This is a genomic window from Arthrobacter sp. Dra40 (assembly GCF_059091905.1).
In genome coordinates, this window is the sequence record NZ_JBNHHB010000002.1 from 110879 (window position 1) to 168549 (window position 57671).

General features: G+C 60.8%; 51 protein-coding genes and 7 pseudogenes (1 of these 58 cut by a window edge). 18 read left to right on the forward strand and 40 right to left on the reverse strand.

The genetic code is table 11. The features are described 5' to 3' along the window. The 4 genes from AC5RWT_RS02015 to AC5RWT_RS02030 all read right to left on the reverse strand — a co-directional run. Positions 1-1104, reverse strand: the 5' portion of a protein-coding gene (locus AC5RWT_RS02015) for an AMP-binding protein (protein ID WP_494078914.1). The gene continues 693 nt to the left of window position 1, outside the view; only the first 1104 of its 1797 coding nucleotides appear in the window; its start codon is at positions 1102-1104; its stop codon lies beyond the left edge, outside the window. Between the two features lie 148 nt (positions 1105-1252). Continuing rightward, positions 1253-2326 (reverse strand): Zn-dependent alcohol dehydrogenase, encoded by a 1074-nt coding sequence (locus tag AC5RWT_RS02020; RefSeq protein ID WP_494078915.1) that lies wholly within the window; start codon positions 2324-2326, stop codon positions 1253-1255. A 483-nt stretch (positions 2327-2809) separates the two neighbouring features. Next, positions 2810-3955 carry an LLM class flavin-dependent oxidoreductase gene (locus AC5RWT_RS02025; protein WP_494078916.1) on the reverse strand — a complete coding sequence of 382 codons (1146 nt, stop codon included), beginning with the start codon at positions 3953-3955 and terminating at the stop codon, positions 2810-2812. A 244-nt stretch (positions 3956-4199) separates the two neighbouring features. After that, on the reverse strand, positions 4200-5111 hold the full coding sequence (locus tag AC5RWT_RS02030; RefSeq protein WP_494078917.1) for an alpha/beta hydrolase: 912 nt from the start codon (positions 5109-5111) through the stop codon (positions 4200-4202). Between the two features lie 667 nt (positions 5112-5778). Between AC5RWT_RS02030 and AC5RWT_RS02035 the strand changes: the two genes are divergently transcribed. The 3 genes from AC5RWT_RS02035 (at position 5779) to AC5RWT_RS02045 (ending at position 9423) form a co-directional block, all read left to right on the forward strand. After that, positions 5779-6432: a nuclear transport factor 2 family protein gene (locus tag AC5RWT_RS02035; RefSeq protein WP_494078918.1), complete on the forward strand. Its 654-nt coding sequence runs from the start codon at positions 5779-5781 to the stop codon at positions 6430-6432. A gap of 318 nt (positions 6433-6750) precedes the next feature. Next, positions 6751-7947, forward strand: coding sequence for an IS110 family RNA-guided transposase (locus AC5RWT_RS02040; RefSeq protein WP_494078987.1), 1197 nt, complete (start codon positions 6751-6753; stop codon positions 7945-7947). Positions 7948-8343: 396 nt separating this feature from the next. After that, positions 8344-9423, forward strand: a complete 1080-nt coding sequence (locus tag AC5RWT_RS02045) for an IS110 family RNA-guided transposase (RefSeq protein WP_494078919.1) — start codon at positions 8344-8346, stop codon at positions 9421-9423. A 380-nt stretch (positions 9424-9803) separates the two neighbouring features. Here the strand turns inward: AC5RWT_RS02045 and AC5RWT_RS02050 are convergent. The 5 genes and pseudogenes from AC5RWT_RS02050 to AC5RWT_RS02070 form a co-directional block, all read right to left on the reverse strand. Beyond that, a pseudogene (locus AC5RWT_RS02050) lies at positions 9804-10013 on the reverse strand (IS481 family transposase); the annotation flags it as partial. 1026 nt (positions 10014-11039) lie between these two features. After that, entirely contained in the window at positions 11040-12227 is a 1188-nt protein-coding gene (locus AC5RWT_RS02055; RefSeq protein WP_494078920.1) for an Rv3169 family protein, read from the reverse strand. 36 nt (positions 12228-12263) lie between these two features. Continuing rightward, the gene (locus tag AC5RWT_RS02060) at positions 12264-13766 is read right to left on the reverse strand and encodes an aldehyde dehydrogenase (protein WP_494078921.1); all 1503 of its coding nucleotides are present in this window, start codon (positions 13764-13766) and stop codon (positions 12264-12266) included. Continuing rightward, on the reverse strand, positions 13763-14923 hold the full coding sequence (locus AC5RWT_RS02065; protein ID WP_494078922.1) for an LLM class flavin-dependent oxidoreductase: 1161 nt from the start codon (positions 14921-14923) through the stop codon (positions 13763-13765). The genes AC5RWT_RS02060 and AC5RWT_RS02065 overlap by 4 nt, the downstream gene beginning before the upstream one ends. A 165-nt stretch (positions 14924-15088) precedes the next feature. Further along, a pseudogene (locus tag AC5RWT_RS02070) lies at positions 15089-15625 on the reverse strand (transposase); the annotation flags it as partial. A gap of 7 nt (positions 15626-15632) precedes the next feature. On the opposite strand from AC5RWT_RS02070, the gene AC5RWT_RS02075 reads away from it, so the two are divergent. Continuing rightward, on the forward strand, positions 15633-15770 hold the full coding sequence (locus tag AC5RWT_RS02075; RefSeq protein ID WP_494078923.1) for a hypothetical protein: 138 nt from the start codon (positions 15633-15635) through the stop codon (positions 15768-15770). A gap of 77 nt (positions 15771-15847) precedes the next feature. Here AC5RWT_RS02075 and AC5RWT_RS02080 read toward each other — a convergent pair whose 3' ends face one another. From AC5RWT_RS02080 to AC5RWT_RS02110, 7 genes are all read right to left on the reverse strand, one after another. Next, positions 15848-15973 (reverse strand): hypothetical protein, encoded by a 126-nt coding sequence (locus AC5RWT_RS02080; RefSeq protein WP_494078924.1) that lies wholly within the window; start codon positions 15971-15973, stop codon positions 15848-15850. Positions 15974-16249: 276 nt separating this feature from the next. After that, positions 16250-17470: a phosphotransferase family protein gene (locus AC5RWT_RS02085; protein WP_494078925.1), complete on the reverse strand. Its 1221-nt coding sequence runs from the start codon at positions 17468-17470 to the stop codon at positions 16250-16252. Between the two features lie 46 nt (positions 17471-17516). Beyond that, positions 17517-18218 carry a TetR/AcrR family transcriptional regulator gene (locus AC5RWT_RS02090; protein WP_494078926.1) on the reverse strand — a complete coding sequence of 234 codons (702 nt, stop codon included), beginning with the start codon at positions 18216-18218 and terminating at the stop codon, positions 17517-17519. A 159-nt stretch (positions 18219-18377) separates the two neighbouring features. Then, positions 18378-18611: a hypothetical protein gene (locus AC5RWT_RS02095; protein WP_494078927.1), complete on the reverse strand. Its 234-nt coding sequence runs from the start codon at positions 18609-18611 to the stop codon at positions 18378-18380. 233 nt (positions 18612-18844) lie between these two features. Further along, positions 18845-19771: an alpha/beta hydrolase gene (locus AC5RWT_RS02100; protein WP_494078928.1), complete on the reverse strand. Its 927-nt coding sequence runs from the start codon at positions 19769-19771 to the stop codon at positions 18845-18847. Positions 19772-19821: 50 nt separating this feature from the next. Continuing rightward, positions 19822-20595 carry an SDR family NAD(P)-dependent oxidoreductase gene (locus tag AC5RWT_RS02105; protein ID WP_494078929.1) on the reverse strand — a complete coding sequence of 258 codons (774 nt, stop codon included), beginning with the start codon at positions 20593-20595 and terminating at the stop codon, positions 19822-19824. After that, positions 20592-21332, reverse strand: coding sequence for an SDR family NAD(P)-dependent oxidoreductase (locus AC5RWT_RS02110; protein ID WP_494078930.1), 741 nt, complete (start codon positions 21330-21332; stop codon positions 20592-20594). The genes AC5RWT_RS02105 and AC5RWT_RS02110 overlap by 4 nt, the downstream gene beginning before the upstream one ends. Positions 21333-21459: 127 nt before the next feature. On the opposite strand from AC5RWT_RS02110, the gene AC5RWT_RS02115 reads away from it, so the two are divergent. The 3 genes from AC5RWT_RS02115 (at position 21460) to AC5RWT_RS02125 (ending at position 25890) form a co-directional block, all read left to right on the forward strand. Then, complete coding sequence (locus AC5RWT_RS02115; RefSeq protein WP_494078931.1) at positions 21460-22317, forward strand: SDR family oxidoreductase; 858 nt, start codon at positions 21460-21462, stop codon at positions 22315-22317. A 615-nt stretch (positions 22318-22932) separates the two neighbouring features. Continuing rightward, entirely contained in the window at positions 22933-24336 is a 1404-nt protein-coding gene (locus tag AC5RWT_RS02120) for a flavin-containing monooxygenase (RefSeq protein WP_494078932.1), read from the forward strand. Between the two features lie 429 nt (positions 24337-24765). Further along, positions 24766-25890: an NADH:flavin oxidoreductase gene (locus AC5RWT_RS02125; protein WP_494078933.1), complete on the forward strand. Its 1125-nt coding sequence runs from the start codon at positions 24766-24768 to the stop codon at positions 25888-25890. Between the two features lie 153 nt (positions 25891-26043). Here AC5RWT_RS02125 and AC5RWT_RS02130 read toward each other — a convergent pair. After that, positions 26044-26307, reverse strand: a pseudogene (locus AC5RWT_RS02130) (transposase); the annotation flags it as partial. A 122-nt stretch (positions 26308-26429) separates the two neighbouring features. On the opposite strand from AC5RWT_RS02130, the gene AC5RWT_RS02135 reads away from it, so the two are divergent. Next, positions 26430-27719, forward strand: a complete 1290-nt coding sequence (locus AC5RWT_RS02135) for an ISL3 family transposase (protein ID WP_494078934.1) — start codon at positions 26430-26432, stop codon at positions 27717-27719. Between the two features lie 1106 nt (positions 27720-28825). Here AC5RWT_RS02135 and AC5RWT_RS02140 read toward each other — a convergent pair. The 7 genes and pseudogenes from AC5RWT_RS02140 to AC5RWT_RS02170 all read right to left on the reverse strand — a co-directional run bounded on the left by AC5RWT_RS02140 (position 28826) and on the right by AC5RWT_RS02170 (position 33102). Continuing rightward, positions 28826-28966 carry a hypothetical protein gene (locus tag AC5RWT_RS02140; protein ID WP_494078935.1) on the reverse strand — a complete coding sequence of 47 codons (141 nt, stop codon included), beginning with the start codon at positions 28964-28966 and terminating at the stop codon, positions 28826-28828. Further along, positions 28967-29575: a VOC family protein gene (locus AC5RWT_RS02145; protein WP_494078936.1), complete on the reverse strand. Its 609-nt coding sequence runs from the start codon at positions 29573-29575 to the stop codon at positions 28967-28969. Positions 29576-29645: 70 nt separating this feature from the next. Then, entirely contained in the window at positions 29646-30599 is a 954-nt protein-coding gene (locus AC5RWT_RS02150) for an SDR family NAD(P)-dependent oxidoreductase (RefSeq protein WP_494078937.1), read from the reverse strand. Between the two features lie 815 nt (positions 30600-31414). Next, a complete protein-coding gene (locus AC5RWT_RS02155; RefSeq protein ID WP_494078988.1) occupies positions 31415-31636 on the reverse strand; it encodes a hypothetical protein in 222 nt (73 codons plus the stop codon). 38 nt (positions 31637-31674) lie between these two features. Continuing rightward, a pseudogene (locus AC5RWT_RS02160) lies at positions 31675-31821 on the reverse strand (hypothetical protein); the annotation flags it as partial. Positions 31822-31870: 49 nt separating this feature from the next. Next, positions 31871-32020, reverse strand: a pseudogene (locus AC5RWT_RS02165) (NAD(P)-binding protein); the annotation flags it as partial. After that, positions 31993-33102 carry an extracellular solute-binding protein gene (locus AC5RWT_RS02170; RefSeq protein WP_494078938.1) on the reverse strand — a complete coding sequence of 370 codons (1110 nt, stop codon included), beginning with the start codon at positions 33100-33102 and terminating at the stop codon, positions 31993-31995. The gene AC5RWT_RS02170 and the pseudogene AC5RWT_RS02165, both read right to left, overlap by 28 nt. A gap of 412 nt (positions 33103-33514) precedes the next feature. Here AC5RWT_RS02170 and AC5RWT_RS02175 point away from each other — a divergent pair, with 412 nt between their 5' ends. Beyond that, positions 33515-35584 (forward strand): 3-hydroxyacyl-CoA dehydrogenase NAD-binding domain-containing protein, encoded by a 2070-nt coding sequence (locus AC5RWT_RS02175; RefSeq protein WP_494078939.1) that lies wholly within the window; start codon positions 33515-33517, stop codon positions 35582-35584. A 29-nt stretch (positions 35585-35613) separates the two neighbouring features. On the opposite strand, the gene AC5RWT_RS02180 is transcribed toward AC5RWT_RS02175, so the two are convergent. Together AC5RWT_RS02180 and AC5RWT_RS02185 are read right to left on the reverse strand one after the other, a co-directional pair. Further along, positions 35614-36246: a 3-oxoacid CoA-transferase subunit B gene (locus AC5RWT_RS02180; RefSeq protein ID WP_494078940.1), complete on the reverse strand. Its 633-nt coding sequence runs from the start codon at positions 36244-36246 to the stop codon at positions 35614-35616. After that, a pseudogene (locus AC5RWT_RS02185) lies at positions 36243-36894 on the reverse strand (3-oxoacid CoA-transferase subunit A). The gene AC5RWT_RS02180 and the pseudogene AC5RWT_RS02185 overlap by 4 nt, the downstream one beginning before the upstream one ends. A 425-nt stretch (positions 36895-37319) precedes the next feature. On the opposite strand from AC5RWT_RS02185, the gene AC5RWT_RS02190 reads away from it, so the two are divergent. The 4 genes from AC5RWT_RS02190 to AC5RWT_RS02205 are packed head-to-tail and all read left to right on the forward strand — an operon-like array spanning position 37320 to position 40952. Then, on the forward strand, positions 37320-37835 hold the full coding sequence (locus tag AC5RWT_RS02190; protein WP_494078941.1) for an acetyl-CoA carboxylase biotin carboxyl carrier protein: 516 nt from the start codon (positions 37320-37322) through the stop codon (positions 37833-37835). Then, entirely contained in the window at positions 37832-39187 is a 1356-nt protein-coding gene (locus AC5RWT_RS02195) for an acetyl-CoA carboxylase biotin carboxylase subunit (RefSeq protein ID WP_494078942.1), read from the forward strand. Before AC5RWT_RS02190 ends, AC5RWT_RS02195 begins: the two co-directional genes overlap by 4 nt. 11 nt (positions 39188-39198) lie before the next feature. Then, positions 39199-40020, forward strand: coding sequence for an enoyl-CoA hydratase-related protein (locus AC5RWT_RS02200; RefSeq protein ID WP_494078943.1), 822 nt, complete (start codon positions 39199-39201; stop codon positions 40018-40020). Further along, on the forward strand, positions 40017-40952 hold the full coding sequence (locus AC5RWT_RS02205) for a cyclase family protein (protein ID WP_494078944.1): 936 nt from the start codon (positions 40017-40019) through the stop codon (positions 40950-40952). Before AC5RWT_RS02200 ends, AC5RWT_RS02205 begins: the two co-directional genes overlap by 4 nt. Before the next feature lie 279 nt (positions 40953-41231). Here AC5RWT_RS02205 and AC5RWT_RS02210 read toward each other — a convergent pair. The 10 genes and pseudogenes from AC5RWT_RS02210 to AC5RWT_RS02255 form a co-directional block, all read right to left on the reverse strand. After that, positions 41232-41904 (reverse strand): annotated as a pseudogene (locus tag AC5RWT_RS02210) (class I adenylate-forming enzyme family protein); the annotation flags it as partial. Then, positions 41901-42029, reverse strand: a complete 129-nt coding sequence (locus AC5RWT_RS02215; RefSeq protein WP_494078989.1) for a hypothetical protein — start codon at positions 42027-42029, stop codon at positions 41901-41903. The pseudogene AC5RWT_RS02210 and the gene AC5RWT_RS02215, both read right to left, overlap by 4 nt. 169 nt (positions 42030-42198) lie before the next feature. Next, entirely contained in the window at positions 42199-42327 is a 129-nt protein-coding gene (locus AC5RWT_RS02220; RefSeq protein WP_494078945.1) for a hypothetical protein, read from the reverse strand. 189 nt (positions 42328-42516) lie between these two features. Then, on the reverse strand, positions 42517-43722 hold the full coding sequence (locus AC5RWT_RS02225) for an ABC transporter ATP-binding protein (RefSeq protein WP_494078946.1): 1206 nt from the start codon (positions 43720-43722) through the stop codon (positions 42517-42519). Beyond that, on the reverse strand, positions 43719-44522 hold the full coding sequence (locus tag AC5RWT_RS02230) for an ABC transporter permease (protein ID WP_494078947.1): 804 nt from the start codon (positions 44520-44522) through the stop codon (positions 43719-43721). The genes AC5RWT_RS02225 and AC5RWT_RS02230 overlap by 4 nt, the downstream gene beginning before the upstream one ends. Beyond that, positions 44519-45385 (reverse strand): ABC transporter permease, encoded by an 867-nt coding sequence (locus AC5RWT_RS02235; protein WP_494078948.1) that lies wholly within the window; start codon positions 45383-45385, stop codon positions 44519-44521. The genes AC5RWT_RS02230 and AC5RWT_RS02235 overlap by 4 nt, the downstream gene beginning before the upstream one ends. A 169-nt stretch (positions 45386-45554) precedes the next feature. Then, entirely contained in the window at positions 45555-45641 is an 87-nt protein-coding gene (locus AC5RWT_RS02240; protein ID WP_494078990.1) for a hypothetical protein, read from the reverse strand. Beyond that, a complete protein-coding gene (locus tag AC5RWT_RS02245; protein ID WP_494078991.1) occupies positions 45602-46555 on the reverse strand; it encodes a phosphotriesterase family protein in 954 nt (317 codons plus the stop codon). Before AC5RWT_RS02245 ends, AC5RWT_RS02240 begins: the two co-directional genes overlap by 40 nt. Then, positions 46555-48045, reverse strand: coding sequence for a hydroxymethylglutaryl-CoA lyase-like TIM-barrel protein (locus AC5RWT_RS02250; protein ID WP_494078949.1), 1491 nt, complete (start codon positions 48043-48045; stop codon positions 46555-46557). The genes AC5RWT_RS02245 and AC5RWT_RS02250 overlap by 1 nt, the downstream gene beginning before the upstream one ends. A 31-nt stretch (positions 48046-48076) precedes the next feature. Further along, on the reverse strand, positions 48077-48934 hold the full coding sequence (locus AC5RWT_RS02255) for a cyclase family protein (RefSeq protein ID WP_494078950.1): 858 nt from the start codon (positions 48932-48934) through the stop codon (positions 48077-48079). Between the two features lie 155 nt (positions 48935-49089). Between AC5RWT_RS02255 and AC5RWT_RS02260 the strand changes: the two genes are divergently transcribed. After that, a complete protein-coding gene (locus AC5RWT_RS02260; RefSeq protein ID WP_494078951.1) occupies positions 49090-49737 on the forward strand; it encodes a TetR/AcrR family transcriptional regulator in 648 nt (215 codons plus the stop codon). A gap of 10 nt (positions 49738-49747) precedes the next feature. Here the strand turns inward: AC5RWT_RS02260 and AC5RWT_RS02265 are convergent, their stop codons facing one another. From AC5RWT_RS02265 to AC5RWT_RS02280, 4 genes are read right to left on the reverse strand one after another with little or no spacing between them, the layout of a single operon-like run. Continuing rightward, entirely contained in the window at positions 49748-50704 is a 957-nt protein-coding gene (locus AC5RWT_RS02265) for an acetyl-CoA C-acyltransferase (protein ID WP_494078952.1), read from the reverse strand. Further along, positions 50664-50996: a thiolase family protein gene (locus AC5RWT_RS02270; protein WP_494078953.1), complete on the reverse strand. Its 333-nt coding sequence runs from the start codon at positions 50994-50996 to the stop codon at positions 50664-50666. Before AC5RWT_RS02270 ends, AC5RWT_RS02265 begins: the two co-directional genes overlap by 41 nt. Further along, a complete protein-coding gene (locus AC5RWT_RS02275) occupies positions 50918-51817 on the reverse strand; it encodes an acyl-CoA dehydrogenase family protein (RefSeq protein WP_494078954.1) in 900 nt (299 codons plus the stop codon). The genes AC5RWT_RS02270 and AC5RWT_RS02275 overlap by 79 nt, the downstream gene beginning before the upstream one ends. Further along, entirely contained in the window at positions 51814-52929 is a 1116-nt protein-coding gene (locus tag AC5RWT_RS02280; RefSeq protein WP_494078955.1) for an acyl-CoA dehydrogenase family protein, read from the reverse strand. Before AC5RWT_RS02280 ends, AC5RWT_RS02275 begins: the two co-directional genes overlap by 4 nt. 724 nt (positions 52930-53653) lie before the next feature. Between AC5RWT_RS02280 and AC5RWT_RS02285 the strand changes: the two genes are divergently transcribed. The 4 genes from AC5RWT_RS02285 (at position 53654) to AC5RWT_RS02300 (ending at position 57554) form a co-directional block, all read left to right on the forward strand. Next, the gene (locus AC5RWT_RS02285) at positions 53654-53896 is read left to right on the forward strand and encodes a hypothetical protein (protein ID WP_494078956.1); all 243 of its coding nucleotides are present in this window, start codon (positions 53654-53656) and stop codon (positions 53894-53896) included. Between the two features lie 51 nt (positions 53897-53947). Next, the gene (locus AC5RWT_RS02290; protein WP_494078957.1) at positions 53948-54730 is read left to right on the forward strand and encodes an electron transfer flavoprotein subunit beta/FixA family protein; all 783 of its coding nucleotides are present in this window, start codon (positions 53948-53950) and stop codon (positions 54728-54730) included. Positions 54731-54841: 111 nt separating this feature from the next. Then, complete coding sequence (locus tag AC5RWT_RS02295; protein WP_494078958.1) at positions 54842-55831, forward strand: electron transfer flavoprotein subunit alpha/FixB family protein; 990 nt, start codon at positions 54842-54844, stop codon at positions 55829-55831. Between the two features lie 58 nt (positions 55832-55889). Continuing rightward, on the forward strand, positions 55890-57554 hold the full coding sequence (locus AC5RWT_RS02300; protein WP_494078959.1) for a cytochrome b/b6 domain-containing protein: 1665 nt from the start codon (positions 55890-55892) through the stop codon (positions 57552-57554). The last annotated feature ends 117 nt before the right edge of the window (positions 57555-57671 follow it).

The following is a 57671-nucleotide window of genomic DNA, read 5'->3' on the forward strand; positions in this document are numbered from 1 at the left end:
GCCGGGCTTGAGGAGGTGGCCGGGACTGTTGGCAATCTGCACCGAGGACTCGGTCTGGCCGAACCCGTCCCGGATGGTCAGACCCCAGTGGGTGCGGACCTGTTCGATGATCTCGGGGTTGAGCGGCTCTCCCGCGGAAACAACTTCCCGCAGGGAACCCGGCCCGCCGCTGAGGTCAGCCTGAATCAGCATTCTCCACACGGTGGGTGGTGCGCAGAAGGTAGTGACCTTAGCCCGGCGGAGCTGTTTCTGTAGAGCGGATGCGTCGAACCGGGTGTAGTTGTAGACGAAGATCGTCGCCTGCGCGATCCAGGGGGCGAAGATGCTGCTCCATGCGTGCTTGGCCCACCCGGGCGAGCTGATGTTCAGATGGACGTCACCGGGTTGGAGCCCGATCCAGTACATTGTCGAAAGGTGTCCGACGGGATAGCTGACCTGGCTGTGTTCGACAAGCTTGGGCCGGCTGGTGGTGCCCGAGGTGAAATAGATCAATAGCGTGTCATCGGGCCGGGTGATGGCCATGCGGGGGCGCCCTGGAAACTGGTCGGCATCGTCGAACCGACGCCAGCCCTGAGGTGCTGACTCTGCCCCCGAAGTTCCAGTCACCACGATCTTGGTCATGCGCTCTGCGAACGTTTCGAACTTCGGCGTGTCTGCAGCGTTAGCGATGACGTAGCGGGCGCGGCCGCGCTCAATCCGGTCGGCCAGGTCCTCGGCCTGCAGGGCAGTGGTGGTGGGCATGATGACCGCACCGAGTTTGGCGATAGCCAGCACCGAGACCCACATCTCGACCTGATTTCCCAACATCAACATGACACGATCGCCTTCGCCCACTCCTTCGTCGGCCAACAAATCGGCGACCTGGTCCGAACGGTGCGCGATGTCGTCGAAGGTGTACTTCTGCTCCGAACCGTCCTCCTCGACGATCCACAAAGCCGTGCCGGTATTGCCACGGGCGTAACCGTCGAACCAATCGGTCGCCCAGTTGAAGCAGCCGGGGAAGACCGGCCAGGCGAACTCCCCAACAGCGCTCTCGTAGTCGGTGCGGTGGCGCAGCAGCAGGTCTCGCGCGCGGGCGTAAATCTGAGTAGCAGTAGACGTCATGGCAGACCGGTCCTCTTTCTATGCCGGGACATTTCGGTGGGGCAGGGCGTGCTGGATTCCGCACGAGTCCAGGGGCCGAATCGGATAAACCGAGTCGGCCCGGTTGGTGCCGACTGATACCACTGAGGACTGTAGGGCCTCTGTGGTATCAGTCGAACCGTATGATGGTCCGGGCGGAAACACCGGCCGCGAGATCGTCAAGAGCGGAGTTGACGGCATCGAGGGGAATCTGGCGATCGACGAGGATGCCGAGGTCTAGCTGCCCAGCCCCGTCCAGTTCGAGGATTCGAGGGAAGTCGCGCCGGACATCCGCGCCTCCGTAGCGTGAGTATTTGATTGACTTCCCGGTCAGCGTGTCACCGATAGTGATGGGCAGGGGCGCGTCGAGTGGCCCGATACCGACGATGGTCAGTGCCCCCCCCGGGCGTAGCGCGTCGAAGCAGAGACGTAGCGTAACGGGTGCGCCGACGCAGTCCAGCGCGTGGTCGGCGCCGACACCTCCGAGGAGGTCCTGGATAGAGCTGGCCGAGGCCTCGTCACCGGTGAGAACATCGGTCGCCCCGCAGATCCGGGCAAGCTCCGCCTTAGCTGGGGCACGGTCGACCGCGATGATACGAGCGGCACCGGCGAGGCGCGCCCCTTGGATCGCCGACAACCCGACTCCCCCGCAACCGATGACGACGGCAGTGTCCCCTGGGCGGATCCGCGCGGTATTCACTGCGGCACCGACTCCGGTCGTCACCGCACACCCCACTAGAGCTGCCACGTCGAACGAGTGCCGGTCGGTGAACGGAACCAAGCAACGCTCGTCGATGACGAGCGCGTCGGCGAACGTACCAAGTCCATTCATAGAAGGGATGGCCTTCCCATCGACGTGGATCCGCGCAGGGAGTCCGCTCCAGATAGTGCCTGTGCATAGGTGCGGCTGGCTGACCAGACACTGGCGGCACTCGCGGCAAGCCGCCTGCCAGGCGAGGATCACCCGCTGACCCGGCGCGACAGAGGTAACGTCGGAGCCGACCTTCTCCACGACACCAGCGCCTTCGTGCCCGGGGACAATCGGAAGCGTCCTACCGAACTTGCCCTGGGACAACGAAAGATCGGAGTGGCAGACCCCGCTGGCGATCATTCGAACCAGAGCCTCACGTGGACCCGGATCCGGAAGTGTCATCTCCTGGAGTACCAGTGGTTGCCCAAATTCCTCCAAAACTGCTGCCTGCATACAGTACTCCTTTGTACGGTCGTGTCGCCCAGGGCCGATATGGGTCTAGGCGGGGGATGTTCGACGCACTATCTGTCGGCGGAAATTCTCGCCGTCGTCTCGGATATCGCCCGCAGCCTCGAGCGCCGCCCAGCGTCGGGGGCACACCCTGCGGCTCGACGACGGCGACGAACTGTTCGATGCAAGTTGGATCCCTGAATCGTGACACCATCATGTGCAGCACCGCGATCGATTCTCGGTATTTGGGGTCAACCGGCCCACGAACATGGTCACCGCGTAACTTGGCAGCGATCTGGTCGAGGAACCAAGCCTCGTGTGCATCGAGGACATCGATGACCCCGATGCACCGAGAGCACGCGATGCGCATAGCGTTCACCGAGCGGGAACCGCGCCCGCTGCGTGCGGCCTGTGACACTAACTAAAGCGACCTGTGCCCCCCGGATATCCCACAAGTCGTGGTCACTTGGATTGTTCTACCCACGGTCAAACCGGAAGAACCCTGTATCCTGCGGCGTCTCGATAACGAGTCGTGCTGTGAATGGGGTCCGTGTCGAGTTTTGGAATGACGTGCTCTCCCAGCAGGCTAATCATTCGACAATTTTGTTCGTACGATTTGCTGGCTGTCCCGACCATTATCTGGTCAACACCAGTATCAGCCCAACGCTGAAACTGCTTCAGTGCATCATCGGGATCACCCACGATGGCTGCTCCCAGCTCAATCATCGTATCGAGTGCCGTCTCATCCGGCGCCGGAGGAAGTTCGGGCCATACCGGGAAATCATCCGGCCTAGGGATCTGATCATGGTAATGAAGGGCGTACCCGATGTACTCGGCTTGCCACCCGGACAAGAATTCCTGACGGGCGACCTCACGATCTTCATGGACGTAGCAGGCGTTAATCGAGATAGCGACGTTATTGTTGGCGAACGCGCCTACTGGCTCAGCGTTCTTGGATGTTTCATGATACTTCGCCACATCGTTCTCGGCGGCATTCAAGCCGGCTCCAAGCGAGAATCCGAGCACGCCGAGTCCTTTTCGAGCTGCCATTTCCCAACTAGCGGGATTGCCCGCTGCATACCACATGGCGGGGTGGGAGTTTTTGTAGGGCTTTGGAAGGATCTCCCGCTGGGCGAGCGACCAATGGGCTCCTTCGAATCCTTCATACACGTCCTGGGTCCACATTTTAACAAACTCACCGATCGTCTCTTCCCAAAGTTCTCGCGTGCCGGACGCATCCTCAAATTCGGGATAAAAGCCTAAGACCTCTTGACTACCTGACCCTCGACCTGTTCCAAACTCCACGCGTCCCTCGGATAGATGGTCGAGCATCGCGACTCTCTCAGCTAAGACGGCGGGGTGATTAACGCGAGGTAACGGGTTCCAGATGCCAGAGCCCAGATGCATCTGAGACGTAACTTTTGCTAATGCGCCGAGAAAAATGTCGTTCGCTGAGATATGTGAATAGCCGGGCGTGAAATGGTGCTCCGGAATCCATGCATACTTAAATTTCGCCTTATCCGCTTGGACACAGAGGTCAAATTCTTCTTGTAACATGATGTGTTCCGAGTCAGGCGACTGGCGCCTTAGTCGCTCCGGAAGGTACCCCTGGGCTACGTAACCAAATTCCATTCTTGCCTTGTCCTTCGTTTCGCCTGTTTGAATAAGAGAAAGTTTCGAGCAACGTTCTTCGCTCGGAAAAGAGATATATACCAGTGATCACTACACCAGGATTTGCAGCTATTGCGAGTTCTGGCGTTTACGGTGACGCGCCTTCAATTCATTGCGGTCAATTCAGTTAAACTGGTTCACTACAGACGGTTGGTCTGCCTTCCATGCCGATGCCCCGTGAGTCTGTGTGGCCACAGAGAGTCATCTACCGGAATCGAGAGCCAATGAATGTACCAATCCTCGACAAGGACTGGGTGGCCTGGTCGAGGTAAGGAAATATTGTCCAGATATGCGGCACATGGGCGATAATTTTGATTTCAGACTGTCCCCCGGCCCGTTGAATCTTCTCATGCATGCGCGTCGAGTCGTCACGTAGGCACTCGTGTCCGCTGGCTTCGAGGTGTGCCGGGGGCAGTCCATGCACATCGCCGTGGAGCGGGGAGAGAAGCGGCGTATTCTTGGGGTCGAGGTTCCCAACGTACGCAGGTCCACAAACGGTCATCATTTCCTCGTCGACAACGGGGTCGTGCCCCATGAACTCAGTAAACGACGCACCCTCACCAGCGAGGTCGAGGCCAGCGGAGATTGTGGCGATCGCTACCGGGAGCTCGTCACCATTATCCCGAAGCCCCATCGCCGTAGCGAATGCGAGTCCGCCTCCAGCCGAATCTCCGGTCAGTGCTACGCGGGACATTCCCACTTCTTCTCCTACCCAACGGGTAGCCGCCAACGAGTCTGATACCTGCGCTGGGTAAGGGTGCTCGGGCGCTAGCCTATAGTCAACAACTAGAACCCGGGATCGCGTCGCTGACGACAGCCGATATGCGAATTCACGGTAGTCATCGGCACTGCACATCACACCGCCGCCGCTGTGGAGGTGCACGGTAGCGTAGCCGTCCCTGGCACCAGGGGCAGCGACCCAAAGTGACCGCACGCCGCCCGCGTCGACCTCCGAAATATCTGCATCTTCCGGAATCGGGAATTCCGCATAGAGTTTAGAAATTTGCTCCCGGTATAGCTGGATGCTTGGAGTAGCCCCTTTTGGCACGAGTTGGCGCCAGCGCTCAATCGCGCGCTCAAGTTGAACCGTGTTTGCAGACTCAGTTTTGGTCGCCATGGTAATCTCCTTTGATCTTGGACTAAGGGCGCGGCAGGAACGTTTTGAATAAAAGGTTCCTGAGCTTTCGTTCGCCGGCGCGTTTGTCGAGGGGTCAGCTGGTTTTGCGAGTGTGTTGTAGGACACAGGTTCCTTTATACATGTGAGTGGACGCTGTGTCTAGCATTTGTTCGGAGACTCTCGTGCCTAGACCGACCAACCGATCGCGAGTTACGATGTCAACCACAGGGCGGCCTAAGGGTCGCTCCAATGACCACGGAAGAGTTCCCCGCTCAAAGGTGGGACAACGCAGCTCATACTTCCAGGGATGCAAGCAGGGCAACTGCTGAAGACTTGAAAGCCTCCCAAGTCAAAACGCCAACATTTGCTGTAAGCCGTCACCTACTTCAACCTGCTGATTACGTCGGCAAAGGCCGTTCCCGTTGTCATCATCCCGACGTGGATCCTCAGGCAATACTCGTCCGGACTTGGAGTCGTTTAACGCGGTGCTCAGCAGGCAGCAATTGAGCCTTGCCGGGTTTCACCGCAGCACTCCAGGCGACTCAGCTAAAGTGCTTTGGTTATGAGCAAATTGGAGAAACATGGTCAGAACAGATGTCGTTGCGACACCAAAGCACACACTGCGTGCCGACAGGGGTCCTTTGACGTTCTGCGCAAGGCGGTGCTCTTGGCAACTGACTCCCCGAGGAGAAGCACATGGCACATTGCCGGTGCACAGCGTACCAATGAGAGGTTCGGCACCGTGGGCGAGCGAGTAAACAGTGACGATTCGCGGTCAGGAATCAACAGCATGTGCGGGTGGGGTCCTCTGGGCGATGTCGATGAGGAGAGTCGTTTGTCCTGTCCTGAGGCAGCAGCGGACGGGTCGCACGAGGGGACTCTGCGTGACCGCCTGAAGGGGCACATCCCGGATCTTGAGGCCTCGACGATCATGACCATCCGCACGCTTTATCACAGGGCGGCTCGATTGCTAGATGAAGGCGAGGTGGAAGCGTGGCTCACCTGCTTCACGCGTGACGCGTCGATGCGGTTGCCCGATGGCCGCCGCTTTCAGGGCCTTGCGGATTTGCGCGGCTTCGCAGCAGCTCACCGTTCGCGACAGCGTCGCCAAGGCAGCAAAGCAGTGCATGCGGTGCTCGATGTCCGGTTACTTATGGATGCCGGACGTGCGGTCGGCACGTGCATCTCTCAGCTGCGCACGCCCAATAGCGACGGCACGTACACGGTGCTCGCGGCCGGTCGCTACCACGACCTCATCGTCTGCGAAGGCAGCTCGTGGTTCTTTACCTCGCGGGTGGTCATGCCGCTACCGGGAAACTGAACCTATGACGGGTGCTCGGCGAAAGTCCCCAGGAGTTGCTCGCCGCAGGTTTCCCCGTTAACTTTCTTATAGCCCCAAATCGAGCAAGAATCGGGGTTGCTGGCCTGTCGGCCCCGGCAAGATTTAGTCCCCCAGTCGACCATGATCCGGGGGGTGTTGTCACCGGGGTCCGATAGGCGCCAGGAGATCGCTAATGGGGACCAGACCAAGCCACAGATACCACCGTGGCAGGCCGGCCGTAACGTGGATGCCGAACTCTGGGGCCGCAGGACATGCCAGTGCTGTCATCTCTGCCCGGACTTCTGGAGGTTATGCGTCATCAAGGACCACGATTCCGTTGATGTGTTCATCGGCGTCGATGTCGGCAAGACCAACCACCATGCGGTGGCCTTGGACAAGAATGGCAAGAAGCTCCTCGATAAGGCGTTGCCCCAGGACGAGGCGAAACTGAGGGCGATCATCGACAAGCTGGCCGGCCGCGGCAGGCTGCTGCTGGTCGTGGACCAGCCGGCTACGATTGGTGCGCTGCCGGTGGCCGTGGCCCAGGCCGCTGGCATCCTGGTTGGCTACCTGCCCGGCCTGGCGATGCGCCGAATCGCGGACCTGCACCCCGGCGAAGCCAAGACCGATGCCCGAGACGCCTACATCATTGCTGAAGCTGCCCGGTCGATGCCGCACACGCTGCGCTCGATCGCAGTGGCCGATGAGCAGGCTGCGGAACTGTCGATGCTGTGCGGTTTCGATGACGACCTGGCCAAGCAGGCCACCGCGGCATCGAACCGGATCCGCGGTCTCCTGACCCAGATCCACCCCGCGCTGGAACGGGCCGTCGGACCTCACCTGGACCACCCCGTGATGGCCGAACTGCTGCGGAAGTACCCCGACCCGGAGGCGCTGCGCAAGGCCGGCCAGACCCGCGTCGGCGCGTTCATGACCAAGTTCGCACCACGGGCCGGTAAACGCTGGGCCGCCGAGATTTTCGCGGCTCTGGATGAGCAGACCGTGGTCGTCGCCGGAACCGGTGCCGCCGGCATCGTGCTGTCTCAGCTCGCCGCGCAATTGGTCCAGCTGCGTACGTCGCGCAACGAGGTCCTGGCACAAGTGGAAAAACTTGTGGAGGCCCACCCTCTTCACGAACTCCTGACGTCCCTGCCAGCGGTCGGCGTCAGGACGGCAGCCCGGATCATCACCGAGGTCGCCGGCAAGGAATTCAAGACCGCAGGCCACCTCGGGTCCTACGCCGGGCTCGCGCCGGTCACTTGGCGCTCGGGCACGTCGATCCGCGGAGACCACTCGTCCAAGAAGGGCAACAAGATCCTCAAACGGGCCTTGTTCCTCTCGGCTTTCGCCGCGCTGAAAGAGCCCGTCTCCCGGGCGTACTACGACCGGAAACGCTCCGAAGGCAAACGACACAACCAAGCCCTGATCGCCCTTGCCCGACGCCGTTGTGACGTCCTGTTCGCGATGCTCCGCGACGGCGCACTCTACGAGACGCCGGCGCCCCAAGCCGCCTGAAAAATCCCGCCGCTTAGCCGACGGCCCACGGCCGCCGGCAGATACCTTTTGCCCAAAAACCCCTCAGCGGCGTTAAGAAAAAGTCCGCTCTTCGCTTGACAAAGAACTGTGAGATTTGTTTATAGCTGGTCTGGGACTGGCTGGCAGGATGGGTACGGTCGTCCCACGCCTTGGTTGTGACTCCATGAAAGAACTGACCACTTGGTGCCTTTCCTATGACTTGTCCAACCTCGGGTGGGCCGGCCGGACCTGTCCGGCCCACCTCGGTAGCTTGATCAGAAGATTGTCCGCGACTTGAGGCGCGTGACCCGTCACAGTGCTGTTCCGAAGTGATTCGCCCCGGACCGGTACCGGCCGACAACGGCCTGACCCTGTCCATCACTGTGGAAAGGTGCCATGTCCACTATGTCCCTCGTCGCACATTCCCACCCATTTGTCGTCGGCGTCGACACACACGCCCGCAACCACGTCTATGCGATCCTCGCCGCCAAGACCGGCGAGCTGATCGACACCCGGGACTTCCCAACCACCAGCGCCGGCATCAGCAGGGCCATCGCCTGGGTGGCCCGCCGAACCAATGCAGACGCCGACACCCTGTGGATGATCGAGGGCGCCTCTTCCTACGGGGCCATTTTGGCCGGCACGGTCACCGCCGCTGGCTACCCGGTAGCCGAAGCCCCGAAGATGGATGCGAAGAAGCGTCACGGCGTTGGTAAATCCGACGCCCTTGATGCCCGCCACATCGCAGCGGCCGCGCTGCCCCTTCCACTGGAGAAGCTGAGCCGACCGAGGCTCAACGAGGGGGTCCGCCAAGCAGCGCGGATCCTGGTCACCGCGCGCGACGCCATGAGCACCGAGCGCACCCGCTCGGTCAACTCGCTCACCGCGCTGCTGCGCACACACGATCTAGGATTGGACGCCCGCAAAGCCCTCTCAGGAACACAGATCACTGAAGTATCGCGGTGGCGCGCACGCGAGGAGGAACTCTCCCTGAGCATCGCTCGCGCCGAGGCATCGCGGCTGGCCAAACGTGTCCTGGAACTCGATGACCAGCTCAAAGCCAACGAGAAACAACTGACAGAACTGGTGCAGATCAGCGAAGCAGCGCCCCTGCTGCGGGAAAAGGGCTTCGGTCCCGTCACTGCGGCGACTTGCCTCACCGCCTGGTCCCATCACGGACGCATCCGCAATGAGGCAGCCTATGCCTCCCTGGCAGGGGTCAACCCCATCCCCGCGTCCTCAGGCAACACCGTCCGGCACCGCCTGAACCGAGGCGGAGACAGAAGCCTGAACAGTGCCCTCCACCTGGTCGCTCTCACGAAGATGACCCACGACGAAGAGACCGGCAAATACGTCGAGAAACGGCGAGCAGAAGGCCGCGCCGACCGGGAAATCCGACGATGCATCAAGCGCTACCTGGCCCGCCGCGTTTACCGCACGCTTAACGCCGCCATCCCATGCCCGAGCAGCGTTTGACAGACATAGAAGAGTCTGAGGGACACCCCCCCTGGGTGGAACTCAAACAAGTAGCGGCATCTACGCAGCTATCACACTGCCGCTTGACAAACTCATCGATTCCGGGGGGCCACCGGTCCGGTCGAACGCCAGCACGTACCTGGCACACTCTTCCGGCGTCGGCTCAGGCTGCGGATCTTGCTGAGCGCGCTCGGGACACCGGCGACGACGGCCGTGATCACAGCGTGCATCACGCGCTTGCTCTTCTGCTTTTTAGTTCCCGTGAGGTGTACTGCCCAGGCAGGTTAGTTGAACGTCTGATGGGCGGTTGGCCTCCGAATTGCAGTGTGGGGCCTGCTGGACTTTGTGGTGGTGCAGCCATGCGGGGAGGGCGTTTCTGCGGGCTGATTCGGTAGCGTATGTCGCTGCACGTTCCGGTCGCCCTGGGTTTGGCCCACGTAGCGCCGGCCGCCACCGTCCGGGATGTTGCCGAGTTTCTTTACGTCGACGTGGATCATGGGCCCCGGGCCTGTCGTGCTCGTACGGCGGATGACCTCGCCGGTGCGTTTATCCACATGGTGCAGGCGGTTCAGCCGGCAACTAACCAGAACCGCATGGACCGTCGAAGCTGGCATCGCCAGCTTCGACGCCGACTGCGACTGGTCCCAGCCGTTGCTTCCAGCGCATGTGCACAACCTTGCGGACGAGCTGCTGCGGAGTCCGGTTCGGCATGCCGTGCGGACGTGAGGCTCTGTCAGTCATGCCCGTTTCACCCACCGCAGCGTAGAGTTCCGCCACCGCTTCGCCGTGGGCCAGGAACAGTTGAACTGCTCAACGGCACGGGAAGCCGGCCAGCCGTGGTCTATGACCATACCCCTGACCCGCAACCATCGGCGGGGAGTCAAAGCGGCACTAGCGTGGGACTTTGAGGACCTCCTGGTTGCCTCACCGGTTGTCTAAGCAACTCCACTGTGCGACCGAAGGTCCTCACCCATCAGTCAACGACTCCAGCGAGTCTTCACATTCACCCAACCAATGTCCCTTGGCCGTACAACTAGGCGGCGACAAGGCGCTGGTAGATGCCCCCAGGTTGCTTCGACCTCGATGTGCTCGGGAAAGGCCGCCCGGGGGCTCGGTCAAGGGAATCCGAAATTCTGCCCGGCGTGCTCGAAGCAAACAGTGCGTGGCCCTTCCAAGTCGGGTCCCAGCCTCAGGCCGTTTCGCGGGCTGCAGCAACCCAACAGCGTGGGCGTCGGCAGGCGACCCTACCCCATTTTCACGCCTGCGAGTCGTCCACGGAAGGGAACAGATGGCTGATTTCATCATCGTTTCTCGGCTAGTAGACGACTCTTGCGGAGCCGGTTGGAATCACGCAGTAAAGCACGGACTTCATGGCTCCCGGTATGACAGGCAGGCTGAATCCATTCGCACCACGTGCGATCAACTGACCGACGGCGCAGCGATCTCGTCAGCCTTAAGCGCCAGCGCCCCACGGTCCGTTCCGGAACTTCAACGGCAGCCCGGGCCCGTCTACAGCCCGTCGACATGGAACGGCAAGGCGGCGTCGGGATTGTCGACGGAGACCAGCAACGTATAGGGCTGCAGTTCTCCGTCGACAACCCCTTACATCCTTACCTTCACCGGTCCTCGGGACCGGCTCCCTCACCGCGTCCGTAGTCCGCCTCCGTTCCGAGGTCGAACTCCGGCCAGACGCCCGAAACGATGCTTTCCTGGATGCCGTAGCCAACGGCGTCGCCTTCCCTCGCGCGGATCGGCGTATCGCGTGCCTGCCCGAGCCTGCGGATGTCCGCAGCACAGTCCGGAAAGTAGTCCCCTTCAACCGCCAGCTTTCCGAGCCAGTGGCCGTGCCTCACGCCCTTCCACGAGCCGTAGCGGGCAGGGCGCATGTGGAAGCCCGTCTCGCCGATCGGTTCGACGTCGATCCTGCGCTTCAAACCGCTTTCGAGTTCCAAGTCGTAGTAACCCCCGGTGAAGTAGCGGGTCTTTTTGTCGAAGGACAGCTGCGGATCGATTCGGGTGATCTGCTCGCGTGTGCCGTCGGGGTGGTCCACATGGCCGGACATGAACCGTGGAGGACCGTCATGGTGCTCATGGTGCCCACCCTCGATGACGTACATGCCGATCTCATACCTCGACCCATCCGGTCGTTCGAACAGCAACGGAGTCCAGAGCAACAAATAGCGTTTCTGTGCGACCACCTTCGTGGGTTCGACTCCTGGCGCCGGACCTCCGACGAGCCGCTCGCCTCGCTCTCCCCAGGAATGGTCGCGGCCGACCTTCCATTCCTCATCCTTGACCTCGTGCCGGATGCCGTCGACCTCGATCCAGCCGCTTGCCCTCCCCATCTGGTGGTAGCGGACGACGTCCTCCGTACGGCGGTAAACGGTCCGGTGGGTGTTTCGCTCCTCGAAAAGGGGCCGGAATTCCCCGGTGAAAGTCAGGTCGAACGAGATCGGCTGGCTATCGTTCGGCTCAAGCATGACACGCACAGCGTTCAGCGGTTCGAGCACGGAGTAGTGCAACGGCCCTACGCTCATCGTCATGGGATCGGGGTACAGCTCCCGACTACCGCGGACGATCCACTGCTCCTTGCCACGGGAAACGCCGCCGAAAGCGTCCATGACGTTGCGGTTGGTGTACTTGCCAAGTCCGAAGTTGACCTGCAGCGACCCGTCCTGTGCGAACGCGGTGAACCAGATTCTCTCGGTCCAGTTGCGGTCGGACGAAGCGGTGGCTGCAAAGGTATCCGGGATCTGGTGGTACAGGTACTCATCAGCCGGCGTCAGCGGAGCTATATCGTTCATTGGTGTTCCTTCCGTGTCGTGAAACTGTGCTGGTGGTCACCCGGCGGCCGAGAGCTCGCCAAGCATGTCGGGGGGTAGGCCCACCGACTTCGTCTCTAGGTAGGCGGCGAGGCCTTGTGGTCCGTTTTCCCGCCCCAGACCACTCATCTTCACGCCGCCGAACGGCGCCTGGAAACCGGGTGGATTCCCGTTGATCAGGACCGCTCCTGTGCGGATGCGTCGTGCCACGTCGAGGGCACGGCGAGGGTCACTGCTGTAGACCGCGCCGCTTAGTCCGTACGACGAGTCGTTGGCGATGTCCACGGCCTCGTCCTCGTCTGTGTAATCGATGACCGAAAGCACCGGCCCGAAGATCTCCTCGCGGGCGATGGCCATCCCGTTATCGACCTCGTAGAACAAGGTCGGTTCGACGAACCAGCCGCGGTCATGCTCCGCGGGGCGTTTCCCGCCGCACCCCAGCCGCGCCCCAACTGCGCGGCCCGCCGCGATGTAGGACTCCACACGATCGCGCTGCCGCGCGCTGACGAGAGGACCCACCTCGGTCTTCTCGTCGAAGGGGTTGCCCACGGCTAGCTGCGTCATCATCGCGACCAGTCGTTCTACCAGTTCCGGCCTGCGAGTGCGCGAGACCAGCACGCGGGTGGTGTTCGAGCACACCTGGCCTGTATTACGGAGCGCCACCATTCGTAGCGATTCCACCGCTTGCCCAAGGTCTGCATCGTCAAGCACGATGGCCGCGGACTTTCCGCCCAGTTCGAGGGTCACCCGTCGCACGTCCGCTCCGCACCTGGCGGCGATCGCCTGCCCCGCGGCGGTCGATCCCGTGAACGCCACCTTGTCTACTCCGGGATGTCCGGCGAGATACGCGCTGACCTCGCGGTCGGCGGGAAGAACGCTGAGCACCCCACGAGGCAGCCCCGCCTCCTCGAACATCCGGGCCAGCAGGAGCGCGTCGAGCGCGGTCTCCGGTGCGGGTTTGAGCACTGCCGTGCAGCCCGCCAGCAGGGCAGGGCCCAACTTCGCCAGGGCACTGGTGTGAGGCGAGTTCCACGGAACGATGGCAGCGACCACCCCGACGGGCTCATGCAGTAGGAGCGCCGATCCTGTCGGTGATCGGTGCTCCTCCTCGAAGGGGAACTCGTGCGCAACCGCGACTGAGCTCTCGAGGAGCACCTGCGGTGTGGTGGCCTGCATGACTCGTGACAGGGTGATGGGGCAACCCATTTCCGCAGTGATCAACTGCCCCACTTGTTCGCGGCGGCTGGCGTACGATGCCGCCAGCCTACTGATGACTGCTGCCCTCTCCTCGATCGGAAGTCGGGGCCAGAGGCCATGGTCGAATGCCTCGCGCGCCGCCATCACCGCGCGGTCGACGGTTGCTCGTCCAGCGGCGGGGACGGTAGCCAGAACTTGCTCTGTCAGGGGTGAGACGATGTCGATCGCCAGCGCGTCCCCTGCAGCCGCCCAATCGCCGCCGATGAAGAGGCGGTTGGGCGGCACCTCTTCCGCAAGGTCTGCGGCGATGTCCGCGGTATTCATTGGGCCTCCGTGAACATCCGTGGATCGAGGGTGGGGATCTCCTGGACTGCGGGCAGAACCTCGCGGGCAAACAGCTCCATACTTTTCTTTGCGACATCGAAAGGCATCGAACCGAAACTAAAGGCGAGCATGAACTCCTCGGGGTGAAACGCATCAGAAAGTTCCTTGATCTTCCTGATGCATTGCTCCGGGGTGCCCCAGAGGTGATTGTCGATGTAGACCTCACCCATGTTTCGGAACAGATCTTCTCGGCTACTCGTCTGCCGGGCCTGATCGGCGTATTGCTCGTATCCCTTGGTATTCGCGAAATGACTCCCGCCGAGTTCGTAGTTGCGGACGGCACTTTCAGCGTACTCAGGCATATACCGGCGGACATTCGCTTCCGCCTCGGCTTCACTTTCGGCGCAGTGGGCAAGAAGATGGATTCGCGGGCGGGCAGGCGGAAGCCCGACCTCGGCCCGTGCCGCGGCGAAGTTGGCCAGATCCTCATGGTATTCCGGTAGTGACTTCTGAGGAATGATCATTGGCTTGAGCCCGTACGACGCGCCTACCGGAGCCGATGTGCGGCTGCCCCACGAGAAATGCATGTCGTCGATTAGGGAGGCCGGGTCGGCGGGCCGAGGACGCAGAGTGATGTCGGTCAGGTCGTAGTGCTGACCGTGGAATGAAAACTTCTCCTCGGACAACGCGAGCTTCACGATCTGCACGGCCTCTTGGAACATGGTCTTGGAGTTATTCATGTCTACGCCGAGTTGGCGAAACTCTCGCCGTCCCGCGCCACGGCCGAAGCCGATGAAGGCTTTGCGGCCGCGGAGGGCGTATTGAAGGGTGGAGATATCCTCAGCGACCCGCAGTGGATGATGCCAGGGCAATACAACGACCATGGTCCCGACATCGATGCGCGACGTCGCCCCGGCGAAGTAGGTCAACAACTGCAGAGGGTTGGAGACGAGGGTATAAGGGCCGATATGGTGTTCGACGGTCCAGAGGGAGTCGAACCCGAGATGATCAGCCAGCAGACCCAGCTCGAGGTGATCGTTGACCACCCGAGAGTCAGTGGTGGGATCGAGGGGTGGTCCGTCCTCGCCAGCTTCCACCCTCTCGTAACGGTCCCAATCCTGGAAGTTCTGTAAATACAAAGTTACACCGATGCGCACTGTGCACTCCTCTCTGAGCTGGGCGAAAAACGGTTTGATGACCCGAATACTTCGGGTGTCTGCCCACGGTTGGGACGTTCCTGCGTCACTAGCACGCGATTACGCAGTCTCGTAGATGTTTGTTTAGGCGAGGGCACGACCCGCTTGGTTGTACGACCGTAACACTCAATAGTCAGTGTGTCTATATTCGTCGCGTCTTTTGGATGGTTGGAAGTAGAGGATGATGCGGTCGGGGTACGCCGTGACCAGCTGCGCGAGGGTCTGTTTCGAGTTCGTGGTGACCTGTCCTTCGACCAGTCGGCCTGATGCTCATCGTTGTCCGGCGGTTTGCCCTTCTCGTCGGCGCGGTCTCGGGCGCGGCGCTCCTCGATGGTGCAGTCGCCAGCTACAGCAGCTTGACGGCCGATTCGGTGGTTGGGAAGTGTCCGGGGTTCTTGGTGACCTTGCGTAGCTGCAAGTTCAACGACTCGATCAAGTTCGTCGTGTAGATCACCCGCCGCAGCATCGGCGGGAACTGCAGGAACGGGAGGAACGGTTCCCTCGCCGCAGTCCGCGTCGCCACTGTCTGCGGGTACTTGGCCTCACGCTCAGGCCTCGAAATCGGCGGGTGATCTCGGCGTTGAGGGCGGCGTAGATCTTCTTCAGCTCGGCTGCGACTTTCTTGCGGTCAGCGTAGGAGACGAACCTCATCGAGGGCCGGACGCCCGCAATGGCACGACGGCGAAGTCAATGGAATCTCGACTTCGTTGACACCACCTTCACCTACTTCGAGACCGAGGAGCCCGACGAGCTGCCCGAGCTGGCCCAGCCGGGCGGCGACGACGCGTCGGTGACGGGCTTGGTCTAACGGTGATAGGGCTGGCCGGCAGGCTTGAGAATCCCTCGTGCCACCACCACGTGAGTACCCGTTAGCGGCGAGATCTCTCACGGCAGGTAGAGCTTTTCCGGCAGGTTTGCCTGCCACAGATACGCCGCCGCCCGCAGGAGAACCTCGTTCTCCTGCTCCAGCAGGTGGATCCGCTTTCCGGGTCTCGGCGCAGCTTGGCGCACTCCGCCCGGGTCTGGCCGGGCTTAGTCCCGTCCTAGCCGGTGCGGCGCAACCACTTCTGCAGAGTGGGTGGACACGGAAGTCTTTTGAGAGCTGCTCGGTCGTGACTCGGGGCTCGCGGTTGCGTGGGACGTGCACCAAATCGTCGCGGAATTCGAACGGATACGGCTGAGGCACCGGTGCAATCCTTCCAGACCGGGCCTGGCAGACAAGGTCAGATTAGATGTCACCTATCCGTGCAGCAGAGCCGGCCGACTCCTAACGACCTGTCCTTTCGTTCACACAGTCTGCCGGTGATTTCGATCGGCCGTTGTGAGTGTGGCGGTGTCGAGATCGGGCGCCATGGCGGCGAAGGTGCTCCGCAGCAGCTTGGTCGAAGTGATCGCCGCCGGATCGGCAAGGGTTGGAAGGATTGAGTCATCGATCAATTGTTCGGCGGCTACCCGGACGCGATCCGGGTTCGCGACTGGCTCATGGGAGCGGAACCCATGCAGCCCGGATTTGGCATGGGCCCGGGAAACGCAGCCGAGGAGCTTGCGTCCGCCGAGAAGGAAGCGTAGATCGTTCGTATCGCCGCGCTGAAAGAGATTGAACATTCGCAGGTAGATCAGGGCAATCTTGAACTCGACCATGACTTCGTACCAAGTCAGGTCTGGGACGTCGATACCGGTTAGCTGTTGATACCGTGCGATAAGCTCACCTCGACTCAGAACCCTTCTGATCGGGCTGTCGAAATCGGGTAGATAGTTCACGACGAGGAAGTAGGCAAGATCAGCTAGCGGGTCGCCGATGTCCGCAATCTCCCAGTCCAGTACCGCGACGACCTCCTCGTCGCGGAACATGAAATTCGACAGCTTGAGGTCCCCGTGCAGCAGACAAGGACGAACGGGGGGCGGCGGAATATGTGCCTCCAGCCAGTCGCTGATCGCTACCAATGCGGGATCGCTGACTGCGTCTTCGAGCTGTAGTCGGTCCTGCCAGAACTTCAGTTCGCGAGCGGCCCATGTCCGGCCGTCCGCAATCGAGTCAAGCCCCAGGTCGGCGCAGTCAACGGTATGGATGGCGGCGATCGTGTGCAGTACTCCCTCGGTGAACCTTGTCCGGACCGCGAGGTCACCCGTCAGGAGGTGCTGCGGGACTTCGCGTTCGAATGCGATGCCCTCGACATAGTCCATGACGAAGAATGGGCGGCCTAGTACGCCAGGATCGGCTTCGAAACCGAGAACCGTGGGGACTGGGACCGGAGTCGCGGCCAGCGCTTGCGTGATTTGGTACTGCTTGGCGAGGTCGTAAGGCTCGAGAAGCGCCGCCCCGGCGGGCGCGGAACGGACGACGACCTTGCGCCTCTCGGGCTCGCTGGCACCAATCAGCAGGTCGAAGATAATCGTGTCGCTCGAATGTCCGAGGGCGCCGCGGACTGGGTCGGTCGCGAAACGGACGGTCTTGCCGAAGCGGCGGGCTAGCCACTCGCGGAGAAGCGCGACGTCGTTGTTAGGCATGAGGTTCCTCCATTTCCGCGCAACGGACGGTCCGTTCAGCGGTCGATCAATCGATCGATGGGCGTGCGTTAGCATCGCTCATCGCCGGTACTGTGTCCAACGGCCCTCGGGTTCTGCGTTGGGGCTGCGGCGGAGTGAGTGCGGGTCCCCAGATGTCGGCCATGACCTTTCCCAGGTCAGCGAGGTTGGCGTGCTTCCGATCGTCGTGGTGGCCGAGCATGTAGGCCAGTGCGGAACGGAACTGATTGGCCAGCAGCGCCACCCGCGCGCGGAGCTCGTCTCGGCGGTCTTCCGGCCACCTCGCCATGAGCCAGGTCATCTCATCGGCAAGATCGAAGGTGAATCGATCGTAACGTAGGGGCTCCCCAGCAAGGGTTGCAGCGTCGGCGGCGTTTATGATACCGGAGTGCTCATCCATCCATTTGAGGGCTTCGAGCATCCAATTCTGCAGTCCGTCCGGGGTCCCATTGGACAGTGTGGCGTCAAGCTTCCGATAATACTTTATCAATTCCGGCCGCAAGTCGCGGAAAAGCTGCGCGATGATGTCGTACTTAGTGGAAAAGTGCAGGTAGAACGTGGCGCGGCCCACGCCGGCAAATGAGACGATGTCGTCGATGGTTGTCGCCATGTAGCCCTTCTCGGCGAACACCTCACGGCCCGCTTCGAGAATGCGTGAGTGGGTGAGGCGTCGGTGGTCTTGGCGGAGGGAGGATCGTTTAGGTCGCGGTGAAACGGAGTTAGGCACCATGAATCCATGATCTCACAGCGTCTACTCCATAGATGGTCAGGCTAATAGATATATGATCAGGCCACCCTGCACACGGCGCGGCGCCGTCTGGAAGCTTGGGACAAACCGGTGCGAAGTGAAGTTCCCTTGTGTGCCGGGACTGTCCTGCTGCACGGGTGATTAGGTGTCATGTGAATTCTGATTCTGGGAAGTGTTCGAGTCCGGCATGGGCTGGGCACTGCCCAGCTTCGACTGCTGAGTGCGGTAAAGAACACGAAAGTCTGTTAGCTGGTGGTTAGTAACTGATGTGGCGTGATCGGCGCGAATTCGGCGGTCGCGTTCCGCATCATATTTGCTGCGCAGTTCCTCTGGGTCGAATCCCAGCTGGTCTTTCAACGCTTTCAAGGCTTCCATAAGCCCTTCCCTTCAATTCAGCTCTTCTTTGAGCGCTCAACGCCGGCAACGGCGCTTATCATTTCTACGCACACCGAGCGGCACCCTCCCGGCGTTACGCAGCATCGACCGCGAAGGTTGACCGCGAGACAACCGGGTCTCGAGGCAAGCCGTACCTCACGGCAGACTTGTATCCTCACCTCAGCCGCTGGCGTCCACCCGGCTTACAGCAAGATCAATCCGACCGTTCACGTTCAGGAGCGCGGCTGACTTACCCAGACGCGGTTCAGGAATTCTCCGATCAGCTCCAAGCTAGCTGCGGCCTGACGCAGTTTAGGGAACAACGTCCAGATATGTACCATCCCCGCGGGGGTGGAGATCGTCGCTTCGCCCCCAGCCTCCTGGACCTCGCGCACAAGTCGGATGGAGTCGTCCCGAAGGACCTCGGCGTCGCTCACCATTACCAGCAAAGGCGGCAATCCTTTCTTATCCCCGTTGACAGGCGAACAATACGGATGTCCAGGGTCCGTATCACCCGCGTACAAACTGGCGAGTCCCCCAATCTCGGAGCCGTCGATGACGGGATCGGTTGCCGCATTGGTTTTCAATGATTCCGCTTCGGATTGAAGATCGAGGGCGGCGGAAATTGTTACACCGCCAGCCGGAAGCGGAATGCCGTCGTCGCGCATCTTCATAAGGCTCGACATCGCAAGGCCCCCGCCGGCTGAATCACCGGAGATGGCAATCGAGGAGGGGGCCCAATGGTCACGTGCCCACGCATATACCGACACCGTGTCGTTCAACGCAGCGGGAAACGGATGCTCAGGAGCAAGTCGGTAGTCAGGCACGATCACCGCAGCATTAGTGGCAGCCGAAAGACGGTATGCAAACTCCCGATACCCCTGGGCAGAACCCATAAAGTAGCCACCGCTATGAAGGTGGAGAATCACTCGAGATGCATCCACCCCGGGAGCCTGTACACGCAACGTGGGGACGCCATTTGCGTCTATCCGCTCGATCTCAGCATCGGATGGCACCGGGAACGAGCCACATAGAGCTTCAAGCCCCTCTCGGAAGGCGCTAAGCGGTGAGTCAGCTGGTGGTGTCGCCGCCACAAAGTCACGGATTGTCTCCTTCAGCGCCTCTTCGTCTTCGATTACCTGGTCATTGCTTGTCAGCATTGGGACTGCCTTTCGTTAGCCATTGCTATTACTGCAGTTGGATGTTCGTTTCATTGAGCAAGGTAACCGCCGTCAAGCGGGAAAAATCCACCAGTCGCGAATGCCGACCTATCACTGGCGAGGAAGCACACGAGTTCGGCCACTTCTTCCGGCATCCCTACGCGACCGGTCGGATATCCGCGAGATATGGCCGCGCGATCCTCATCCGAGCGTCGACGGAACATCGGCGAGTCGACGTGGCCGGGCCCGACGGCGTTAACACGAATACCCTGCGACGCATACTCGAGCGCTGCACTCTTGGTGAGCCCCACAACGGCGTGCTTCGAAGCGACGTACGGTGCGGAGCGCTTCGTGCCGACAGCCGCCATTACCGAGGCGATGTTTACTATGGTGCCACCGCCGCCTGTGCGCATCGCCCTAATCTCGGATTGCATGCTGTTAAACGTCCCGGTGAGGTTTATGTCGATGATCCGCTTCCATTCCGAGAAGGGCACGTCACCCATCGCTGCAGAAATCGCAATGCCGACACCGGCACTATTCACAGCGATGTCGAGACGACCATGGCGGCGCACGACAAACTCGACGATTCGTTCACAGGCATCGGGATCGGACACATCTCCCGTTGCAACGAGCGCGGTGCCCCCTATCGTAGATGCCACACGTTCCGCCGATTTCGCATCCAAATCCGCAATAACGACATTCGAACCACGTGTTGCCAGCATCAATGCACAGGCGGCCCCAATACCCGATCCTGCTCCAGTAACAAGAGCAACACGCCTTCCAAATTCTCTACCGGACAGATCCTCTTCCCGGCCTGGCTTCATGTGAAGCTCACCGCCTGCCCTGTGATCATCGAGCTGCCACGGCGCAGCAACTCCATCACCGCCTCCGCCACATCATCGACGCTCGCATACTCTCTTCTTGGGTCGCGAGCACTGTTGTCGAGTCTCATACTGCGTTCGCGGTCAATGTCTGCCATCATCGGGCTATCGAAAGCGCCGGGACAGACGCAGTTCACTCGCACACCACTCGCCCGCGCCTCCAGAGCTGCTGTCTTTGTCAACCCCAATACGGCATGCTTTGACGCGACATAAGCCTCCATTCCAAGGGCGCCATTGAGCGAGGCGGTGCTGCCCGCGTTGACAACAGATCCCCCCTTCGACATATTTGGCAGAATGTGCTTCAGGCCCAGCGCAACGCCAATCACATTAACACGAAGGGTGCGCGTTAGAGCTTCGATATCGAGCTCGGATAGCGTTGAGATCGGGCCATGAATTCCTGCGTTATTGAAAAACCCGTCGAGACTGCCCGTGGTTTCGCGAACCCAGGCGGCGAAAGCGGCTACATCCTGCTCGTTTGTGACGTCTGCGACGCGAGAGTGTAAACGCTCTTGGTGGTTCAAGGTTCGGGAGGAAAGTGCGTCAAGAGCGTCTCCGGATAAGTCAACCGCGAACACGATCGCGCCCGCATTGAGTAGCCGCTCGCACACTGCTGCACCAAGACTTCCCCCGGCACCCGTTACAGCGATGGCTTGGCCATGGAAGTTCTCCTGAGCCGTCATGACGATTTCTCCTTGGCGAGGCGCCGAGTAGCTTACAGAATCCGCAGCGAGGCACAGCGCAGAGACAAAAGAAAGCTATCAGCCAATCGATTGTTTGACAATAGATCAACGGCTAAGGTGCTTTGGCATGAACAAATCGGAGAAAAACATGGTCAGAACGTATGTCGTTACGGGAGCATCATCCGGAATCGGTCGTGCAACCAAGGATCTGCTCGACGCTCGCGGCAATCGAGTGATTGGTGTTGACATCGCGGGCAGCGATATCAACACCGACCTCTCCACAGTCGATGGGCGTTCAGCCTTGCCCGACCTCGTCGCTTCAGCAAGTGGGGGTCGAATCGACGCTGTGCTCGCCGTAGCGGGAGTGACGGCCCGGAGCTCACTCACTGTTAAAGTCAACTTCTTTGGCGCCCAAGCCACACTGGAGTCGCTTCGGCCGCTGCTCGCAGCGGCCGAGCATCCTCGTGCAGCATTGGTCGCCTCGTTCTCCACTTTGCAGGAGGTCGACCCGCAGCTCGTCGCGTCGCTGCGAGCCGGTGATGAGAACAAGTCGATTGCGCGGGCAGATGAACTCGTGCAGTCGGACGGTGGGCACCTCATCTATGCATCTACTAAACGGGCGATCGCGGAGTGGATGCGGGTGCGCGCCATTTCTGAAGAGTGGGCCGGCGCGGGTATCCCCCTCAACGGGGTCGGTCCGGGCGTCATAGTGACGCCGATGACGGCGCCGTATCTGTCGACACCGGAGGGCCGCGCGGCACTCCTCGCCGGGGTTCCGATGCCGCTAAAGGGTCCGGCGGAGCCGGTCGCCGTTGCGCGTCTCCTCGCTTGGCTGACCTGCGAGGAGAACTCCCATGTAACCGGGCAGCTCATCTTCCTCGATGGAGGGGGCGACGTCGTCGTCCGCGGTGCCGAGGTGTTCGGTGGGGCCCCGGCCGAACAGATGCAGGCCCGTCACGAACAATGGAACAGGATCCGGCACTAAGGCTCTCCGATCTGATGGCGGCACGGGGACTTCACAACACCACCGACCTCATCTCCCCCTGCTCGCCGAACGGGGTATCACCCCTGTCCCGGCGCCAAGTCTACGGATCGTCAACCAGAAGACCGAACGGATCGCACTGCAGGGTCATCGCGGCGATGTGCCGACATCTTCTCCTGCGGCACCGAAGACCTTATCACCGCCATCACCGCCGATGTCAGGGCACGCAGGAGCGGAACCGCCAACTCCGCCAACGTCGTGGACCTCAACCACGCCGCCTGCCCGCGCCCCGCATCATCGACGATGACCACTGACCTTTCGGCAGGACTCACCCCGCGCAACACCGTCCGCGGCAGGCCCCGCACGATCGCGAACTCACCGGACATAGACACTGCCCCCTCCCGTTAACCCGTGTGGTAGGAGGGCGTCTCGTTGATTCCAGCCACGTCGCCGGCTTGGGACACGCCCAACCCGTTATGTCACGATGCTAGTAGAAGATCTTTTCGTGATCCTTGACATACCGCCAGGCAAAGCATTATGGTCTTATTCAACCGTCTGTTTGGTAGATAGGCGGCATCTGGAGCCCCCGTGGCATCCCGGCTTTCCCTAAGGAGATACATGAACGAGCTGCCTGATCCCGTTGAGACAGGGCTGGAAGCTAAGGACTCGTCGAATGCCTTCTGCATCGTGGGCGCGGGTCCGAGCGGACTCGTGGCGGCCCGGGTCTTCCTCGAAGCCGGGTTCGACGTCGAGATCCTTGAGCGGCACACAGCGGTAGGTGGACTTTGGGACATGGACAACCCGAAGACACCGCTTTACGAGTCGTGCAACTTTATCTCCGATAAGGCGCATAGTGGCTTCATCGGCTACCCCATGCCTGCGGAATTCCCGGACTTTCCTCGCTGGGATCAGGTCCGCGATTACATTCGCGGCTTCGCGACGTCGGCCGGGCTTGCTGATCTCGTCCAGTGCGACTCAGAGGTGATATCTGCCGAGCCGGTGGCCGGCGGCCACAGTGGCTGGCGAGTGACACTGGGCACCGGCGAGACTCGCCTCTACCGGGGGGTGGTCTGGGCATGCGGCCAGCAGCAGACGCCGTACGTGCCGACGTTCAAGGGTCAGGAGACGTTCGGCGGTAAAATCATCCACAGCGGCGAATACCGTCATCATTCATCTTTCGAGGGCCAGCGCGTCCTTGTAGTGGGTGCTGGCAACAGCGGCGTCGATATCGTGTGCGACGCCGCGATGACCGGACGGTCGGCGACCTTGTCGATGCGCAGGGCGTATTGGTTCTTCCCCAAGCGAATCTTTGGCTACCCGGTGCAAGGCATCGTCGATGGTTCAGCGATGCCACCCGAGACGGTCGTCTCGGTACCCCGTGATCCGGTGGCCCGCGCTAAGTGGGTGCTCGACGCTTTGGGCGACTACAAGCGGCTCGGTCTGCCCATCCCCACCGATCCTGTCGGGTCGACCCATGGCATCTCCAACGACCAGGTCGCCCACTATCTGACCCACGGACGGCTGGGGGTAAAACCGGACATCGATCGGCTGGAAGGCGAGGATGTTGTGTACGTCGACGGCACTCGCGAGACGATCGACCTCATTGTCCTGGCCACCGGGTACTCCGTGAGCATTCCCTGGCTCGATCCGGACCTGCTCGATTGGGTCGGTGATCAGCCGGACTTCCACTTAGGGGCAATCTGCCTCAAGTCGCCGGGGCTGTACTCGAGCGGTATCCTCCACTTTGGTGGTGGTTTCAGTCTCTATAAGATATGGGAGCAGTTGATGTACATTGCGGTCGCCGATGCGCGCGCCCGTGTGCGGGGCGAGAACGTGGAACAGATGCGCCGTGTGCGCGAGGAGTACCGGCCGGACCTCAAGAGCACGCTGCACCTCCTTAACACCCACCGAAATCTGCTCCAGGTCGACGCAAAGCAGCTGATCGCAATGTTCCACGAACTGCGCGACATTTACGGGATCGACATTCCGGAAGTCGACTACCCCGCAGCCAGGGTTAGTTAACCGAACTTCGTGCACACGCTGTATCGCAGTGTGCGAAGGCCCGCTCCCGGGGCATTGCGTCCGCTTAAGAGCAATTGTGGACATCAACTTTGACGGGCAAGTCGTCATCATTACCGGTGCCGGCACCGGAATCGGCCGGGCGCACGCGCTCGAGTTGAGCGCACGCGGAGCAGCGGTCAATGTCAACGACGTGCACCCGGTTCGCGCGACAGGGGTCGTCGAGGACGATCTAATCAACCGGAAAACACGCAGCGGCATCCTTCGCGGACATCACCACGCCCGAAGGGGACGCGTCTCTCACAGGACTCGATCCGTTGCGGAAAATGCCTGGGCCGTACCATTACTGCCATAGCTGATCGCTTCGGCGGGTGGATGTGCTCAATGGCCGGAAACCTGAGGCATCTATGGCCCTGAAATAAGGACAAATCTATGCATAACAATGCCGGAAGTACCTTGTTTAGCCCGTTCGAGCTCAAGTCACTCCGTCTGCGCAACCGGTTTGCCATGGCACCGATGACTCGAGAGTTTTCACCCGACGGCGTCCCAGGAGCCGACGTCGCCCGCTACTACGCACGTCGGGCTGCGGGCGGCGTGGGCTTGATCATTACTGAAGGCACCTACATCCGCGACGCAGCCGCCGGACCTCACCTGAAGGTGCCGCGCTTCTACGGTGACCACAGCCTGCAAGGCTGGCGCGGTGTCGTCGATGCCGTCCATGCGGAGGGAGGCGCCATCGTTCCTCAGCTGTGGCACACAGGAGTAGTCCGGGGAGAACGTCCAAAATTCAATCCGGACGTACCCTCCCGCAGCCCCTCCGGACTGGGCCTCTTCGGGCAGCCGCTAGGACATAGGTTGAGTACGTCAGACATTGACGGGCTGATCGCGGATTTCGCACAGGCCGCAGTCGAAGCGAAACAGGTGGGGTTCGACGGCGTGGAACTACACGGTGCCCACGGTTACTTGCTGGACCAGTTCCTGTGGGAAAGGACGAACCAGCGCCGAGACGGTTTTGGCGGGAACGCAGTCGCCCGAACCCGATTCCCTGCAGAGGTGATTAAAGCAATCCGGTCGGTCGTAGGCGAGGACTTCGCCATCATCTACCGCTTCTCCCAGTGGAAGATCGGCCACTACGATGCCCGCTTGGCCGATAGCCCGTACGACTTGCAGGAGATCCTGCTGCCGTTGGTGGATGCAGGCGTCGATGTCCTGCACCCATCCACGCGGCAGTACTGGCAGCCGGCGTTCGAGAATTCCCATGGTTCGGACACCGCCCTGAGCCTGGCCGGCTGGACCCGAAAGCTGACAGGTACGCCCACCATCACCGTCGGCTCTGTGGGACTAAGCGATATGTTCCATAGTGCGTGGACGCCGGGCGCATCCACCGAAAACCGGGACATCGAACCCCTAATCGAGGGGTTCGATCGCGGCGATTTCGACCTGGTTGCCATCGGCCGCGCTCTGCTGTCCGACCCGGAATGGGTAAAAAAGACCGAATCCGGTCGGACCGACGAGCTCGTGCCCTTCAGCATAAGACACCGTGAACAGCTCAATTAGAAGGCGAGCCCTTTGCCGATGGCTTGACCAGCTGGGCCCCCACTTCTACGGAAAACATACCCCGGGTCGCAGGAGTATGCCCGTCAGCGCTGGTCGAAAAGTGTGCCATTTCGCAGGCGGCAGACTTCAGCGGCCGACTCTTCTATGAAGCTTCTATATCTCTTCAACCCCCAAATTCGCTGCCGGCGGCGGTGTTGAGGTGGCGGTAGAGAGTCGTCGGGCGAGGTAGCGCTTGATGCAGCGGCGGACCTCGCGGTCTGTCTTGCCTTCTGCCCGGCGCCTGTCGGCGTAAGCGCGGGTTTGGGTGGTGGACCATCCTGACCATGGCGATGACGTTCGGGCGCGGTTGAGGCGCCTGTCGCCTCCGCCGTTGAGCCGGTGCCGGGTGGTGTTCCCGGAGGAAGCCGGGATGGGGTCTCACAACATGGCCCTCCAAGGTTCGTGGTGAAAACCCGGTCGTGTCTTTGGACAGAAGGGGCCCGTAGCCCTGTTGTGATGGATGTTCTTGACGCATTCATCAATGACAGGAACTACGAGCCTTGACCGAGCTTACTGCCCAGCGCCCTGATGCTGCCACAATCATCTTCAACCTGCCGGACTACCATGTCCTCACCGCCGACGTCCTCACGTTCGGCCAGCGGAGAATCCATGTCGAGACAACCATCGAGTCCGGCTGTCCTTCATGCGGGTTGATCGGCAAGCGGCGCCATTCAAAGCGCAAGCAGCGGATCCGCGATATTCCCATCGCAGGTTTGGCCGAAGTTGTTTGGTTCAAGCGCCGTTTCTTCTGCGACGAATCCGAGTGTCCGCGGCAGACCTTCGCTGAGTCAACCACTCAGGTGCCCCGGCGGGCGCGTTCGACCGGCAGGCTCAGAGATGCCTTGGTGAGCGCCGTGATCCATTCGGGACGTGCTGCGACGGAAACAGCGGCTGCTTTCGGAGTCTCGTGGTGGCTGGTCCAGCACTCCCTGAACAAGGCCATGGCCGTCCTGCCGGACGTCAACAAGCTCCGGCCCAAGCGGCTGGGCATCGACGAACACCGCTTCCGTTCCGTGCGCTTCTTCAAGGACCCCGAAACCAACGCCTGGAAGCGCTATGAACCGTGGATGACGACCATCGTTGATCTCGACACAGGGCAGGTCCTCGGCGTCGTGGACGGCCGGGACAGCAGGGGCGTTGGTGACTGGCTCTTCGCCCGGCCATTGGAGTGGCGGCTGGGCGTGGAAGTAGTGGCCATCGACCCCTCCGCCGCTTTCCGGAAGGCCCTGCGGATGTGGTTGCCCCGCACGGCTGTATCGGTCGACGCATTCCACATCGTCATGTTGGGGAACAAGATGCTGACCGAAGTCCGCCAGCGCATGAGCCAGGAGACCAAGGGCCGCCGGGGCCGCTCGTCCGACCCGATGTGGGCCAACCGGATGCTGCTGCTCCGCGCCGGCGAGACTCTCTCCGACCGCGCCAAGAACCGCCTGCAGACTGTCTTTGACGTCGATGATCCGACCGGGAAGCTGAAGGCGGCTTGGGAAGCGAAGGAACAACTGCGCGCACTGCTGCGCACCGGTTCCCTCGAGGACGCTGCCGCAGCCAAGGAGTGGCTGCAGCACCTGGTGGAACGAGCCGGCCAGCCGGAAATCAACCGGCTCTGGCGTACCGTCTGCCGTTGGTGGAAAGAGATCGAAGTCCTCATAGTCACCGGCGCAACCACGAGCAAGGTTGAGGCAAACAACACGACGATCAAGAACATCAAAAGAACTGGCCGAGGGTTCGTCAACGGCGCCAATTATCGTGCTCGTATTATGCTCAGAAGCGCCGCCAGGACGGCGGCATGATCATGCATCGCAGCAGTGGGATTCACCACGAACCTTGGTGAGCCCACAACATCCGGCGAGAGCGGCGAACGCGGCCTCGTCCCTGACCCGTCCGGGGTGTGGGGAGCAGGCGACCAGGACGGTGGCTGCAACCGACCTGAATGCCTAGGGACCGGAGGACCTGGAGCGCGTCGCCTAGGAAATCAACGGACGACCACGCAAAACACTGGACTGGGACACCCCAGCCGAACGTTTACGTAATTTACTAAGAGCCCACTGACCTCGGGTGTTGCATCGACCCCTAGAATTCGCCCCAGCGGACATTTTCGTCGCCACCTATGGGCAGTCATCCGGCCGGACCCGTGTCCTTATCTGAGAGCGATGCCCGCAGAGCAATGGGTCAGTATTGGTAAATCCACCCCCATTGTTGGCTGTCCCGCCGAGCGACCAGCAGATCTGCTTTGTTTTTTCAGTCCGCCACGCCTGAATGCTGGCGCCCCGACCAACATTCTCACGGAGTCCGCCAGCTACACATCTGCCAGCAGGTTCGATCTCTCAGAAGGAGTCAGGCATCGCTCCTGTCGATCCTCAAATGCGGCACAGCGTGTGGTGCAACTCCCCCGCGCCGATGCCGGAGCCGGCGCCGTTGTTCGCCAGCCGATCGTTCCCCGCTCCCGGATAATTCTCGGTTCTTGCCCGTAAGGTGGCGTCCTTCGTGAAAAAACATGAGGCGGAGATGCTTTACTAGTCGCTCTCGCTGTCGTACACGTCTTGTGGTCGCTGTCGAACGCTGAAACGACGAGGAGCGGAGCGTGCAGTGCCAGTGCGAGCTTGTGCTGATTCCGCATTGCGCCCGGTGGTGCTGCCGTCGATGTCGACAACAATGATTCCGGGCACGGTTGATCCCTTAATTACATGGAGAGTCCGTTGGAGTCGAACAATCCGCTGGCGCGGTCAGCCAGCTGAGACGGGTGCTCACCTGGACATGGTGGCAACGGCTTTGGCATGGCCTTGTCCGCAGACTTTTATGAGTTCTTCGCGATGGTTGATGGTTTGCTCGCCGCGGAGGCGTCCGGAGAATTTGCAGTGCGGGTTCGGCACAGCTGCCGATAAGCGTTTTGTAGCTGTCAAGCCAGAAATCCTGGAAGGCGCATCCGCGACGGCATATGCACTTCGTCGTACCACTCTTCATAGGCTTCAGTACGCTGGGGCGCGACGGCAGGGACGTGGCTGAAGGTCACGGCCGGGGGTTTGGTTGCCTCAATCATTTAAACACCTCCTGAATTCTGGAAATCGTCCGACGCCATAAACTCCGCGCGGGAGCTGAAGTGGCGCAGCGGCCTGCTTCCGTCCCAGGAGTTAGCGAGATTCTCGATGGCCGTCATGTACTTCTGCCGGAACGGTGTCATCGGCGCGAGCTCGACGAGGACGCCAATAACTGACGGGCTCTGGTAATAGCTCACGGTCTTGGTGCCATCGGGAACGTAAAGGGAGGAGACTTCATGGAAGCCTGCTCGCTCGAGCGCTTGGCACGATTCCTCGTAGTCGTCCGGCCAAAAACCGATGTGGTGCAGTCCTTCCCGTCCCTCGTCGAGAAACTCCATGTAGGGCGAGGGCGCAGAATTGGTCTGAGAGATGATTTCGATTTGCGTCTCACCGGTGTAGGAGAATGCGAACTGCATCTCCACGGGGCCGACCTGGCCGCGGTGAATGAAGCGCAGGTCTTCGCCCGAACTCTCCATAATGATCCATGGACCCACTCCCAGCTCTTGGGACCAGTAGGTGGTAGCTGCCTCCATGTCCCGCGCCACCATTCCCAGTTGCGTTCTGTCACCGAGAATCTTCGGTGACAGACCCCGGACAGCTTGTTCAAACATTTTAACATCCTCATGAAGTCTGCCGTACGCTCCTTTGGCTATAAAACGTCGCGAGTGCAGGCCGTTTGACCTAGCGATCTGGAGGGGATTGCATCTCGTCAAGGAAACGCCGCATTGAGTAGGCGGTCTCTTCATAATGGTTGCGGAACTCCAAGGCTCCCTCGCGGTCAGTGATCTCGGTCCAGCAAGACAACACATCCTCCGCTGTCGAAGTGGCTGGATTTGCATCAAGCCACCCAGCGGTCGACCCGACATAGACGTTGGAGTACCGCGCAAACGAGATGGAGATGAGCTGACCGTTAACCGGACAGGCGCTACTTGCGAGTATCGCCGCCATCTTCGCCACAGAAGCGGGGCGTGCCCGGAGATCTCGCATCTCGGGTGTGAATTGCTCCGGAACGAAGCGTGCCTGATGCTCAGCGAAGTCCGGAATTGGGTTGCCGACACCGATGGTTGTGCTCGCAACGGGCATCAGAGCGTTCACTTTGATGCCGTGATCCTGCCCCTCGTAAGCGAGTGCTTTGCAGAGGCCGAGCATGGCCCCTTTACCTGCAGCGTAGTTCGATAACCCTTGGTGGCCGTACATTCCGCTGCTCGAGCTGGTCAAGATGACTCGGCCATATCCCTTCGCCTTCATCACGGTCCATGCGGGCTGCGTGACATAAAACGGGGCTTCTACGTGCAAGGCGATAACGGCGCGGACGGCCGCGGGCGAGAGTTCGTCGAAGTATCCGTTGCGGAGAATGCCGGCGTTATTGATTACGACGTCGACCGTTCCGAACCGTTCGAGGGCGAGTTCTGTCAGAGACGCACCGCCTTCGGGCGTGGTGATGTCCGCGAAGGATGCCGCTGCGTGTTGTCCGGTTGATTGGATCTCCTCGACCACCCCTGTCGCGCGAACCGGGTCCACGTCGTTGACGATGACCGCTGCTCCGCGTGCGCTCAACTCGAGCGCGTGCGCCCGGCCGATTCCGGCGCCGGCACCGGTAATGATGACGACTTGCCCGTCAAAGTTGATGTCCACAATTGTCCGATCTCAAAGGGAATTCCGGTACGCGCCTCAACTGTGACAACCCGGCCCTCAGTTCGGGAAGACCGAAGCCAGTCCCGTTACGCTGGCAGGTTCGTGCTCCGGCGAGCACGCAGCAAATATCGCGGCATAACTGCTCTGGAACCTGTTGCCACGGGTGTCGACTAGGGGCAAGCCCGCTTTGAGGTCTGGATCAAACTCCTCGCGGATCTGCTTGAAAACGGGCGAGTCGGATTCCGCCAACTCGTCGCTGATCTCGGCTGCCGCAACCTGAAGAGGCGGTCCCAGGTCTGGTAGGTGGCGGCGCCGAAATGCACACTGCCGCAAGCGTACAGGCCTTTGATCTTTCGAGACATTGAACCCTGGTGGAAATGGGGCTGCCCTTCGTACCAAGCCATATACTGCGGGCCGATCCAAGGGATACTCGTCGAGAATCCAGTGGCTAACACGATCAGATCGACCTCTTCACGCGTCCCGTCTACGACGGACAACGTGATCGTCCTCGAGGTAGTCGATGTCGGGCTTGACCAGTGGCCGTGTATGAGGTGGTGAACCGCGGTGTCGTTGAGGGTGCCGTGCAGCCCGTTGATCGATAGTCGGGCTCGTCGAGCCCGATCCTGTCGTACTGCACCGTGGCAGCTACCCACTTGAGGCGTTCCTCAGGCGTTTCGGGCAATGTATCGCCAGACGGAAGCTTAGCCGACCCATCGACGATGGACTGCGTAGAGATCCCCATAAGGTTCTGCGGTATGTATCCGTACGCTCGCCGCGCGGACAAAATCGCGCGATTTGCGATCGACGCAGCATCACTAACAATATCTATCTACGCCGCTGTTTCCCGCACCGACCACGAGGCCCCGCTTGTCAATGAACTCCCTCGGATGCTTATACCGCGCACTGTGAATAATCGATCCCGAAAAGGATTCCTCCCCGCGGAGTCGCGGCACGTATGGCTCCTGCTGCGGCCGCAGGCCCATATAACACCCCGATAAAGCCGTTCCTCGCCATTGCTCAGTTCGACTGTCCAACATGTCCGGCCCTCTATTTGAATCGGCGAGGCGGACAACACCTCTCGGTTCAACTGGACGTGCCGGGTGATGCCGAATTCTTCCGCATAGGCCCGAATGTAGTCCCGGATCTGATCCCATCGAGGAAAATCGGGGAGACTCCGCGGGAGAGGATATCCAATGAAGCCGCTGTGGTCTCGGTAGGAGATGAAGTTGCATGACGCCTAGGCGGGACTCGTCGTGTACTCCATCTTCCAGATGCCCGATGCCTGCATCGCGCTCGATCACATCGACTCCGACGCCGCGTCTCATGAGTGCTCGTGCGGCTATAAGCCCGCTGGGCCCAGCCCCGACGATGCAATACTTGCGAGGGAGCGCGCTCATGAGCCGCTCGTCCATCCGACCCATTTATCCAAGATGGCCGCCTTGTTTTTTGCCCAAAAATCTACATCCATTTGGACTAGAGGAGCAAAGGGAGGCTTAAGAACGTCCACAGCCTTTGCATTCTCGCTTAGGTTAGGCGTGGCTTCGATGTTGAGTGCAGGATAGGCATTGTGCTCTTGGAGGAACGTCTGCTGTTCTGCCCCCAGCATGTAGTTCATTGCGCTGGCGGAAACTTTCCCATTCTTCGAACCTTTCACAAGGGAGTACACGGTCTCTCGGGACACCTGCGGAGCTTCATGCACGTATTTCCAATTACTGCCGTTCTGGTTCACGTTGAACACTCGCCCTGTCCAGGTCAGGCCCATAATGGCCCGTCCGCTCTCGAGAATCTGTTCTTGCTCCGCCCCGGTCCCGTAGAATACGAGATCGTCGCGGATTGTGTCGAGCTTCGCAAATGCACGCTCAAGATCTAGCGGATAGAGTTTGTCTGCCGGCACCCCGTCCGCAAGCAAAGCGATCTCGAGGTTCATCTCGGGATCCCCTCCCCACAAGGTGCGTTTGCCGGGAAAATCCTTGGTGTTGAAGAAGTCTTTGTAGCTCGTGGGTGCCGTCTTCAGCACCGAGGCGTCGTAAGCGAGGCCCGTTGAGAAAATTGTCCCCGGAACCGCGCAGTCACCGACCTGCACACCCTTAGGAATTTTCGAAACGTCGATCTGGCTGAAGTCCCACGGTTCGAAAAGCTTCCCGCAGTCGCGAGCCGCCTCAATACTGCTCGTGGCATAGATGTCCCAGGTCACATTGCCCGAATCGACCTGCGCCTGAAGTTTCGCGCGTTCGGGGGGCGAATCTGCCGCGACCGCGGCCCCGGCTTTCTCGGCGAAATCCTGAAGGATCTGCATGGTGATCTCTTGCGGGGCCCCTCCGTAACCCACAAAGGAGAACTGCTGCCCGCTGTATGCACCCTCAGCTATCTGGCCGGGCAAGGCGGGCGAAGACTCTGAGTGCGAAACCTCCGGTCCGCTCTGAGGTGGAGATGAACAGCCAGAAACAATAGCCATGCCGACGAGGAGCGCTGCCGCCGTGCCGTATTTAAGTGAGATCTTCATCGATTACTCCCTTGTTGGAATCAAGGACCGTGCGGTGGACGGCACAGGGCCTAAAACCGGATCTTTACTGCGTGGGGTGAGCCTAGCATATCGACCAACCGTTTAGTCAACCGTGTGGCCCGTGAGCGGCTGCCCTGACCTGATTCATGATGCGCGATGGCGGGCGGCGCGGAACATCGTATGGCGTGGAGTTTTGAGCCCTAGGTACGAACTAGTTCAAGTTGCTGCACGCCGAAGTTTCTGTGATTACCTGCCTTGCGGTAACTGAAACAGACAACAGGGGCGCCGTGTTCCGCTTCAGGTTGTCGCGTCGGCGTCAGGGGCAGGAACCTGGGTCAAGCAAGGGAAACTGACCCATATGTTCGATATCGAACATCTTAAGAGGTTCATCTACACTGAGTAAACCAACCGATTGTTCGATACGTTTCACGTGTCCTGGAGTGCCACTGGAGAAGAGATGTCACTCGTAACTACGAAAATCGATGACGGAGTTGCCGTCATCACTGTCAACAGCCCTCCCATGAATATGGGCAGTGTTGGTTTGCGCCGTGCGCTCATGAACGAGCTCTCCGTGTTGCCGCGCCCGCTCCGCGGTGTTGTCCTAATCTCCGGCTTGCCGGACTTTTACGCGGGCTCGGACATCCGTGAGTTTGACGGCCCCATCTCTGAACCGCAGCTTCCTGCTCTTATCGCCGTGATGGAAGAACTTCCTCCCGTCGTTGCCGCGCTTTCCGGATTTACGCTGGGCGGGGGATTGGAGCTTGCGCTCGGCTGCGACGTACGAATCGCCTCTCCGCGCACAACTGTCGGTCTTCCGGAGACCACACTTGGAATCATTCCAGGAGCGGGAGGAACAGTGCGTCTGCCGCGACTTATCGGTGTGCCCGCCGCTATCGGGCTGATCAGCACGGGACGCCTGCTTGAAGCCGGGGAGGCTCACGCGCTCGGCATCATCGATGCGATTGTCGATGAGGGTGAATTGCTGGCAGAGGCGATGAAGCTGGCGCGCGGGCAGTTGGTGAAGAGGCGGCTCAGTGCGACCGAGGCACCTGAGAGTCTTCCGGCCGAGGTTGAATCGGCTGTCGCGAAGGCCTTAAAGAAGGGGCGGGCTCGGCCAAATGTTGCAGAAGCCGTGGAGCTTATCGTGACGGGCATCCACCTGCCTGGCCCGGAAGCGCTGGCGCGGGAGCGTGCAAGTTTCGAGAGGCTGCGTTCGTCTGATGAAGCGGCGAATTTGCGATACTTATTCTTCGCCAATCGTGCGGCTGCGAAGGCAAGCCGAGTCGGGACACCTCCTCCTATTCTGTCCACAGTCGGCGTGGCCGGGGCAGGAACCATGGGGTCCCGGATTGCATCGGCGTGTCTCGCGGCGGGTCTTGATGTCGTCGTGTTCGACTCTAATGCCGAGGTTCTGAGCCGTGCCGGTGCTCAATTGCGTTCTGTCGCCAGAGGCGCAACGGTGGAGCTAACAGACGACCTGGCTGGACTCGCCCATGCGGATTTGATCATCGACGCGGTCTTTGAGGACATGACGGTCAAAAAGCAGCTGTTCGCGGCGATGGGGCAGGTCGTCGGTGCGGAAACGGTGCTGGCGAGCAACACTTCCTATCTTGATTTGAATGAGATCGCCAGAGCCGTCGCTCACCCGGAACGCTGCGTCGGCCTGCACTTTTTCAACCCGGCTGACCGCAATCCGCTGGTCGAGCTCATCCGCACCGCGACCTCGGGTGATCGGGCGTTCGCCGCAGTAGCCGAACTGGCGCGGCTGCTCGGAAAATCCCCGATACCTGCTGGTATAGCGGAAGGCTTCGTGGCGAACCGCGTATACGCGGACTATCGTACGCAGGTCGAGTTCCTTCTTGAAGACGGCGCCTGGCCTGATCAGGTCGACAGCGCTATGCAGACATTCGGTTTCGCGATGGGGCCATTCGCGGTCGCCGACATGTCCGGGTTGGATATTGCCTGGGCGCGTCGAAAGCGCCTCGCGCAGCGGCGAGATGAGCGACAACGCTATGTGACGATTCCGGATCAGCTGTGCGAGAGCGGCAGGCTTGGAAGGAAATCGGGTGCCGGCTACTATAAGTACGGCGATGCGGCAGGCCCCGTGCTCGACGAGCAGGTGCGCATGATCATTAGCGATGCCCAGCACCGCAGATCGGGCACATCGGTGGTTAATATAGACGACAACGAGATCGTGCAAAGGGTTATCATGGCTATGGTCGTTGCCGCTTCCGAAGTGGTGGCGAAAGGCACAGCGCAACGGGCAAGTGATGTGGACGTCGCGATGACGGCCGGGTTTGCCTTCCCTAAGTGGCGGGGGGGGCCTCTCCGGTACGCGTCCGGACAGCCGGAGCGGTGGCAGATCGAGGGCCTCGCACGCGTGTACCACTCAGATCCTTTTACATACGCGTCACTCGAACCCGCAACCCGGGGAGAAATTCCTGGCCCGGTCGCCGGACTGCTGGCCGCCGTTCGGCCGTGACGGGCAGGTAATTGCAGCAGCCCAAGCTCTCAGAGCAGGAAGAGCTTGGGCTGGGCGGCTGCGAGACGTGCAACCGCTTCCTCTTCATAGACTTCGAGGACGCGGAAGTGACCCCCTGCGACTTCAAAGACGGCTACATCGGTGTAGACGCGCTCCACGCACGCTGCGCCGGTGAGCGGGTAGGTGCAGACTTCGACGAGTTTGCATTCGCCGGTCTTGGTGAAGAGTTCCATCACTACGTAGACGTGTTTGGCGCCCGCTGCGAGGTCCATGGCGCCGCCGACTCCAGGGATGGCTCCCGGCGCGTTAGTTTTCCAGTTGGCCAAATCACCCGCGGCCGATACCTGATAGGCTCCCATCACGCAATAGTCGATGTGGCGGCCACGCATCATCCCGAACGAATCCGCATGATGGAAATAGGCTGCTCCGTCGGGTTCTGTGACATCATTCTTGCCTGCGTTGATAAGATCGAGATCCTCCTCACCTTCTCCCGCTGCTCGGCCCATTCCCAGCATTCCGTTTTCAGTCTGAAGGATGATTTGCCGATCGGCGGGCAGGAAGTCCGCTACGAGAGTCGGCACTCCGATCCCGAGATTAACGTACGATCCGTCCGGAATGTCCAGCCCCACTCGCGTTGCGATCTCTGCCCGGCTGAGTCTCATTTGATGCCTCCTTTGCTAGGGATTTCGGTCACTGCGTCCACATAGATGACTGCGGTCACCATGGTCTCAGGGTCGAGTTGTCCAAGCTCAACTATCTCTGCTACCTCTACCATCGTGGTGCTGGCAGCGGCTGCCATGACGGGGCCAAAATTGCGCGCAGTCTTGCGGTAGATAAGGTTCCCCCAAGGGTCCGCCCGGTGGGCGCGAATCAAAGCCACGTCCGCCTTCAATGCACGTTCGAATACGTAACCCTCGCCATCGAACTCTTGGCTCTCTTTACCGATGGCTAGCTCTGTTCCGTAACCTGTCCGGGTATAGAAACCGGCGATGCCGGCTCCTCCCGCTCTGATGCGCTCCTCCAGCGTGCCTTGAGGAACGAGTTCGAGTTCGATCTTTCCCGCCCGGTACTGGTCTTCAAATCCTGCCGTCGTTCGCGAGGGCTTGGGAAAGGACAGATCATTTTGCTCACGCGCCCGGCCGCGAAGAGGCGCGAGATCGCTTCGCCGCCCGCGTTCGCATTGTTGTTAATGACAGTTAGGTCACCGGGCACCCTGCTCCAGCAGGGCGTCAATCAGTATCTCCGGCTGCCCTGGCGGTCCGAAACCGCTGATCATAATCAGTGGCGCCGTCGCTTATCATGGCAATCATTTTCGTCGGGATTGGTGACAACTTTGTCGATCATGCTTCCTCCGTCGGCTGAGCACGCCAAGTCCTGCATGTAGTCTTCCGGTGACTACCAAATGTTTGGTTGTCTCTCTTGAGCCGTGCAATTATTCTACTATAAGATTACCTGCCAAGCGGTTGGTCATCATTTTTATGGTGCTTCGAAGGAGCGGTTCAAAATCGGATTCAATGGAAAGAACTGCCCTACCAGTACCGGCGTTGGGACAATCAGGCGGTCCGAGGGTACTGCGATGGTCGATAGTTGGCGCGTCCCACGTCGCATAACTCACCCCCGTTCCATGTCATTTGACGCTTCGCTCAGTGTCCGTCGCGGCGAATACGGGCCACGCTCCTGAAACCCAGACTGTAATCCGTGTACATCCGTACAAAGAGAAAAGTAGGTAAAGATTGTGTCCATTTCTGCGGCAGACATTAAGATCGTGCTCGAAGCACTCCAGGATTCAGATTGGGACGAAGCGACAGTTGTCATCGGTGACGTGACCTTGTCAGTCGCTCGGAACGGTGGGGCGTTACCTCAGACAGGTTCGACCCCAGGTCTTCTGGCAGCATCATCGCCTCCGGTGTCGGTACCCGCCTCCGATGCCTTACCGGCGGCCGTTGAGGTGAAACGCACGCCTGAAGTGACACCCGTTACGGCGTCGTCCGCCGTCGACCCGGGTGACGTAGTCGTGACCGCCCCAAGCATCGGCGTGTTCTGGGCAGCACCGCAGCCGGGCGCAGCACCATTTGTCACGGCCGGCACGTGTGTGGCGAAAGGCGACCCGCTGTGCATCGTCGAAGTGATGAAGCTGATGAACAACGTTACGGCTCCTGTCGACGGCGTCGTCACAGCTGTTCACTGCGAAAATGCCGCGTCGCTTGAATACGGCACGCCGATGTTTTCGATCAAAGCCGACGCAGAATGAAACGGGTTCTGATCGCGAATCGCGGCGAGATCGCCGTGCGTGTCGTTCGGGCCTGCTTTGATGAGGGTTTGGAGAGCGTGCTGGCCGTCTCCGCGGCGGATAGGAATACCCTGGCAGCCCGGCTTGCAGACAAGGTCGTTGTCATCGGTCCGCCGGCAGCTTCGGAGAGTTACCTCTCGATCGACCGTGTCGTTGCTGCGGCGGTTCTGCACGGGTGTGACGCCCTGCATCCCGGTTATGGCTTTCTCTCCGAGCGCGCCGAACTGGTCGACGCTTGCGAGGAGAACGGCATCAGCTTTGTCGGTCCGCCGGCCGATGTGATGCGCCGCTCGGGCGATAAGCTCCAAGCTCGCGCGATGGCCGATTCCATTGGCATCCCGACGGGGAAGGGCACGACGGGCCTGACAGATCTGCCGTCTGCGATCCATGAAGCCGACGCGCTCGACGCTTATCCGCTGTTGCTTAAAGCCTCTGCGGGTGGGGGTGGCCGTGGAATGACGATCGTGCGTGATTCCACGGATCTGGAAAAGCACTTCGAACGTTCGAGCACGGAGGCGCTACAGGCCTTTGGCGACGGTACGGTCTACCTCGAGCCATACATAGAGAAGGCCCGGCACATTGAGGTCCAGATCTTGGGCGATACACACGGGAACGTGATCCACCTTGGAGAGCGCGACTGCTCAGCACAACGCCGGTACCAAAAAATTATTGAAGAGGCTCCGAGTGTAGGCCTGCCCGAGCAGCTCGTCGACGAGGTGCGTGTTGCAGCGGTCACCTTGGGCCAGAAACTCGGGTATGTCGGTGCAGGCACCGTAGAGTTCCTGGTTGATGTCAAGCGCAACAGCTTTATCTTCTTGGAGCTAAACGCCCGGGTGCAGGTCGAGCACCCTGTCACTGAAGTCGTTACGGGAATAGATATTGTGCGCGAGCAATTCCGGATCGCCCGTGGAGAGGCTCTCTCAGTCGCACAGGACGAGGTGCAAATCTCCGGCCACGCCATCGAATGCCGGATCAATGCCGAGGACGCACGACAGGGTTTCGTCCCCAGCCCCGGCACCGTGACCGAGTGGACGATGCCCGCCGGTTCGGCTGTCCGAGTCGACAGCTACATGACCGATGGGGCCGTCGTGGCGCCGTACTATGACTCCCTCATTGCCAAACTGATCGTAAGCGCGGGGACGCGCACCGAGGCGGTTGATCTGATGGATCGCAGTCTCCGCAAAGCCATCGTCAAGGGCATCTCGACCACCATTCCACTTCATACAGAGATTATGTCGGATCCGGTCTTTCGCACGGAACCGATCACGACCAAATGGCTCGAAGAAGAGTTCCTGCCGTCGCACAACTACTGAAGGGCAAAGCTGTGGACTATTCGACGATTACTCTGGAATGCGAGCCTGTCATTGCGTGGATCACCCTCAACCGTCCGGAAAAGCTGAACGCGCTTAGCATTCCCTTGCTTGACGAACTTGACCATGCCTTGGATTCCTTGGCCGGATCCGACAACCGAGTGGTGGTTATTAAAGGAGCCGGCCGCGCCTTCTCCGCGGGATATGACATCTCCCGCTCCGATGAAAATCCCGACGGCGACTACAACACAGAAAAGTCCCCTGTTGACGACTACGACCGCCTAGTCGGCTATATGGATAGATTCCTCAAGATCTGGCGCCATCCCCAACCCGTAATCACAGCAATTCACGGAATCTGCGCGGCCGGGGCGACACAGCTCTGCACGTTCAGCGACATCACGATTGTGAGCGAGGAGGCGCGCATTCAGGCATCTCCCTCGCTGCCACTCGGCGGCGGCTTCATTAGCCCGCTGTGGAGTCATCTCGTGGGCCCCAAGCGCGCGAAGCTGATGTCCTTTGATGCCGGACGCGTGATCGACGGCCGAACGGCGTCCGACTGGGGCTGGGCCACGGAGTGCGTGCCCGCAGAGGGCTTCGATGAATACGTTCGCATGACAGCGGCATCAATCGCACGCACTCCCGCTGCGATTCTCAGGATGAAAAAAGTCGCAGTGAACCGGGCGGCCGAGCTCGAGGGCTTCCTCACCCTGGCACGGATGGGCGCCGAGACCGACGCACTCCTCCATGTGACTCCTGAGGTGCGGAAAATGTCTGAAAACACCAGGCGACTTGGTTTGAAGAAGGCCATCGCCAATTTCAACGAGGTCGGTCTGTGATCCCCGGCGGATTTCCTACGTATGCTCAGCTCCCTGAACTCGGGACTCTCGACATCAAACACTCATGGCAGGCACTGGCTGCGCCGCTTGGCGCACTGGCGAAGATCACGGCCGAAGCACGCCTACGCGCGGTGTGCACGGTCACTCGCGGGGAGGCAATTTCGCTCAACCTCAGCCTGACGGCCTTCAGCCCGCCCTTGTTCAATCGGAGCGAGCTCGAACACGAGGTGACTGAGCCCAGCCGGAACAACGCAGAAGACCTGTTGCACGGGTTCAACCCGCAGGCATCCAGCCAACTCGACGGACTCGCCCACGTGCGGGCCCGGGAACTGGGCTACTTTAGCGGGATCACGGAGCTCGACGAAGCGCGGCGTCAGCTCGGCATGCATCATTGGGCCCGGGAGGGGATAGCAACCCGCGGGGTGCTGCTGGACGTGCTCGAATTCCGTCAGTCGGCAGGAGGGACCGAGGATGCATTCAAGGGGTCGGTGATCGAGCCGGAAGAGCTGCGTGCCGTAGCGACGGCCCAGAACATCGAATTACAACCGGGTGATGTGCTGCTCGTACGCACCGGATGGGTCGAACAATATCTGCGGGTGCAGAGCGAAGACGGCGATATCGGCGCCGTGCAGCGCTGCTGGAATGGACTCGCTGCTCATCACGCAATGGCCGAGTATCTCTGGGACAGCGGAGTCGCTGCGGTCGGTGCCGATAATCCTGCGGTGGAAAGTGCACCCGGTGACCCCCAGGCCGGTTCACTGCACCGTCGGTTGATTCCCGGACTCGGTATTCCGCTCTTCGAGCTCCTAAAGCTCGATGAGCTGGGACGGCGCTGCCGGATCGCCGGACGTTGGGAGTTCCTAATCGTGTCTGCTCCGCTCGAGTTAGAGGGCGGAGTCAGCTCGACGGCCAACGCAGTGGCCCTCCTGTGAACGAGAACTTATCCAAGTGAGCGGTGCCACTGACGTTCGTTATCCATGGCACCCAGGCCAGCCCTAAGCCTTGATCATCACCGGCAGCTGCCCGGAGGCGGACACGAGATTCGGTTCGTCGAAGGAAACTGACACGGCGGAATGATTATGGGAACTTGCATCCGAGATGTCCTTCGATTTCAGGAAATTTGTTCTGTGGTAAGTCAAACTTTCCCTGAAAACGACGGACATTTCGTGTTTAATCGCCGAAGACTCGCCGAACCTCATCGGTGGATCAAGGCTAAGTATCCTCAGCGTTGTGGGCACCAGCACTAGTCGGGTTACACGGTCGTGCATGATCGCGGCATGGGCGTCGCCGACGTCGGAATTCTCAAGGCTATGGAATTCGGAACCGGCGAACAGGCACTCGGCCAGGGCATAGAGGTTCAAGCTGGCTGCCAGCGGACCTGGTGCCAGAGTCACATCGTCCTGGCAAACGCCAACGAACTCCATGGAGGCCTCGAAGGACTGCTGCCAGGCCCGCGACCGGGTAAAGGCCTTCGGCACCAAGGTGGTGCCGGGGGCCAGTCCAATCAGGAACGTGGACCCTGGCGGGCCGTCTACGAGGTCGTCATCCGGTGACGCTGGGGCAGCAGCGCCGACGTATGGACGTGCTGAACGATGTCCTCTTGCAGTTGCACGGGCCAGGCGGGGTCGAGGACGGCGCACTGGCGTCCTCCGGCAACAGCGGCGGCGAATTGCACCGCGAATTCGTCGAGTTCGGTTCACACAGGACGGTGATGGCTTTAGCATCTGCCACCAGAGTCGCTGCAGCGTCCCGAAGCTCCGCCCACCGCAGGCGGTGCCCGGCTACCACTGCGGCAGTATCGTGCGGCCGTTCGTCGGCCCAGCGCTGAATCCTGTTGAGAAGGACCTTGCTGACTCCCCGGTCAGCGTCGTCAGAAGTGGCTATCGCTCGAGGACGACCGCGAGTCCCTGGCCGACGCCCATGCAGATAGCTGCCGCAGCGACGCCACCGCCGCGCCGCTTTAGTCCGTGTGCCGCATGGCCGCCTGATGCGCCACGCGGGTGCCTCATCGCGATCGCTCCGCCGCGGATGTAAATTTTTCTCGGATCGAGTTTGGCCAACCTGCAAGGCAGGCGAGGCCCTGTGACGCGGCGGCGCGCGACCCGAGATGCGACCTAGTGGCCCGTTTCATCCGTCCTCCTTGTTCGCCGAGCAGAACCGCCGGCGCTCCGTCGTTGATTAAGGCGAGTTGCCGGCCGTCACGGTTCCTGCGCCCTCCGCTAAGAAGAGTGCCATGACACTGGCGAGTTTTTCGAGGGAAGTATAGTTTCGAATACCCTCGTCCCGCGTGAAATCACGTCCCGGCACCTGAACAATCTCGTCGTCATGCTTCCCAGTGCTCCAGGCACTGACCGCCAGGCGCTACGAGCGTACGGCGAACTGCTCCTGCTCTTCGCGACCTATGCCCAGGCTCGCCCGATCTTCTCAGCGGCTTCGCCGTTGCTGAACGTCGGCCCACTTCTTCAATCTTTTGGTTGTCATGCTGGAAGGGGACGTTCAGTCTGCCGGGAGCAGTACTGAGTTGCGTATGCTCCACGTCAATGCGCAGACGTCTCCGGGATGAAAATTGGTTACCTGTCCGGCAGATTCGCGAACTATGCCCACTGATCCATCAGACAGTCTCACACTGACTTTCCGGCCGGAGCCCAAGTAAATCTCCTCCAGAACCTCAACCCTAACCTGGGCGTGATCCGGTTCAGGCGAGGATTCAGTGGAGCGCAACCCCGCGCGTTCGGGCCGAATGACCAGTGTCGCGCGCGTGTTCGGTGCAAGCACCGTGGAGGGAGTCCTGATGGGAGATCCTTGAAAATCGAGCATGGTGCCAGTATCGCTAGGAACGACCGTACCGGTGATACGGGACGACTCCCCCAAAAATTTTGCGACTGTAACGTCAGCTGGTTGTTCATACAGTTCGCGGGCCGTCCCGATCTGAAGGACCTGCCCGTTGTCAAACACGGCAATTCGGTCGGAAAGCGCGAGCGCCTCCTCCTGATCATGGGTTACCATCACGACCGTACATCCCACCTCGCGGTGAATTCGGCGCAACTCCAGCTGCATTGTGTCTCGCAGGGTGCGGTCGAGAGCGCCGAGTGGCTCATCCATCAGAAGGAGGCGAGGCTGGAAAACGATCGCGCGGGCCAGGGCAACGCGCTGCTGCTGCCCGCCACTTAGTTGATTTGGAGCGCGTTTTTCAAACCCCTCCAGTCGTACTGTGCGAATTGCCCGCGCGACCAGCTCACGCCGCTGGGCCTTGGGGATTTTCCGCTGCTTGAGCGGAAACTCCACATTTTCAGCGACGTTCATGTTGGGGAACAGAGCGTAATTTTGGAAGACCATTCCGATGCCACGCTTCCTCGGAGGTAGTGCCGCCACGGACTCATTCCCAAGCAGCAGCTCTCCTGAATCGAGAGTGAGGAACCCGGCGATAATGTTGAGGGTTGTGGTCTTGCCGGAGCCGGAAGGCCCGAGCAACGTCATGAATTCTCCAGGCAACACTGAGAATGAAACCTCATCGACGGCATTGGCGCCTCCGAAAGTTTTCGTGACCCCACGAAGCGACACGCCAACGCCCGGTTGCTTTGTCTCAGTGCCCGGTTGATTGGTCTCAGTGCCCGGTTGCTTTGTCTCAGTGCCCGGTTGCTTTGTCTCAGTGCCCGGTTGATTGGTCAGAGTACCCGTTTGTTTGGTCTCGATAGAGTTCACGAGTCAGTCCTTCTCAGTGATCGGTTTCGCAGCAGCACGACAACGCCGACGAAGGCGAACAGCAACGTCGTGAAGCCCAGCACGATAGTCGAAGCAGCGGCGATTGTGGGGTCGATGGAGGTATTGATGCTGCTGTACATGCGTACGGGCAGGGTTTCGAGAAATGGAGACTTGATGAACAACGACAGCAAGACTTCGTCGAAGGACGTGACGAATGCGAACAGGGCCCCCGTGATGACTCCGGGTGAAATGGCCGGCAGGACAACCGACCAGAACGTAGACATTGGGCTGGCTCCCAATCCCGCTGAGGCGCGCTCAAGGTCAGGATCGAGTGCTGCAAAGCTCACTCCGACGGACACCATGACGAAAGGGACGCCTAGCATTGCGTGTGCGAATACGAAACCGGGGATCGTGCCCACCAAACCGAGATTCGAGAAAACAAGGTATACCCCCACGGCCAGCACGATTCCTGGAACGACGATCGGGAGAAGGAGCGTCGTTCGGATTCCCTCGCGCTTTCGGGACGGCCGAAGTCGATGCAGCCCGATGGCCGCAGCGGTCCCGACAATGACGGCCAAGATCATTGCAAGCACAGCGATCTGGATCGAGTTCATAAACGATTGGCCCCACGCGCGGCTGGAGAAAAACTCCTCGTACCAGCGGAGTGATAGGTTCTGTGGCGGAAACACAAAGGAGGCCTTGGACGAAAGGCTGACCGGGATGACGACCAACGTGGGAAGTACCACGAGAATGCCAACAATTGCGGCGGCTAATCTGACAAACACATGACGGTTGATCATCCGGCCCTCCTGTCGCGTGCAAGCAGTCGGATAATGAGCGTGAGGATGCCCACGAACAAGAGGGCCAATGCGATGAGTAGTAGTGACAAGGCGCCAGCGCGACCAGGATTTCCTAGTTCGCTCGCCTGGGCGTAGATCACGCCTCCCAGCATGGACTGTTGAGGTGAACCGAGCACCTGAGGAAGCACGTAAAAGCCCAAGGTCAGAACGAAGACTGCGGTCGCTCCGGCGGATAGCCCGGGAGCGGATAGCGGAAGGAATATTCGGCCCCACGCGACCGAAGGCCTAGCTCCTAAGCTCTCGGCCGCTTTAACTAGATTCGGATCAATTTTCCGCATCCCGTTGTATAGCGGGAGGATCATGAACGGCAGAAGCACCTGTACCAGACCGATCTGGACGCCAAGTGCGGTCCCCAGGATTCCACTCGGCACCCCAAGGATCGTTGATATTGCTCCACCAGGTTGAAGAAGGATGACCCAGGCGAAGATTCGTACTACGCCGCTAACCCAGAACGGAAGGAGCGTGATCAGGAGGAGTGCCGCGCGGATTTTGGGTCCAGAAATGACCATCGCGTAGGCAAACGGATACCCAAGGAGGGCACACGCGCTTACGGTGATCATACCGACGGTGATCGTACGCAAGATGATCTCCGAATATACCGGGTTCGCCCAGAGCCATTCGAAGGACCCAGTTCCCTGCTCTTCCAAGGTGAACGCTGCGATGAAGCTGCGCAGAATCGGGTATAGAACGGCGAGTCCCACCAGTGCCAGCGCTGGAAGTAACAGGAGGACGAATCGCCAGTCACTCGGCCTGGTTGCAGCGCTCGTCTGAATCACGCCGCGCACTTCCTCTGGCTTGGTCATCAGACGGCTTTCCATCAGAACCTGCTCGTCCAGCTGAACCCATGATTCAGGAGCTGAGTCTTGGCGGCTCTTGACATAGTCTTCATTGATTTACTCCATGAGGTGAGTCCAAACTAGTGTTTGGTAGAAAGTCTAGGATGCGAGGATACGTCTCTGTTTGTCAAGAGGGTTAGTAGGGTGTGTTTATTGAGAGCAGACGCCGCGGGTTTTCGATCATCATGAGTTCAATCTGCTCTTGGGTAATTCCCTGCTCCAGCATCGCCGGAATGACGTCATCGGAGATATGTGTCGACGTCCACTCAGGAGGCAGCGCCCGTTGATTCGCAGCCCCGCCTCCCACCAGTCTGTGTACATGAAGGAATCGTGGGCCAGGAGCACCTGGGACGCGTAGCCTCGCTCGCACAGCCTTGCCACGGTATTGATCCGGTCAGCCATCTGCGGGCTGCCCGGGACATAGTAGCCAAAACGGTCGGCTCCCAGAAATGACCCGGCGTCAGCAAGTTGCGTGAGGTAGTCGATATCCGCGCTATCTACGGAGTGGCCAATTACCACCCTACTGAGGTCGACGCCCGCTTCGAGAAAAAGCTTCTGCTGATCAAGGCCGTTCCTTGAGGCGACGTCGGTGTGGGTCGTGATAGGCGCTCCGGTGACCCTGTGGGCATGGGCTGTCGCGCGCAGGATGCGCTCTATATTAGGCGTTATTCCCATGGCCCCGGTTGCGCACTTGATGATGCCCGCCTTGACTTCCGTCCCTTGGATCCCCACCTGGATGTCTTGGATGAGCATGTCCGCGATGACGTCAACCACCATCCCGTCCGCTGAACGGCTGGCGGGACGCAGATCGAAGAATCGCGGCAAATGATCAAAGGTATACACGCCCGTGGCAGCCACGATATTGATGTCCACGTCGGCGTTAGCGTCGATCAGTGCAGGGACATCCCGCCCGTGGCCGAGGCACGTGCAGTCGATCACGGTGCCGATCCCGCGATCGACCAAGTCCTGGAGTTTCTTCGCTACCTGAACTATCGCCGCATCCCGTCCGCGGGGATAGCTCAGCTTCGGAAAGTCCCGGGCGATCTCCGGCGTGATTCCGAAGGGATGTTCATGGGCGAGTGTCCAGCCCAACGTCTCGGGCGCCACTGCTCCTTTGACGGTGTTAACGGCGCCCATCACAGGGCAGGGGATTCCTTCGTGCCCGACCGGCGCAGGGTTACATCGCTCCCGGCGCCTGCGACACGAAGGCTGGTCAACGGTCGCGACTCAGCGATCAGGTCCACTACGTGGTTGACGATCTCGTTACTGCTCGTTCGAGGGTCCGTGCGGAGCTTGACGCCATTGAGCTTGTCGACTTCCTCGTCCGAGGTCAGGAACCGCAGCAGCAGATCTTCATCGCTGAGCGAGGTTCCGTAGATCTGCTTTATCTCCTTCAACGTCGGGTTTGCGCGTTCCCAGTTCTCGAGCTCCTTCGCGCGGGGGGTCGACATGATGCGATCCTGCACATCAGGGTTCATCGGAGCAGCAAGGGGCCCGTAGTGACCCAGGGCATAGTGGACGACCTCGTCGGGCACCATGCTGTATGGATCACCAGTAATGATGTTCATCACGGCCTGGATGCCGACCAGCTGCGAGAACGGCGTCGCCATGATCGGCTCCCCCAAGTCCCGCCGGACCTGCGGAATTGCTTCCAGCACCTCTTCGAAACGATGACTCATCTTCTGCTTCGCGAGCTGATTGATCAACGTCCCCGTCATCCCGCCCGGCAACTGATGATCGTAGACCCGAGGGTCGTACTCGGCTGGTACGCCGAGTCGGTGGCCGCCCCGCAGGGCTTGGCGGTGAAAGTTTTCTGCAACCGGCGCAAACGTCGTGGAATCCAGGGAATGGGTGTATCCCATGTGTTCCACGATGGTGACCATCGCTTCGGTAGACGGAAGCGATGGCCCGTTCGCCATGGGCCGCGACGCCGTGTGCAACCGCTCAAAGCCACTCTCGAGCGCGATCACGTAATTGTGTGGTGCGAGACCCGTAGTGTTGTGAAAATGCGCCTCGAGAGGGGCTGAGCCCGCTGCCGCCCGCAATGCCGGCAGAAGCGTCCGAGCCCGTTCCGGTGTCAGAAGGCCGGCTGCATCCTCTACATAGATTGACTCCACACCCTCCCAAGTGGCCATCTGTGCCGTTCGATCGGCAAAGAAGGCGTCATCGTGGACGCTTGTCAACCCATACATCACTGCCGGCACGGGAATGCCCCCCGCTTCGGTCATGACCCCCGCCATGTGCTTCATGACCTCCATGTCGAACAGGCAGTCATAAAGCCACATGCTCTTCATTCCGTGCTTGACTACCGTTTGGATCCACAGGTCCAGGATGACCTGGGGCGTTGGCACGAATCCGCCCGCAGAGATGGTCCGCAGGCCAGACCGCAGCTCGTTGTTAGTCAGGCCGGCGACGATGTAATCGATTTTGTCCCAAGGGTTGAAACCGTTGCGTACGGCGACGGTGACGCTACCTGCACCGAAGAGGTCGATTGTGCGATAACCGGCTCGCGCAAGATGGGGCAGGGCATCGGTAGCGTCATGCGCCTGCATCGTCATCCCCCACAGGCTTTGATTTCCGTCGCGCAGGGTCTGGTCGATGAAGTCGACGTGTTTGGTCTTAACCACGGGTATGCCTTTCGAATGTGTGAGCAGAAAGTTAGAGCAGGGCAAGGGCGCGAATCGGCGAACCGGACGCTCCCCCGAGGCGCAGTGCTGCCGCGACGAAAAAGAACTCGTATGCCCGGGCTGCTGCCACTGCCTCGAGGTCGAGGAATTCGATGATCGGAATCCCCTTCTCAACGAGCAGGTGTACGTGCGCATCCATCGCTACGACCGCAGGATCGGGTTTGTGCTCAAAATTCATCGTGTCAGTTCCCGTTGCGCGGACACCGACTTCCGACAACCACTGTGCGCCGCTGAGCGATACCCCTGGTACTCCCTTGCCCGTGCCGAGGAATCGGTTCGGGTCGCGCCAGTGTTTCATCTGGCCGGTGCGAACCACGACAATTGAATCCTTCTCGGGACGCGGGTGATCGGAAAACCATGCTTCAAACTCATCAGCGCCAATACCATCGGCAGGCGTCAGATCACGTCCGAAAAGCTCTGTCGCATCCACAAGGTGACCGGGCCCGATGAGGGGCGGCAGTTCCTCGACCGATCCGACACCGACTCCACCCGACCAGCTCTGCTTGTTGATGATGTCGCGGTCCCCGTAGATACAGCCGTCGAGGGCCACATGCCCTAATGCATCGACATGAGTGCCTACATGCCCTCCCGTGGTAATCATTTCAGCTGTGGCTGAAATGCCCTTGGGATAGTTCCCACCTGAGCCGTGCATGCCAGTCATGGTCAACGAGTAGGGGGGGTGATTGGGGTGCCGCGGGATGCCGGCTTCCAATCGAACCGAAAGATCGATTGCTCTAGACCCGGCCCGTTCTGGCCATTTGATTGCACCCTCCCAGAAAGCTCCGCCCCAATTGAGCGAATTAAGAGAGTTGCTTTCATCCGTTGTCACAGGCACTCCTTTGTGGGAAATATCATCAGCGCTAGTAACGATACCAAATCTACCATCCGGTTGGTATGTATCTAGGCGACGAACGTTTGGTCGGGTTACAATTATTGGACTGGCTTCCTGTCGGTTGCCAGCCCGATAGATGAAAGTAGGCCAAAGTGACTTCATCGCTCACCGATGCCCAGAGCACGACTAAAACAAAGACCCAGACGCCCAGACGAAATCGCGATGCCGAGGTCATGGCGCACGCGATCGCCGTCATCTCTGAGCAAGGGTATCCGGCAACCACTGTGCAGGCCGTGGCTGATCGGGTCGGTGTGCTGAAGGGCAGCCTGTACCACTACTTTCCGTCGAAGGAAACGCTCCTGTTCCGCATTCTGGATGATTCCTTCAGTAAGTCTGAGGCTAGGGTCGAACACATGAAGGAGCTGAAGTTGCCGCCGGGGCAAGAACTCATCGGCTACCTCCGCACAGCTTGTGAGGGATACCTGGAAGACCCCCAACGAGCGAACATCTTCTTCACGGAGGCTCGTTACCTCACGGGCGAAAACCGAACGAACATCCGGATTCGGAGTGAGAACTGGTTCAACTACCTTCTTGAGCTCGTGACCAGAGCGGTCGAGGGAGGCGAGGCCACCAGTGCCATCCCTCCCGTACTGCTCACCAAGTACATCGTCGGCGCGCTGAACAGCGTACGCACCTGGCCTAAAGGAGTTTATGGCAAAGACTACGATGCAACAGCCATGACCAACGCTTACATCACGGCGACCAGTGCCCTTCTTGGACTCAAGGAGCCGACTGCCTAAAGTCGCTCGATCACCATCGCCATGCCTTGGCCGCCCGCGACGCACATCGTCTCAAGGCCAACTGTTTATCGTGCCATTCCAAGGAGTTCAGCAGGGTGGCCGTGATGCGGGCACCGGTCATGCCGTACGGGTGCCCAACCGCGATCGATCCCCCATTCACGTTAACTCGGTCTAGGTCGAATCCCAGCTCCTGGTAGGAAGGGATGACCTGGGCTGCGAAGGCCTCGTTAATCTTCACTTGGTCGATGTCTGAGACGCTTAAGCCGGCCAAGGCCAGAGCCCGGCGGCTTGCTTCGACGGGCGCCAGGCCCATTATCTCCGGTGATAACGCACTGACCGCGGTCGAGACGATGCGGGCCAGCGGTGTGATACCGAGTTCCCGTGCCCGCACGTCGCTCATGATCACGACTGCGGCCGCACCGTCGTTGATGGGACAGCAGTTGCCCGCGGTGACGGTGCCGCCCTCGCGGAAGGCAGGCTCTAATTCAGAGAGCTTTTCCAGGGTAGTCCCTGGCCGCGGGCTATCGTCTTCACACATGACGCTGCCGTCGGGCAGTGTGATAGGCGTGATCTCACGGGCCCAGAATCCTTGCTTTTGGCGCTCGGAGGCAAGACTCTGGCTCCGAGCGGCGTACTCATCCATTTCGTGTCTCGTCACCCCATAAATGGATGCGACATTTTCCGCCGTCTGGCCCATGTCGATGAACAGGTCGGGCATTAGACCATCCTCCCGGGGGTCGCGCCACGCACCGGTGGAAGCGGCTCGTTGGGGGAACAAGGGGTTGCGAAGATCAGCCTTAGTCGACGCAGAAGCTGCCGAAACCCTCGAGATCATGTCGACACCCGCGGAGATGAACGCTGATCCCTCGCCTGCGCGGATCGCGTGGAACGCCATGCGGGTGCTCTGGAGACTTGAAGCGCAATACCTATTGAGTGTGGTACCAGAGAGGGTGTCGTAACCGAGCATTACAGCCACGCTTCGCGCGATATTTCCGCCCTGTTCGCCTACCGGGGACCCGGCATCCGACGATAAGCTCGTCGATCGAGGCCGGGTCCAGCCCTGGTGTGTCCGCCAGAGCTGCCGCCACCATGGCGGCCGTCAGATCGTGGGCTCGGACGCCGGTCAGGTGCCCCTTAAATGCCCTGCCGATCGGTGACCTTACGGCCGACAATGACTGCTTCACGCATCGGCCAGCCCTCCGAGGAGGTCGCGGATCTGCAGCATGTGCTTCAGGTAAAAATGGAGTCCCATTTCCCATGTGAACCCGAGGCCGCCGTGCACCTGAATGGCAGCTTCCGCGACAGCGATGCCTTGATCGACCGCGAAGGCCGCTGCACGATGGGACCCATCAGGGTCAAGACTCGCCCAGATCACCGCTGCCTCCGCCGATTCCGCGGCGATTAATGCGTTCGCCAAGCGATGCTTGACGGCCTGGAACGTCCCCACAGGCCGACCGAACTGCTCCCGCTCTTTGACGTAGGCGACCGCCTCGTTGAGCAATCGACGCGCGGCGCCCGCAGATTCAGCGGCCCAGAGCACAGCCAGTTCGCGCCGGAATTCAGAAGAAAGAACTGACTTCGTTGTAATCAGACTCCCCCTGAAAGTCGGAGCGAAGGATTGAGGCGCACCCTCCGGCATCGGCAAGACCGCACCCCCAGTTTCGTTGCCTGCTTCTGAGAGAAAGGAGATACCGTCGATTTGCCCGAATGGGGCGAAGAACGGGCCCTCCGGCTCTCCTACGAAAAGCGAGAACGTCACCGGACCGTTTGACGCCGCGGCCTCGGTCGAATGCCGCTTCGCGAGGAGAGTGGGAATCAACGGCAGTTGCAGGCAGCTGTAGCCCCACCTCTGCGCAAATTCGGCGAGATCGCGCAGCGATGCGCCCTCGCCATCTTCCACTATCCCGATCCGGTCCCAATCAGCATCGGCAAGATCGGTCCAAGTCACAGGCGGAGCGCCCTCGACGAACGTGGAAATGTTAGAACCGGCTGTCGCCTTGGCCAGGATTGCCCCGATTCCCTCGGCTGCTGCCTCACCCAGTTCGGTGGGCAGGGTCTTACTCAGAATGGACGTCGTCATCGTGGAAGCCCCAGGATTCTCTCGCTGATAATGTTTCGCTGAATTTCGTTGGAGCCGGAGTATATCGATGCCGCCCTCTTGTCGAGATATCGGGTTTGCCACAAGGGCCTGTTCGCCGCGTCCGATACCTTCAGGCCCAGACTTGTTATGTCTTGGAGCAACTCGCTCCAGTACACCTTGAGGATGCCCACAATCCGCCCGTACGCTTCACGGTCGTCCTGTTGACTAACCGCAGAGGAGAGCATCCACCGCAGGAGCTCGACCTTGGTTTCGAGTTTCGTAATCTCCCGCGAGAACGCCGTGTCGCCGCCCGCCATTTCAATCAGAAGGTCGACGTCTGCACGGGCCTCCACGTAGCGCGTTGCGGCCTCGACGCCGCCGCGTTCGTTCATCAGAACTGTCATGGCGATCCGCCATCCTTGGCCTGCCTCGCCGACAAGATCTTCATCCGCGACGAATGCCCCGTCCCAGTACGTCTCGTTTAGGTGCGTGGATCCAGAGATCTGGCGAATGCCTGTTACAGAGACTCCGGGCTGTTTGAAATCGGCGAGGAAGACGCTCAGGTTCTTGTGCCGGGGAGCATCCTTGTCCGTTCTCGCTACCAGCAGGCACCGGTCGGCGTACTGGCCGTGACTGGTCCAAGTCTTGTATCCGTTGACAACGTAGCCGCCGTCGACTTTCACGGCACTGCAAGAAATTCCTGCAAGATCAGAACCTGCGTTGGGCTCGGAAAATCCTTGGCACCATATCTCCTCACCCGCCAGGATCGACGGCAGATACTTTGCGCGCTGTTGATCGTTGCCGTGCGCGATCAATGTTGGAGCGGTCAAAATCTTTCCCACACGTGACAGTCCATCCGGCGCGTGATGACGAGCAGCTAGGAAGTGGAAGGTGATTTCTTCCTCTAGGCCTAGCCCGCGTCCGCCGAATTCTTCCGGCAGCGCTAAACCGGCATATCCGCCAGCCCACAGCTGACGGTCCCAATCGCGCTCGATCTCGAAGACCTCACGCTCGCTCAAATCCTTGCGGTGGTCGCGCCACCGGGCGGGCACATTCACCCTCAGCCAGTCCTCTGCCTCAGAGGCAAAGGCGTCGACTTCGGTCGGGGACACGATCATCACTTTCTCTCACAATCAAACGGTAGTTTTATAAGCAGCCTAACAGATTGCTGGTCGCTGGGCTACCCTCCAGGAAGAGCGGCAAGAGGGCGAGCGACCGAGAAGGGACTCCGAACTGCGTGGGCTTCCAGGAGATTCTGCTCTGCAGGCCCCTCTGAATATCTGCCTGCACATCAAATTGTAGTGTCAACCAAGTGGTTGGACGGCGAAGTGCACCTGCCCTGCCGTATTGCGATAATAAACCAAACGCATGGTTGACTAAGGGCCTGCTTTTGATGTTGAATCGAGGTGTCGGCCCGAAGTACCCTGACTAGTCGACGGAAGGAAACTCCCATGAAGATCGTGGTGCTCGAACCTCGCCAACTTCACGGGGACTGTCTACGGCATCCACCCGAAGCCCAGTGAGATGCTCGGCCGACCCACGTTTGTCAAGTTGGCAGGCCGCGACAAGGCCCGTATCACAGCTGCCCTCTTGAACAGCCTTGGCATCTGTCACCGAACAGGGAACGGGGTCCTCGATCGGGGCAACCATCGGGGGACGCCTCCTGCACCGAATCCATGTTCGGCAGGGCTCGCAGCCACTGTTGAACCTAGTCTGTGCCGGCCTCATGACCGGTTTTATCGTTGCAGCCACCGCCGCCGAAAATCTCTGGCTTCCCTGATCGGCCGGCTGGTCACCTTCGCGGCCGGCTCGGCCTTCGTCAGCACCGGCCAGGAGATGCTGACCCGTTCGGCCGGCAAGAAGCGCGCCTACGCGCTGGCATGGAACAACTTCGTCCTGTATGCCGGCACGGCCGCGGGCACCTTCGCGCTGGGGCTTGTCCCGCTGGGCGAGCCCCCGTTCGTCCTGATGGCCGGCGGATTCGGTGCACTGACCATCTTGCCAGCGCCCTTTTATGGCGACGAACACAGTCGAAGAGCCTTGAGCAGCTGCTCAATTCCCCGTCCCCTACCGGCGTGACCGCCGCAGGGACGCAGCCAGATGAATGTGTTACGGAAAAGGAGAAATGAAGTGAAGATTGTCGTGTTGGCCAAGCAGGTTCCGGATACCTGGTCGGACCGGAAGATCGATTTGGAGTCCGGGATCTTGGACCGGGCCGCGTCTGAGCCGGTGCCGGATGAGATCAACGAGCGTGCCTTGGAAAATGCCCTGCGGGTCAAGGACGCGAACAAGGACGCGGAGGTCGTGGTGATGGCCATGGGCCCGGAGGACGCCAGCAAGACACTCCGGAAGCTGTTGTCCATGGGCGCGGATACGGCTGTCCTGGTGTCCGACCCTGCACTGGCCGGGTCGGACATGGTCCAGACTTCCCGGGTGCTGGCCGCCGCAATTGACAAGATCGGCGGGGTCGATGTGGTGGTGGCCGGCAACGAGGCCACCGACGGGCGGGGAGGGATGGTCCCGGCGATGGTTGCCGAGATCCTGGGCTGGCCAGTGCTGCCGGGACTGGACGAGGTTGCGATCACCACAAACGAACTGTCGGGACGGGCGCAGGTTGACGGGGCCACGCTCCGGCTGTCCTCGGAATACCCGGCGGTGGTCTCGGTAACGGAGAAGACCGCGGAGGCCAGGTTTCCGAACTTCAAGGGCATCATGGCGGCCAAGAAGAAACCGTTGGAGACTTGGTCGGTCGCGGATCTGCGGATCCAGGCCGGGCCGGAGGCGGCCGCGGTACGTTCGGTGATGGTCTCGGCCGCGGCGCGCCCGCCCAAACAGGCCGGCCCGAAAATCACCGACGACGGCACCGCAGCAGCCCAGTTGGCCGACTTCCTCGTCTCCCACCGCCTGGTCTGACCGGGCACACAATCCCTGTCCTGTCTTTAGTCGAACCCCGCGGGCCCCTGATCGGTCCGCCGCAGCTCCGGCATCCTAGGCCCGTGCTGCCCAAGAAGTAAGGAACCCATCATGGCAAACATAGGAAATGTACTCGTGTTGATCGAGACCACCGGCGAGGGATCGCCGAAGTCGACCGCGGCGTCCCTGCTCGGAACCGCCGCCGGCATCGGTACCCCTGTGGCGGTCGCGGTCGCAGCCCCCGGAACCACCGAAAGCCTGCCAGCACAGCTCGGGGCCTTGGGCGCGGCCCACGTATACGTGGCCGAGGCCGACCCCGTGGCCACCGGGCTGGGCTCAGCCCAGGTCGGCGCCCTGGCCGACGCGATCCAGGCCTACTCGGCACACCTGGTGCTGGTGCCGGCAACCAACGATTCGAAGGCAGTGGCCGGCCGGTTGGCGGTCGTGGCTGGCGGGTCGGTGGCCGCGGACGCAGTCGGGGTGCGCTACGACGAGGACGGCCAGGAGGTCATCGCCTCACACGCGGTCTTCGGCGGCGACTTCACCACCGAGTCCACGGTGGAGGGCGGCCTGATGATCGTGACCGTGCGTCCGGGCTCGGTCGAAGCCCGCGCGCAGGCCGTGGAAGCCCCGCAGGTCACCACTGCGCCGGTAGCCACCCAAGTAGCTCCCGGGGCCAGGATCGTCGAGGTCACGGATGCCCCGGCCGAGACCGGACGGCCGGTGCTCCGCGGGGCCAAGGCCGTGGTATCCGGCGGTAGGGGGGTTGGATCGGAAGACGCGTTCTCCCTCGTGGAGGACCTCGCAGACTCCCTGGGGGCCGCCGTAGGCGCTTCCCGGGCGGCAGTGGACGCCGGGTACGTGCCGCAGTCCTACCAGGTCGGGCAGACCGGGGTGACCGTAACCCCCCAGCTATACGTAGCCTTGGGGATTTCCGGAGCGATCCAGCACCGCGCCGGGATGCAGACCGCCAAGACCATCGTGGCCATCAACAAGGACGAGGACGCCCCCATCTTCGAAATCGCAGACTTCGGGGTAGTCGGGGACCTGTTCAGCGTGGTCCCGCAGCTCATCAAGGAAATCAACAACCGCCGCAATTGACCGGCCGGACGCCCCCGGCCCACGCGCCCTTTACCCCGATCAAGGACTGAGACTTACCATGACCAGCGACCACACCCCCGGCGCTCCCACGGCCAGGCGCCGCATGGCGGGCTACACGCCACTGGCTGCTCCTGCGGGTGTGCAGGGAATGGACTCCCGGCCCGCCTCAACACCGGACACACAGGAACCCGGCCACGTGTCGCCGCCCGTGCCGGCGACGGCAGCGGCCGGGACAGCGGAACACATGGGACAGCACCCCCGGCCCGCGTCCGACCCCACGCCGGCAGCGCCATCAGACTCCCCGATCACGGCGGATTCACCGGCCGCCACCGATAACCGGGCATCGGCAGACGCGGCTGCACTGGCAACCACAGCGCCTGCACCGCCTGCGCGGAAACGCCGCATGGGTGGCACCCCGTCACCCGTCGAGGCTCCCTCAGCCGCGGCAACACCCAGCCAGAACGCCGGCGGCGCGGCCGCTGCCCAGACCTACGAAGATCGCGCTCCGAAAACGCGTTTGGGCGGCGCTCCCGCCACGCCGTCCGCCGATCCGTCAGCAGTGCAAACCAAGGCAGCCGCCCCGAACGCGGGGCGGCACCGGATGGGCACGGTCGCATCCCCCATCACCCCGGTGGATCCATCCACCCCGTCGGCGCCTGCTGCAGATTCCCGTCGAGCGGCCGCGGCGTCGACACCGGCCGTGCGGTCAGCAAACCGGATGGCCGCCCCGGCGCGTGCGGGGGGCGCCACGGCCCCAGCTAAGGACACTCCGGCCACTGGCACCCCCGCTGCCGTCGAAACGGGCCAGCAACGGACCAACCGGCCGGCGTGGGTAAAGCCGGCCGCGATCGTCGCCGGGCTGCTCGTCCTGGCTGCAGCGGCCGCGTTCGGCGCCCGGTGGCTGCGGACCCTGGAAACTGTGCAGCAGTTCATTGCGACCTACGACGGGCACGCCTCCCAACCGGGATCAGCCCCTGACGGTATCCGGCCCTGGTTGGGCTGGCAGCACTTCCTGAACATGTTCTTTATCGTGCTCATCGTCCGAACGGGCCTGCAAGTCCGTACCGAGCGCAAGCCACCCGGGTATTGGACCGCGAAGAAGGACTCGTTTTTCTCGCCGAAGGGCAACACGCCGAAGAAGGTCTCCCTGTCGCAGTGGCTGCACCAGAGCCTGGACGTGCTGTGGGTGCTCAACGGGCTGGTTTTCATCGTCCTGCTGTTGGCCACCGGGCAGTGGATGCGCATCGTGCCGACCAGTTGGGATATTTTCCCGAACATGCTCTCGGCCGGTATCCAGTACGTCTCCCTGGACTGGCCGACAGAGAACGGGTGGGTGCACTACAACGCGCTGCAGCTCATGGCCTACTTCATCACCGTGTTCATCGCCGCGCCGCTGGCGGTCCTCTCCGGGATCCGGTTCTCCACTTGGTGGCCGGAGAAGGCCGAACGGCTCAATCGTGCATACCCGGTGGAGTGGGCCCGTGCGATCCATTTCCCGGTGATGCTCTACTTCGTGGCGTTCACGATCGTGCACGTGTTCCTGGTGTTCTTTACCGGGGCCCTGCGGAACCTGAACCACATGTACACCTCGCGGGACGTTGTGGACTGGTGGGGGTTGGTGGTCTTCCTAGTCTCCCTGGTTCTGGTCGCCGCCGCTTGGTTCCTGACCCAACCTCTGTTCACTACCCCGATCGCCACACGCATGGGCAAGGTCACCAAGTAACCCGAACGCATTGCCTGTATGGGAAAAAAGCACACTCTCAACGTAGGCCCGCTCAACGAGGGCCGGGATGGACGGGAAGATCTTGGTAGACTGGGGCATCGTTATGCCGATATCGGC

Excerpts from the sequence above, each read along its gene's own strand:
- AC5RWT_RS02020 (WP_494078915.1), bottom strand. The coding sequence starts at position 2,326 with ATGCAGGCAGCAGTTTTGGAGGAATTTGGGCAACCACTGGTACTCCAG.
- AC5RWT_RS02025 (WP_494078916.1), bottom strand. The coding sequence starts at position 3,955 with ATGGAATTTGGTTACGTAGCCCAGGGGTACCTTCCGGAGCGACTAAGG.
- AC5RWT_RS02030 (WP_494078917.1), bottom strand. The coding sequence starts at position 5,111 with ATGGCGACCAAAACTGAGTCTGCAAACACGGTTCAACTTGAGCGCGCG.
- AC5RWT_RS02045 (WP_494078919.1), top strand. The coding sequence starts at position 8,344 with ATGTCCACTATGTCCCTCGTCGCACATTCCCACCCATTTGTCGTCGGC.
- AC5RWT_RS02055 (WP_494078920.1), bottom strand. The coding sequence starts at position 12,227 with ATGAACGATATAGCTCCGCTGACGCCGGCTGATGAGTACCTGTACCAC.
- AC5RWT_RS02060 (WP_494078921.1), bottom strand. The coding sequence starts at position 13,766 with ATGAATACCGCGGACATCGCCGCAGACCTTGCGGAAGAGGTGCCGCCC.
- AC5RWT_RS02075 (WP_494078923.1), top strand. The coding sequence starts at position 15,633 with ATGGCACGACGGCGAAGTCAATGGAATCTCGACTTCGTTGACACCACC.
- AC5RWT_RS02085 (WP_494078925.1), bottom strand. The coding sequence starts at position 17,470 with ATGCCTAACAACGACGTCGCGCTTCTCCGCGAGTGGCTAGCCCGCCGC.
- AC5RWT_RS02090 (WP_494078926.1), bottom strand. The coding sequence starts at position 18,218 with ATGGTGCCTAACTCCGTTTCACCGCGACCTAAACGATCCTCCCTCCGC.
- AC5RWT_RS02095 (WP_494078927.1), bottom strand. The coding sequence starts at position 18,611 with ATGGAAGCCTTGAAAGCGTTGAAAGACCAGCTGGGATTCGACCCAGAG.
- AC5RWT_RS02100 (WP_494078928.1), bottom strand. The coding sequence starts at position 19,771 with ATGCTGACAAGCAATGACCAGGTAATCGAAGACGAAGAGGCGCTGAAG.
- AC5RWT_RS02105 (WP_494078929.1), bottom strand. The coding sequence starts at position 20,595 with ATGAAGCCAGGCCGGGAAGAGGATCTGTCCGGTAGAGAATTTGGAAGG.
- AC5RWT_RS02110 (WP_494078930.1), bottom strand. The coding sequence starts at position 21,332 with ATGACGGCTCAGGAGAACTTCCATGGCCAAGCCATCGCTGTAACGGGT.
- AC5RWT_RS02115 (WP_494078931.1), top strand. The coding sequence starts at position 21,460 with ATGAACAAATCGGAGAAAAACATGGTCAGAACGTATGTCGTTACGGGA.
- AC5RWT_RS02120 (WP_494078932.1), top strand. The coding sequence starts at position 22,933 with ATGAACGAGCTGCCTGATCCCGTTGAGACAGGGCTGGAAGCTAAGGAC.
- AC5RWT_RS02125 (WP_494078933.1), top strand. The coding sequence starts at position 24,766 with ATGCATAACAATGCCGGAAGTACCTTGTTTAGCCCGTTCGAGCTCAAG.
- AC5RWT_RS02140 (WP_494078935.1), bottom strand. The coding sequence starts at position 28,966 with ATGATTGAGGCAACCAAACCCCCGGCCGTGACCTTCAGCCACGTCCCT.
- AC5RWT_RS02145 (WP_494078936.1), bottom strand. The coding sequence starts at position 29,575 with ATGTTTGAACAAGCTGTCCGGGGTCTGTCACCGAAGATTCTCGGTGAC.
- AC5RWT_RS02155 (WP_494078988.1), bottom strand. The coding sequence starts at position 31,636 with ATGTTGGACAGTCGAACTGAGCAATGGCGAGGAACGGCTTTATCGGGG.
- AC5RWT_RS02170 (WP_494078938.1), bottom strand. The coding sequence starts at position 33,102 with ATGAAGATCTCACTTAAATACGGCACGGCGGCAGCGCTCCTCGTCGGC.
- AC5RWT_RS02180 (WP_494078940.1), bottom strand. The coding sequence starts at position 36,246 with ATGAGACTCAGCCGGGCAGAGATCGCAACGCGAGTGGGGCTGGACATT.
- AC5RWT_RS02195 (WP_494078942.1), top strand. The coding sequence starts at position 37,832 with ATGAAACGGGTTCTGATCGCGAATCGCGGCGAGATCGCCGTGCGTGTC.
- AC5RWT_RS02215 (WP_494078989.1), bottom strand. The coding sequence starts at position 42,029 with ATGAGGCACCCGCGTGGCGCATCAGGCGGCCATGCGGCACACGGACTA.
- AC5RWT_RS02230 (WP_494078947.1), bottom strand. The coding sequence starts at position 44,522 with ATGATCAACCGTCATGTGTTTGTCAGATTAGCCGCCGCAATTGTTGGC.
- AC5RWT_RS02235 (WP_494078948.1), bottom strand. The coding sequence starts at position 45,385 with ATGACCAAGCCAGAGGAAGTGCGCGGCGTGATTCAGACGAGCGCTGCA.
- AC5RWT_RS02245 (WP_494078991.1), bottom strand. The coding sequence starts at position 46,555 with ATGGGCGCCGTTAACACCGTCAAAGGAGCAGTGGCGCCCGAGACGTTG.
- AC5RWT_RS02265 (WP_494078952.1), bottom strand. The coding sequence starts at position 50,704 with ATGCTCGGTTACGACACCCTCTCTGGTACCACACTCAATAGGTATTGC.
- AC5RWT_RS02270 (WP_494078953.1), bottom strand. The coding sequence starts at position 50,996 with ATGGGAAATGGGACTCCATTTTTACCTGAAGCACATGCTGCAGATCCG.
- AC5RWT_RS02275 (WP_494078954.1), bottom strand. The coding sequence starts at position 51,817 with ATGACGACGTCCATTCTGAGTAAGACCCTGCCCACCGAACTGGGTGAG.
- AC5RWT_RS02285 (WP_494078956.1), top strand. The coding sequence starts at position 53,654 with ATGCTGACCCGTTCGGCCGGCAAGAAGCGCGCCTACGCGCTGGCATGG.
- AC5RWT_RS02295 (WP_494078958.1), top strand. The coding sequence starts at position 54,842 with ATGGCAAACATAGGAAATGTACTCGTGTTGATCGAGACCACCGGCGAG.
- AC5RWT_RS02300 (WP_494078959.1), top strand. The coding sequence starts at position 55,890 with ATGACCAGCGACCACACCCCCGGCGCTCCCACGGCCAGGCGCCGCATG.